40 protein-coding genes and 2 pseudogenes (2 of these 42 only partly in view) are annotated in these 57,671 nt (G+C 39.0%); 29 read left to right on the forward strand and 13 right to left on the reverse strand.

Annotation, left to right across the window (positions count from 1 at the left end; translation table 11 throughout):
• From GQR52_RS03060 to GQR52_RS03085, 6 genes are all read left to right on the forward strand, one after another.
• Positions 1-618, forward strand: the 3' end of a protein-coding gene (locus GQR52_RS03060) for a TonB-dependent receptor (protein WP_165727404.1). The gene continues 2,166 nt to the left of window position 1, outside the view; the window shows 618 of its 2,784 coding nt (coding positions 2,167-2,784); the start codon falls outside the window, past its left edge; its stop codon occupies positions 616-618.
• Between the two features lie 109 nt (positions 619-727).
• Positions 728-2,221 carry a tryptophan halogenase family protein gene (locus GQR52_RS03065; RefSeq protein ID WP_165727405.1) on the forward strand — a complete coding sequence of 498 codons (1,494 nt, stop codon included), beginning with the start codon at positions 728-730 and terminating at the stop codon, positions 2,219-2,221.
• 2 nt (positions 2,222-2,223) lie between these two features.
• Positions 2,224-4,074: a glycoside hydrolase family 13 protein gene (locus GQR52_RS03070; protein WP_165727406.1), complete on the forward strand. Its 1,851-nt coding sequence runs from the start codon at positions 2,224-2,226 to the stop codon at positions 4,072-4,074.
• 90 nt (positions 4,075-4,164) lie between these two features.
• Entirely contained in the window at positions 4,165-6,024 is a 1,860-nt protein-coding gene (locus GQR52_RS03075; RefSeq protein ID WP_165727407.1) for an alpha-amylase family glycosyl hydrolase, read from the forward strand.
• Entirely contained in the window at positions 6,017-7,522 is a 1,506-nt protein-coding gene (locus GQR52_RS03080; protein WP_165727408.1) for an MFS transporter, read from the forward strand. The genes GQR52_RS03075 and GQR52_RS03080 overlap by 8 nt, the downstream gene beginning before the upstream one ends.
• Positions 7,523-7,532: 10 nt before the next feature.
• Positions 7,533-9,941: a glycoside hydrolase family 15 protein gene (locus GQR52_RS03085; protein ID WP_165727409.1), complete on the forward strand. Its 2,409-nt coding sequence runs from the start codon at positions 7,533-7,535 to the stop codon at positions 9,939-9,941.
• 338 nt (positions 9,942-10,279) lie between these two features.
• Here the strand turns inward: GQR52_RS03085 and GQR52_RS03090 are convergent, their stop codons facing one another.
• The 3 genes and pseudogenes from GQR52_RS03090 to GQR52_RS20470 all read right to left on the reverse strand — a co-directional run.
• Positions 10,280-12,187, reverse strand: a complete 1,908-nt coding sequence (locus GQR52_RS03090; RefSeq protein ID WP_165727410.1) for a prolyl oligopeptidase family serine peptidase — start codon at positions 12,185-12,187, stop codon at positions 10,280-10,282.
• A gap of 73 nt (positions 12,188-12,260) precedes the next feature.
• Positions 12,261-15,446, reverse strand: coding sequence for a TonB-dependent receptor (locus GQR52_RS03095; RefSeq protein WP_165727411.1), 3,186 nt, complete (start codon positions 15,444-15,446; stop codon positions 12,261-12,263).
• 318 nt (positions 15,447-15,764) lie between these two features.
• A pseudogene (locus GQR52_RS20470) lies at positions 15,765-16,088 on the reverse strand (substrate-binding domain-containing protein); the annotation flags it as partial.
• A gap of 776 nt (positions 16,089-16,864) precedes the next feature.
• Between GQR52_RS20470 and GQR52_RS03105 the strand changes: the two are divergent.
• The gene (locus GQR52_RS03105; protein ID WP_165727412.1) at positions 16,865-19,792 is read left to right on the forward strand and encodes a TonB-dependent receptor; all 2,928 of its coding nucleotides are present in this window, start codon (positions 16,865-16,867) and stop codon (positions 19,790-19,792) included.
• Positions 19,793-20,162: 370 nt separating this feature from the next.
• On the opposite strand, the gene GQR52_RS03110 is transcribed toward GQR52_RS03105, so the two are convergent.
• Positions 20,163-21,179, reverse strand: a complete 1,017-nt coding sequence (locus GQR52_RS03110) for a LacI family DNA-binding transcriptional regulator (RefSeq protein WP_165727413.1) — start codon at positions 21,177-21,179, stop codon at positions 20,163-20,165.
• A gap of 291 nt (positions 21,180-21,470) precedes the next feature.
• Between GQR52_RS03110 and glk the strand changes: the two genes are divergently transcribed.
• From glk to GQR52_RS03140, 6 genes are all read left to right on the forward strand, one after another.
• The gene (gene glk / locus GQR52_RS03115; RefSeq protein ID WP_165727414.1) at positions 21,471-22,463 is read left to right on the forward strand and encodes a glucokinase; all 993 of its coding nucleotides are present in this window, start codon (positions 21,471-21,473) and stop codon (positions 22,461-22,463) included.
• Positions 22,464-22,501: 38 nt separating this feature from the next.
• The gene (locus GQR52_RS03120) at positions 22,502-23,515 is read left to right on the forward strand and encodes a LacI family DNA-binding transcriptional regulator (RefSeq protein WP_165727415.1); all 1,014 of its coding nucleotides are present in this window, start codon (positions 22,502-22,504) and stop codon (positions 23,513-23,515) included.
• Between the two features lie 336 nt (positions 23,516-23,851).
• Positions 23,852-25,702, forward strand: a complete 1,851-nt coding sequence (gene edd / locus GQR52_RS03125) for a phosphogluconate dehydratase (protein ID WP_165727416.1) — start codon at positions 23,852-23,854, stop codon at positions 25,700-25,702.
• Positions 25,703-25,735: 33 nt separating this feature from the next.
• The gene (gene eda, locus GQR52_RS03130; RefSeq protein WP_002959756.1) at positions 25,736-26,356 is read left to right on the forward strand and encodes a bifunctional 4-hydroxy-2-oxoglutarate aldolase/2-dehydro-3-deoxy-phosphogluconate aldolase; all 621 of its coding nucleotides are present in this window, start codon (positions 25,736-25,738) and stop codon (positions 26,354-26,356) included.
• A gap of 9 nt (positions 26,357-26,365) precedes the next feature.
• Positions 26,366-27,370 (forward strand): type I glyceraldehyde-3-phosphate dehydrogenase, encoded by a 1,005-nt coding sequence (gene gap / locus GQR52_RS03135; RefSeq protein ID WP_165727417.1) that lies wholly within the window; start codon positions 26,366-26,368, stop codon positions 27,368-27,370.
• Positions 27,371-27,582: 212 nt separating this feature from the next.
• The gene (locus GQR52_RS03140) at positions 27,583-28,707 is read left to right on the forward strand and encodes a sterol desaturase family protein (protein ID WP_165727418.1); all 1,125 of its coding nucleotides are present in this window, start codon (positions 27,583-27,585) and stop codon (positions 28,705-28,707) included.
• Between the two features lie 93 nt (positions 28,708-28,800).
• Here the strand turns inward: GQR52_RS03140 and GQR52_RS03145 are convergent, their stop codons facing one another.
• The 4 genes from GQR52_RS03145 to GQR52_RS03160 form a co-directional block, all read right to left on the reverse strand.
• On the reverse strand, positions 28,801-30,090 hold the full coding sequence (locus tag GQR52_RS03145) for a leucine-rich repeat-containing protein kinase family protein (RefSeq protein WP_165727419.1): 1,290 nt from the start codon (positions 30,088-30,090) through the stop codon (positions 28,801-28,803).
• A 79-nt stretch (positions 30,091-30,169) separates the two neighbouring features.
• Positions 30,170-30,883, reverse strand: a complete 714-nt coding sequence (locus tag GQR52_RS03150) for a YebC/PmpR family DNA-binding transcriptional regulator (RefSeq protein ID WP_024592923.1) — start codon at positions 30,881-30,883, stop codon at positions 30,170-30,172.
• A gap of 265 nt (positions 30,884-31,148) precedes the next feature.
• Positions 31,149-33,227, reverse strand: coding sequence for a M13 family metallopeptidase (locus tag GQR52_RS03155; protein WP_165727420.1), 2,079 nt, complete (start codon positions 33,225-33,227; stop codon positions 31,149-31,151).
• Positions 33,228-33,481: 254 nt separating this feature from the next.
• The gene (locus tag GQR52_RS03160; RefSeq protein WP_165727421.1) at positions 33,482-35,260 is read right to left on the reverse strand and encodes an ABC transporter ATP-binding protein/permease; all 1,779 of its coding nucleotides are present in this window, start codon (positions 35,258-35,260) and stop codon (positions 33,482-33,484) included.
• 108 nt (positions 35,261-35,368) lie between these two features.
• On the opposite strand from GQR52_RS03160, the gene GQR52_RS03165 reads away from it, so the two are divergent.
• The 7 genes from GQR52_RS03165 (at position 35,369) to GQR52_RS03200 (ending at position 41,633) form a co-directional block, all read left to right on the forward strand.
• Positions 35,369-35,830, forward strand: coding sequence for a hypothetical protein (locus GQR52_RS03165; RefSeq protein ID WP_165721524.1), 462 nt, complete (start codon positions 35,369-35,371; stop codon positions 35,828-35,830).
• A 108-nt stretch (positions 35,831-35,938) separates the two neighbouring features.
• Entirely contained in the window at positions 35,939-37,777 is a 1,839-nt protein-coding gene (secD, locus tag GQR52_RS03170; protein ID WP_165727422.1) for a protein translocase subunit SecD, read from the forward strand.
• Positions 37,770-38,732 (forward strand): protein translocase subunit SecF, encoded by a 963-nt coding sequence (gene secF, locus GQR52_RS03175; protein WP_165727423.1) that lies wholly within the window; start codon positions 37,770-37,772, stop codon positions 38,730-38,732. Before secD ends, secF begins: the two co-directional genes overlap by 8 nt.
• Before the next feature lie 186 nt (positions 38,733-38,918).
• Positions 38,919-39,395: a GreA/GreB family elongation factor gene (locus GQR52_RS03180; protein WP_165727424.1), complete on the forward strand. Its 477-nt coding sequence runs from the start codon at positions 38,919-38,921 to the stop codon at positions 39,393-39,395.
• A 389-nt stretch (positions 39,396-39,784) separates the two neighbouring features.
• Complete coding sequence (locus tag GQR52_RS20475; RefSeq protein ID WP_231615196.1) at positions 39,785-40,285, forward strand: hypothetical protein; 501 nt, start codon at positions 39,785-39,787, stop codon at positions 40,283-40,285.
• A 139-nt stretch (positions 40,286-40,424) separates the two neighbouring features.
• Positions 40,425-40,775 (forward strand): hypothetical protein, encoded by a 351-nt coding sequence (locus tag GQR52_RS03195; RefSeq protein WP_165727427.1) that lies wholly within the window; start codon positions 40,425-40,427, stop codon positions 40,773-40,775.
• A 354-nt stretch (positions 40,776-41,129) separates the two neighbouring features.
• Positions 41,130-41,633: a transposase gene (locus GQR52_RS03200; protein ID WP_165727428.1), complete on the forward strand. Its 504-nt coding sequence runs from the start codon at positions 41,130-41,132 to the stop codon at positions 41,631-41,633.
• A gap of 148 nt (positions 41,634-41,781) precedes the next feature.
• Here the strand turns inward: GQR52_RS03200 and GQR52_RS03205 are convergent, their stop codons facing one another.
• The gene (locus GQR52_RS03205; protein WP_165727429.1) at positions 41,782-42,123 is read right to left on the reverse strand and encodes a zinc ribbon domain-containing protein YjdM; all 342 of its coding nucleotides are present in this window, start codon (positions 42,121-42,123) and stop codon (positions 41,782-41,784) included.
• 295 nt (positions 42,124-42,418) lie between these two features.
• On the opposite strand from GQR52_RS03205, the gene GQR52_RS03210 reads away from it, so the two are divergent.
• From GQR52_RS03210 to GQR52_RS03220, 3 genes are read left to right on the forward strand one after another with little or no spacing between them, the layout of a single operon-like run.
• Positions 42,419-43,813, forward strand: a complete 1,395-nt coding sequence (locus GQR52_RS03210) for a RimK family protein (protein ID WP_165727430.1) — start codon at positions 42,419-42,421, stop codon at positions 43,811-43,813.
• Between the two features lie 4 nt (positions 43,814-43,817).
• Positions 43,818-44,930 (forward strand): GNAT family N-acetyltransferase/peptidase C39 family protein, encoded by a 1,113-nt coding sequence (locus GQR52_RS03215; protein ID WP_165727431.1) that lies wholly within the window; start codon positions 43,818-43,820, stop codon positions 44,928-44,930.
• A 7-nt stretch (positions 44,931-44,937) separates the two neighbouring features.
• On the forward strand, positions 44,938-45,450 hold the full coding sequence (locus tag GQR52_RS03220) for an MgtC/SapB family protein (RefSeq protein WP_007582656.1): 513 nt from the start codon (positions 44,938-44,940) through the stop codon (positions 45,448-45,450).
• Positions 45,451-45,466: 16 nt separating this feature from the next.
• Here GQR52_RS03220 and GQR52_RS03225 read toward each other — a convergent pair whose 3' ends face one another.
• On the reverse strand, positions 45,467-46,693 hold the full coding sequence (locus GQR52_RS03225) for an EAL domain-containing protein (RefSeq protein ID WP_165727432.1): 1,227 nt from the start codon (positions 46,691-46,693) through the stop codon (positions 45,467-45,469).
• Between the two features lie 88 nt (positions 46,694-46,781).
• Complete coding sequence (locus GQR52_RS03230; protein ID WP_165727433.1) at positions 46,782-47,792, reverse strand: helix-turn-helix domain-containing protein; 1,011 nt, start codon at positions 47,790-47,792, stop codon at positions 46,782-46,784.
• Between the two features lie 125 nt (positions 47,793-47,917).
• On the opposite strand from GQR52_RS03230, the gene GQR52_RS03235 reads away from it, so the two are divergent.
• The 4 genes and pseudogenes from GQR52_RS03235 (at position 47,918) to GQR52_RS03250 (ending at position 54,784) form a co-directional block, all read left to right on the forward strand.
• Complete coding sequence (locus GQR52_RS03235; protein WP_165727434.1) at positions 47,918-49,825, forward strand: beta-ketoacyl synthase; 1,908 nt, start codon at positions 47,918-47,920, stop codon at positions 49,823-49,825.
• Positions 49,826-49,920: 95 nt separating this feature from the next.
• A pseudogene (locus tag GQR52_RS03240) lies at positions 49,921-51,124 on the forward strand (IS3 family transposase).
• A 582-nt stretch (positions 51,125-51,706) separates the two neighbouring features.
• Entirely contained in the window at positions 51,707-53,521 is a 1,815-nt protein-coding gene (locus GQR52_RS03245) for a DNRLRE domain-containing protein (protein WP_165727435.1), read from the forward strand.
• A 237-nt stretch (positions 53,522-53,758) separates the two neighbouring features.
• Positions 53,759-54,784: an energy transducer TonB gene (locus tag GQR52_RS03250; RefSeq protein ID WP_165727436.1), complete on the forward strand. Its 1,026-nt coding sequence runs from the start codon at positions 53,759-53,761 to the stop codon at positions 54,782-54,784.
• A 107-nt stretch (positions 54,785-54,891) separates the two neighbouring features.
• Here GQR52_RS03250 and GQR52_RS03255 read toward each other — a convergent pair whose 3' ends face one another.
• Positions 54,892-55,308 (reverse strand): MgtC/SapB family protein, encoded by a 417-nt coding sequence (locus tag GQR52_RS03255; RefSeq protein WP_024590122.1) that lies wholly within the window; start codon positions 55,306-55,308, stop codon positions 54,892-54,894.
• Between the two features lie 213 nt (positions 55,309-55,521).
• Between GQR52_RS03255 and GQR52_RS03260 the strand changes: the two genes are divergently transcribed.
• The gene (locus GQR52_RS03260; RefSeq protein ID WP_346774275.1) at positions 55,522-57,039 is read left to right on the forward strand and encodes a BCCT family transporter; all 1,518 of its coding nucleotides are present in this window, start codon (positions 55,522-55,524) and stop codon (positions 57,037-57,039) included.
• A gap of 72 nt (positions 57,040-57,111) precedes the next feature.
• A complete protein-coding gene (locus GQR52_RS03265) occupies positions 57,112-57,450 on the forward strand; it encodes a hypothetical protein (RefSeq protein ID WP_165727437.1) in 339 nt (112 codons plus the stop codon).
• On the opposite strand, the gene fghA is transcribed toward GQR52_RS03265, so the two are convergent.
• On the reverse strand, positions 57,404-57,671 hold the end of the coding sequence (gene fghA, locus GQR52_RS03270) for an S-formylglutathione hydrolase (protein WP_165727438.1). It continues 575 nt past the right edge of the window; the window shows 268 of its 843 coding nt (coding positions 576-843); its start codon lies off the right edge, out of view; it ends in the stop codon at positions 57,404-57,406. The genes GQR52_RS03265 and fghA overlap by 47 nt on opposite strands.

Below are 57,671 nucleotides of genomic sequence, written 5' to 3' on the forward strand. Positions count from 1 at the left end.
AAAGATTTAACTCAGTGGATTTTTGACGGTACTTACGCAATTGATATGTCGGGTGTTGCAGACCCATCTACTGGAGAATTACCAGCAACATCATCGGGTACTGGCAGTGGTAAAATAAATGGCGGCGGTGGCGATTTATATGGTTACGAGCTATCACTGGCATTACCATTTAAACTATTTCACCCATCACTTGAAGGCTTTGGTTTAATAGCTAGCCATACCGGTATTGAGTCTGATATTGAAGATCAAAACGGTAACGATTACGAGCTACCAGGTCTTTCGGATAAAATTCAAAGCTTAACGGTTTACTACGAAATGCATGGCATGCAGTTACGTACTAGTATGCGTAAACGTAGTGCCTTTAAAGGCGATGTATATGGCTTAGGCTTTGACACGGAACAAGTTGATATTTTAGGTGAAACTATTTGGGATGTCCAAGCGGGTTACGACTTTAGTGAAGCGGGTATTGAAAGCCTTGAAGGTTTATCAATTCAGTTTCAAGTACAAAACTTAACAGAAGAACCGTTTACGTCGCTTTCAGGCGACAATGCACTTCAAGTACGTGATTACCAAGATTACGGTCGTACTTACTTGTTAGGCTTTAGCTACAAGCTATAATAAAAACTGTGTGTAGAAGCCCTTGTAATTTGTGTTACAGGGGCTTTTTTATAGCTAGTTTACCTAACTTTTTAACCGTACTTAAATTTAATAAAACGTGGATAATAATATGAAATCAATAAAACACGTGGTAATTGCAGGCGGTGGTACCGCAGGATGGATAACAGCAGCACTGCTTAATAAAGTGTTAGGTAAAGTAATTAATATCACACTAATAGAATCATCGGCTATTGGTACGGTTGGAGTGGGCGAAGCAACAATTCCGCCGATTGTTCAGCTCAATAACGCGCTGGGTATAAACGAGCAAGATTTTATTAATGCCACTAATGCTTCAATAAAGTTAGGTATTGAGTTTGAAAACTGGAAAACACCAAAGCATAATTATATGCATGCGTTTGGCTCATTTGGTAAAGACTTTCCTTTTTGTGATTTTTATAACTTTTGGTTAAAAGGCCAAGTTACGGGTTGCGAAGACGAACTATGGGATTTTTCACTCAATTACCAAGCGGCTAAACAGCATAAATTTGCCCCTTTAAATACCATTCCAAACACCCAACTACCTGGGCTGAGTTACGCGTACCATTTTGATGCCACACTTTACGCCGAATATTTAAAAAAGTTGGCTATATCGCGCGGTGTTAAACACATAGATGCAAAAATAAACCATGTTGAACAATGCTTAACTACAGGCAATATTAAAAGCCTAACACTTGATAACGATACTCAAATTAGTGGTGATTTATTTATAGATTGCACAGGGCTGTGTGCCTTGTTAATCGAGCAAACACTTAATACAGGGTTTATTGATTGGTCTCATTACTTACCCTGTGATAGTGCAGTGGCCGTTCAAACACACAGTACCAATGAGCTAAAGCCTTATACGCGCTCTATTGCACATAGTGCAGGCTGGCAATGGCAAATACCGCTGCAAAACCGTATTGGTAATGGCCTTGTTTATTGCAGCCGATATTTATCAGACGATGATGCTAAACAGCTACTTCTTCAAAAATTACCCGCTGAGCCAATTACAGAGCCGCGCGTTATAAAATTCAAAACAGGTCGGCGCTTAAAGCAGTGGCATAAAAACGTGGTTGCGGTTGGTTTATCAAGTGGGTTTTTAGAACCGCTTGAGTCAACCAGTATTCATTTAATTCAAACTGCGGTTACACGCTTAATTAAGCTATTTCCACACAATGGCATTAGCGATGCGCTAGTGACTGAGTTTAATAAACAAAGCGTAATTGAAATAGAGCACATACGTGATTTTATTATTTTACATTACAAACTCACCGAGCGAGAAGACTCTCCATTTTGGCGCCAATGTAGGCAAATGGATATACCTGACTCCCTGAGCCAAAAAATGAATTTATTTAAGCAAACAGGCAAGGTAGTACGCGAAGACGACGAGCTATTTGCTGAGGTTGCTTGGCAGCAAGTAATGATAGGGCAAGGGCTTATCCCTGATGACTACAATAGTATTGTGGATTCGTTAAGTGATGAGCAACTGAGCGATTTATTTTCTACCTTAAAAACATTGATAAACTCAACAGTTGCGCAACTTCCAACTCATCAAGATTTTTTAGCCAGTATTAAAAAGGTTTAATAATGCGATTTTTAAACACACTTTTACTAGTAAGCGCATGTAGCTTACCAAGCTTTAGTTATGCACTTAATGTAGAGCCTGCCAATTGGTGGGTCGGAATGAATAAAAATAACATTACAGTACTCGTGCATGAGCAAAATATAGCTAACGAAGAATTTAAATTAGATAAGTATAAAGGGGTTGAACTTAATAACGTAACACGTACCGACAACCCTAATTATGCTTTCCTTCATTTAAATATTAGCGATAACGCCAAAGCAGGAACGCTCAAGTTTAACAGCACTAATACAGCGCATAGCTTTGAGTTTCCTTTATTTACTCGAGATAAAAATAGCGCGCAACGCCAAGGTTTCACAAGTGCAGATGCTTTATATTTAATTAACCCAGATCGCTTTGTAAATGGCGACTCCACAAATGACACCGTTAAAAGCATGCTAGAAGCTGCAAATCCAGGCTTTAAAGGCGGGCGACATGGAGGGGATATTCAAGGTGTTATTAACGCATTACCGTATTTAAATAATTTAGGTGTAACACAACTTTGGCTTACTCCAGTGCTTGAAAACAACATGCCAGATTACTCTTATCATGGTTACGCGATTACAGACTTTTACAACGTTGATCCGCGAATGGGATCGAATAACCTATACAAAACGTTATCAATAAAGGCTAAAGAGCAGGGCATTGGGCTTGTTATGGATATGGTGCTAAATCACTTTGGTGCTGAGCACCCGTGGATGAAGGATAAACCAACTCAAGATTGGATTAACTTTAATGGGCAGTTTGAAAATGGCAAAAATGCCACAAGCCATGCGCGCCAAACAATTCAAGACCCACACGCAAGCAACTATGACAAACGCCAATTTAGCGATGGTTGGTTTGTTGCTAGCATGCCTGATTTAAATCAGCGCCAACCACTTTTAAGTGAATATTTAATTCAAAACGCTATTTGGTGGATTGAATACGCCGATTTAAGCGGTATTCGTGTAGATACTTACTCTTACTCAGGCAAAGCATTTTTAAGTGATTGGACAAAAGCCATTATGGACGAATACCCACACTTTAATATTGTTGGTGAGGAGTGGACTTCAAACCCTGCAATAGCGTCGTATTGGCAACGCGGCAAAGTAAATCAAGATGGGTACACATCAAGCTTACCCAGTGTAATGGACTTTTCGTTGCAAGAGGCAGTAATTCAAGCTTTAAATGAAGATGAAAGCTGGAGTACAGGCTGGGTTAAAGTATATCAATCATTAGCTAATGATTTTTTATACCCAGATACCAATAACATTATGGTGTTTGCTGATAATCACGATATGAGCCGAGTATATACAGAGCTTGGGCAAGACTTAGCTAAAACTAAAATGGCGATGACATTATTTTTAACAACGCGCGGCATTGCTCAAATGTATTACGGAACGGAAGTAATATTAGATAACACGCCGAGTAAAGATCATGGTGATATACGTATTGATTTTCCTGGTGGGTTTAAAAATCAAAAAACTAATGCGTTTACAGGTGCTGGTTTAAGCGAAGAGCAGCGCGATATGCACAAGACCATTAGCACGCTACTTAACTTTAGAAAGCAAAGCCCTGCGCTTACAAAGGGTAAGCTCGTTCATTTTAGTCCGCAAAATGGTGTTTATAGTTATGCTCGCGTTAGTGACACGCAAACTGTATTAGTTTTTATGAATAAAAACAAAGTAACACAAAAGCATAATCTTGATTACATGCAAGAAGTTATACCAAAAAATGCCAATGCGCAGGCATTATTCACACAACACACTTTTAAACTAACTAACAGTATTAACTTAGAGCCAATGGCTGCCACGGTATTAGTGATTAATACGCCGTGAATGTTTAAGTGAATACGTATGCAGCAACTGTATGCTTGCTGCAGTTATCTTTAGTATAAAGCTATAACACTACTGACAAAAAGACACACAATGAAAAAATCAGTTTATGTACCCGCATTACTGTGTAGCGCACTTATAACAAGTGCCTGCTCAGATAATAATAAAACCGAACCGCAGCAAATGCCTAAGCAGGCTCAAAACGAGTTAACAAAGCCTGTTGTATACCAAGTATTTACACGCTTATTTGGTAACACACAAACCGCAAATGTACCTTGGGGTAAAAAAGAGCAAAATGGTGTAGGCAAATTTGCCGACTTTAATGATGCTGCACTAGCTGGTATTAAAGAGCTAGGGACTACCCATGTTTGGTATACCGGTGTTTTACATCATGCGCTAGTGGGCGATTATACCGAGTATGGGATTACGCAAGACGACCCTGATGTAGTAAAAGGCCGTGCAGGTTCACCTTATGCAATAAAAGATTACTACGACGTAAACCCAGATTTAGCCATAAATGTGACTAATAGGTTGGGTGAGTTTAGTGATCTGATTGAGCGCACTCATCAACATGGTATGAAAGTGGTTATTGATATTGTGCCTAACCATGTTGCGCGTGATTATAAATCAGTAGCAAAACCCAAAGGAGTAAAAGACTTTGGTGAGCAGGACGATAAAAGTAAAGAGTACGATAAAAATAACAACTTTTATTATGTACCTGGGCAGTCTTTTCAAGTACCAGCGTCAGAAAGTTACTCCGTTTTAGGTGGCAACACGCATCCATTAGCAGATGGCTTTTTTGACGAAACACCCGCTAAATGGACGGGTAATGGGGCGCGAGCACCAAAACCTGATATTAACGATTGGTACGAAACCGTAAGAGTGAATTACGGCGTTAAGCCTGATGGCAGCTATGACTTTCCTGTATTACCTAAAGAGCTAGAAAACCAAGATTATCGCGCTCATTATGCGTTTTGGCAAAATAAAGAGCTTCCTAATAGTTGGTATAAATTTAGAGACATCACTTTGTACTGGCTTGATAAAGGCGTTGATGGCTTTAGGTACGATATGGCCGAAATGGTGCCGGTTGAATTTTGGAGCTTTTTAAATTCATCAATAAAAATGCAAAAGCCCGATGCGTTTTTATTGGCTGAAGTTTACAACCCACAAATGTACAGAGCGTATATTCAGCAAGGAAAAATGGATTACTTGTATGATAAAGTCGGTTTTTACGACACATTAAAAGCCATTATGCAGGGAAAGCAAGCTGCTAATACTATTTTTGCAGCCCAAAGCCAAGTGGCTGATATTGAAGCGCACATGCTGCACTTTTTAGAAAATCACGACGAACAACGCATTGCTAGCCCTGATTTTGCAGGTGATGCACGCTGGGGGAAACCCGCAATGGTCGTTTCTAGCTTAATGAGTCGCGCACCTACTTTATTATATTTTGCCCAAGATGTGGGGGAGGACGGATCTGAAAACGCAGGTTTTGGCACATCTACTCGCACCAGCATTTTTGACTACATTGGTGTACCAGCGCATCAAGCATGGATGAACAACGGAAAATTCGACGGCGCTAACTTATCGAGCGAGCAAGCATCGCTTCGTGATTATTATAAATCAATAATGTCGCTCAATAGTTTGCCGGTTGTTGTAGGTGGAAGTATGACAGCGCTTTCGCTTAGTGGTAGCGAACGCGTTGCTGGTTTTGTACGCACGCTGGGACAGCAATCGATTTATGTATTTAGTAATTTTAGTGAAGAGCCACAAACGGTAGTGATTAACTTAACACCAGAGCAAGCCAATACCTTTGAGCAAAATAAACCGCTACACGACCTACTTGAACAAAATACCACGAAGCTCATTACCGACGGGCAAGTTACAAAGCTTACGCTCACGCTAAATGCATTTAGTAGCGCAGTGTTAACTAATAAGGCTAATCATGAATAATCAAAATAATAATTATGACAGCAACAAACCAAATCTGAGCTTTTGGCAAATATGGAATATGTGCTTTGGTTTTTTAGGCATTCAATTTGGTTTTGCACTGCAAAACGGCAATGTGAGCCGTATTTTTCAAACGCTTGGCGCACAAGTTGATGATATTCCTATCTTATGGGTAGCAGCACCTTTAACGGGTTTAATAGTGCAACCAATAATTGGTTATTGGAGTGATAAAACATGGGGACGTTTTGGTCGTCGTCGTCCGTTCTTTTTTATAGGGGCGGTACTTACTACTATTTCACTCTTTATTATGCCGCACTCGCCAACGCTCTGGATTGCTGCAGGTATGTTGTGGATTATGGATGCGTCAATCAACGTTACAATGGAACCTTTTAGAGCACTTGTAGGCGATAACTTGCCAGAAAAACAACGTGCTACAGGTTACGGCTTACAAAGCTTTTTTATTGGTATTGGTGCTGTACTAGCCTCAGCATTACCATGGATGATGACTAATTGGTTTGATGTTAGTAATACCGCTGCTGCAGGAGAAATACCTGAGTCTGTTAAATATTCATTTTATTGGGGTGGGTTTGTATTACTTACTGCCGTTATTTGGACTGTAGCACGCACTAAAGAATATAGCCCTGAGCAACTTGCTGAGTTTGAAAGCCAAAAAGTACAATCTGCTGCCGCACCTATTATAAATATTAACTTCAATAAAGGTGCCATTATTTTTGTGGTGTTAGGTTTAGCAACACTTGCTTTAGTTATGGGCTTAGCGCTTGAAAAAGAACTGTATTTACTTGCTGGTGGTTTATTAGCGTTTGGTATTGTGCAGTGGATAGCGGGTGCTTTAAAAGGCGCAAATAAAACACAAGGCGGCTTTTATCAAGTAGTACAAGATGTATTTACTATGCCAGAGGCAATGAAGCAGCTAGCGTGGGTACAGTTTTTTAGCTGGTTTACACTATTTGCAATGTGGATATACACCACAGCCGCAGTAACAAGCTTTCATTATGGTAGCAGCGATGCAACCAGTAAAGCATTCAACGATGGGGCAGATTGGGTCGGTGTTTTATTTGCCGCTTACAATGGTTTTGCGGCTATTGCCGCTATGTGTATTCCGTTTTTAGTTAAAAAAATGGGATTAAAAGGCGCACATTGCTTTAACTTACTACTAGGCGCATTAGGCCTTGCGAGCTTTATGTTTATAACAGACCCTAAAATGCTAATTATACCTATGATAGGTGTTGGCTTTGCATGGGCGTCTATTTTGTCGCTTCCTTACGCCATGTTAAGTAATGCACTACCGAGTAATAAAATGGGCGTTTATATGGGGATATTTAATTTCTTCATCGTCATTCCACAGTTATTAGCTGCCAGTATTTTAGGGCTTATTTTACGCCACGTATTTTCTAACCAGCCTATTTACGCATTATTAATTGGTGCCGCATCATTTGTTGTTGCTGCGATTGCTGTAATGCGCGTTAAAAATTCAAACTAAGGGTCACACAATGAAAAAATATAACCTTATTACCGCTTCTCTTTTAACTTTGGGTTTAACGGCCTGTGGCGTGCAAAATACGAATAATGAAAATATTGATGCTACGATTGCATCAGCTCCAGGCGCACCAGGCGCTGAACCATTTTGGGCTTATGCAGGTAAAACCGGAATTGGTACTTCCTTTGAGCAATACCAAAACGGCCAATATAATAACAACGCTGCGACAGGTGAAGTATCAAAGGTCTGGTTTTCAATTGCTAAAGGTATGATCACCGAAACTATGTTTGGACTCATTCACCAAGCGCAAATTAAAGATATGCAGTTTGTGATAACCGGTAAAGATTTTACAGTTACTGAAGCAGACGATTTAGACGTTACAATTGATTACTTACATAAAGACGATAAAGGCAGACCGCTCTCGCTTGCTTACAAAGTAACAAGTACAGATAAGCAAGGGCGCTTTACCCTCGAAAAACACATATTCACCGACCCTGACGGACAAACATTGTTTATACGCAGTATTTTTAATACATCACTTAAAGGCGTGAAAGCGTATGTTGCTGTTAACCCTTATATAAACAACAACGGCTTAGGTGATTTTGCAAAAACCACTGAGCAAGGCTTAGTTGCTTGGGAAGACGATAACTTTTTAACACTGCAATCATCTACGTCATTCAAAATGAAAAGCGTAGGCTTTGCAGGTGTAAGCGATGGCATTACGTCACTTAAAACTAAACAACTACTCAGTGAACAATATGCAAATACAGGGAGTGAATCGGGCAATGTCAGTATGCTTGCAGAGCTTGGCAATATAAGTAGTAATACCACATTTGATTTAGCACTAAGCTTTGGTAAAACGCAGATACAAAGCCAGCAACAAGGTGCACAGAGCTTATCTAAAGGTTATCAAAATGTGCTCGATGCCTACAACGGTAAAGGTGAAGCGCTAGGCTGGGAAGATTATCTACAAAGCCTTGAGCCATTAAATACAATGGTTAAGCAAACCGCCGATAACGGTAAGCTACTTTACACCAGTGCAATGGTGTTAAAAGCGCAAGAGGATAAAACTAATGCGGGTGCGCTAATTGCCTCACTTTCTAATCCTTGGGGTGAAACTGTTTCAGCCAAAGAAGGGTCAACGGGTTATAAAGCGGTGTGGGTTCGTGATTTTTATCAAGTAGCTATGGCATTTATGGCCTTAGGCGATACAGCGACTGCAAAAACGGCCTTCGAATACCTTGAAAAAGTACAAGTTACTAGCAAAACCCCGGGTAACAATGGCGACACTGGCTGGTTTTTACAAAAAACACATGTAGACGGTGAACTTGAGTGGGTAGGGGTACAGCTTGATCAAACGGCTATGCCAATTATGCTCGCGTGGAAGTTACATCAAGCAAACGTACTAAGCGATACCGAGCTTAAAGATTGGTACGCACGCATGCTAAAACCGGCAGCTGATTTTTTAGTCGATGGCGGAAGAGCTAAAATTTTATGGAACGATACGCAAATTACTCCACCTGCAACACAGCAAGAGCGCTGGGAAGAGCAAAATGGTTATTCACCCTCTACAACCGCAGCCATTTTGGCAGGCCTTATAACAGCCAGTGACATAGCAACACTCAGTGGTGATACTCAAAATGCAGAACGTTATTTAGCAACGGCTAAAAAATATAACAACGATATAGAGTCGCAGATGTTTACCACCCAAGGTAATTTAAAAGGTGATAGCACCGATGGCGAATACTTTATCCGTATAGGTCAAGATACTAACGCTAACTCAAATACTAAAATTAATGCCAACAATGGCCGTGAAGGTTTTAATAAAAAGCAGATTTTAGATGGTGGATTTTTAGAATTAGTTCGCTATGGAGTAAGAAGCGCTAACGATTCAAGTATAGTTAAAACGCTACCAGAGTATGACGACGAAACACTTGAAGATAATCTACAAGTTAAATACAGCTTTAACTTTACCGATGGTAGCGGCACATTTGCAGGCTATCGCCGCTATGGTAACGACGGTTACGGCGAAGATGAAACCACCGGTACTAATTACGCCGAAAGCGGCAGCAACACACCAGGGCAACGTGGCCGTGTATGGCCATTTTTTACAGGTGAGCGCGGGCATTATGAAATCGCCGCTGCAAATGCAAATAATGCTTTAGATGATAAAAAACAAAGCGAGATCAAAAACAGCTATGTTAAAGGCTTAGAGCAATTTGCTAATAGCGGCATGATGCTACCTGAACAAGTATGGGATGGTGTAGGCGTAAACAAAGCAGGTTATGAGTTAGGTGAGGGCACAAATTCAGCAACACCTCTAGCTTGGACACACGCAGAATACATTAAACTTGTACGCTCACTCAGTGATAAACAAGTTTGGGATTATTATCCTGTAGTTGCCGAGTCGCTTAAACACTAATATATAATACCAATTCGCTTAATTAAGTGAGCTATTTTGAGGCAGGAAAAACGTGTTGATAGCTAGGCAAAAAATTCGCTATTTGGTTGTTCTCGGCAATTGCTCCTGCATTGCTCTACCTTCTGCATCCATGCAGTCGTAAATGAGAATTTTTTAACGCAGTTAGCGACACGTTTAGCCCCGTAAAATGATTAAGTATTATTGCGGATTGGTATAAAATGCTGTAGTTATTAAAAAAGGCTTCTAAATAAATTTAGAAGCCTTTTTGTTATGTACTCACTTAATATTAAAACAAAAGAATGCTCTTCAAATAAAATGAGTGTCACTTTTTAGTTACATTATTTGAGACCACACTTATTATCAAACCATGATAACAACTCGGTATAAAATTCTTTTTTATGATCGTAGAAAAGCGTATCAGAAAAGTGATCAGCATCTTCAAGCTCAATATATTTAAAGTCTTTTTTGTACTTTTCAAGCTCAGATACGAAGTCTCTACTGTGTTTTACTGGAACACGACTGTCGATATCACCATGCACAACTAGTATAGGAATATTTACTTTATCTACTTGCTCTACAGGAGAGACACCTGTAATCGTAGGGCGTTGTAAAATACTTAAAAAGCGATTTTCGTTAAGAGTTGCATTAATACGACTTAAATCACTTACCCCAGCACCGGCAACAACACATTTATATATGTTGTTTTCACGCATAGATGCAGCAAATGCAGCGTAACCACCATAACTCCAGCCAAATAAAGCAAGTTTATCTTTAGTTGCTAAGCCTTTGTCTATTAAATATTGTGCAGCGTCATCTAAATCATCCTGTTTTTTCAAGCCCCAGTTATTATCACCTGCCATCCAATGCTCTAAACCGTAACCAGTAGAACCACGATAGTTTGGTTGAATAACGACGTAACCATGATAGGCGAGTAACTGCGCCCAGTCATCAAATACAACTGAGTCACGCACCCAAGGACCACCGTGAGGAAGTACTATCGCAGGGTAAGGACCTTTAGTCGCAGGAATAGTTACATACGCTTTTATTTTACGTCCATCTCTTGCTTTGTAAGAGATGTACTTAACTGAGCCTAATTTACTTTTATCAATAAACGGAAGTCGATCACCAATTTTAGTCAGCTTCTGCTTATTAGTAACAATGTAATAGCTGCCTGGGTTATCGTCAGCTGATACTCTCACTACTAATACGTTATCGTTATCAGAACTACTAATGATTTGTACAAATTTATCTTTAAATAAAGAAGCAACAGATTCGTTAAGTGCTTGAAGGTTTGGGTCTGTGAAATAAAACTTAGGCTGCTTGGTTGTATAGCGAAAGCCTTGTAAAGTGCCGTCGGTATCAAGTATAACACCGTCTGTATCTACAGATTTAAGACCAAATTGACGTTCAGAATACTGACCTGTTTTAATATTGTAAATATAAATGCCAGTCGTATTTTCGCCTAAGTTGGCGTTAACATAAACTTCGTTAGGATTACCTTTTGCAAATCCTAATATCTCAAAGTTTTCACGCTTTTTAGGACTAACTTGCTTAATTACTTTCCAATCATCATTGCCTTTATCTCGGGCATAATAATCGATTGCGTTATCAGATTTATTCCAACCTTGGGCTATTCTTATTTCACCATCGTAGTCAGAAACAAACGAGCCTGATACTTTTTCATTTCCGCGCATTACAGTAACGCTTCGTCCAGTGTTAATATTAAATCTCACTACATCTGGAATGTAGTTATTATTAATATCAACTTCTACAAGTACTTCATCTTTTTTGTCTGGAAGTATATTTATTATATTAAATTGAACATTTCGCTTTTTCTTAAATGGTAATAACCAGTCGCCTTTACCATCTGCATCAGTTATTGCAAACTTATTAACCCAGTATTTGCGACTTCCATCTTCTAGTATTTGTCTAAACATAACGCCTATTTTTTCATCGTTTAACCATACGATGGAAGATATCAGCATTTTATCAGCGCCCAACCTTACGGGGTCTGCTTCTAGGTTATTTGGATCTCTTATCTCAATTATATAGTCACCATTTTTGGTAGTCGCTCTTAAAATAGCAAGCTTCTTACCATCAGGTGATGCTACAACACTACGAATAGCAGATGACATTGAGAAAGCATCGATACTGCTCACTTGTGTCGCATCTTCAGTTTCGCTATTAGCGAAAGAAGATAGGCTTAGTAAGGTAAATCCTACTAACATTCTTTTTTTAAGTTTCATTTTTTATTCCCTCAAAAAAAATGGCCTAAAATTTTAGGCCATCTGGATTGAATATATACTCAGCCAATTCTAATTAAAAAGAAGCTGTAAAACTGATGTATGGGCTACGTCCTGAAGTATCATAACCAACACCTAGAGGAATGTTAGTATTTGAGAAAGAACCATTTGGGTCTACTTTTGGTGGAGCTTCATTAAATACGTTACGTACACCAAAGTTCACTTTATAAGCATCGTTAGACCAAGTCATACCGATGTTATGTACAAAGTAGTCATCAGTGAAACCAACAGGGCGACATTTAAGTGGAGCACCATTTGCGTCAGTTAAACCACGACAACCTGCAGTACCTTCTTCGAATTCACCTAAATCATCTTCATCTTCACGACCTTTACCGATGAAACGTGTTTCCCAGTTAAACCTAAAATCAGAATATTTAAGTTGTAAGCGTGCTGTACCGCGCCATTCTGGTGAATCTGGCTCACCCATATTGTCATCAATAGTACCAAGTACATCAAAAACTTGCTCTGTCATGCGCGTGGCTTGAAGGTCTAGTGTAATACCTAAGTTTTCTTCTGCAATTACCGTATCTGTTTCAAAGTAGATATTGTAATCAAAACCTTTAGATGAGATTAAACCAATATTGATAAAGCTAGCATCAACTAAATCAATTTGACCATTTTCGTCACGCCCTATACGGCTACAAAAAGCATCATTACCATCTGCAGAATAACACTGACCAATACTGTAGAAAGCACTTGGCTCTGCAATACTATTTGTTACTTCAATGTCAAAACGAGTTAATGACATTGTTAAATCAAATGCATCAGTGAACGGTTGTTCAAAGATAAAACCGTATGTTTTAGCCACTGATGTTTCAGCACTAAGTTCAGTTGTACCGCCAGTTTCAATCTCAGCGCTGTAAGTAGCAGTATATGAATCAGTCCCACCTTGACCTAAACCAAGAGTAGTTGGATCAATACCTGATGCTTGACAAGCGTTTAATACCGCTGTATCGCGTGTTTCTTCAGCTGCATTATATGTAGCTGCTGAACCTGGGTTCAATGGGTCAATATTACGAGCATCTTCCGGAACAACACATGGATCGGCAACTGTATTAAAACCAGACGTACCGTTTAAGAAACGTTCACGTAAGTTTGGCGCTCTATAAGAAGTACCTTTTGTAGCACGAAGAGTAAACCAATCAACAGGACGGTAGATAGTTTTAAGACTATAAGTTGATTCAGCATCGTAGAAAGATTCCTCAGAAACACGGCCAGAAGCTGTAAATGTAAGTTCTTCAGCACCTTTAACTCCTTTAAGTAAAGGGAAGTCAACTTCTGTAAATATTTCTTTTAGATTACGAGAACCATCAGCGCCTTGGTCAGCAAAGTAGCCCCATAGTAAGCCTTGTGATGCTGCTGCATTAGGATTTGATTCAATCTCATCACGACGATATTCAATACCAACGATACCTGCAACAGTTTCGTTATTCCATGGTAGTGCGAAGAAGTCACCACCCATGAATGCATTAAAAACAAACTGGTTTACTTTAGTTTCGATGTCGCGGTCAATAAATAAATAGGCCGCTTCTTCAGGTGAAAGCGTACCGCCGCCTTCTTGGTAAATACTGTCTGCAAATAAATTAACAGGAACACATCCATCAGAACCGGTACCACAGGTAACAGTACCATCATCATTAAGAACAGCGGTTTCTAATGAGTTAATTAAGCGCTCTTCATCAATACCAACACGGTGGTCAGTACCTTTAGATGCGCTATACGATACAGACGCGTCGTAGTACCAATTGTCTAAACCAATGTTTTCGAACATACCAATATTACCAGTAACACCGGTAACTAAACGATATTGTGAAACTTCAACTTCAGTTTGATCACGGTCACCACGAATATTGATGATTGGCTGAACGGCCTCAGGTCCACCAGGGCCCACACCTAACACGCCAAAACAGTCAATACCGTTTGTTCCACAAGGGTTATATGGGTTTGATGCCGCTACTTGTTGAAATATTTGTGCACCAGGGCTAAAAATTGGTGATTTACGACTCGCATATAAACCTTCGTAGTAGAAAGTTGTATCGTTATCATCTTGGAAGTTATATTCACCATTAAGCATTAGTGAAATACGTTCATTTTTACTTCTGTAATCACCACTTTTGTAGTAATCAGATTGTTGGAAAGCGTATAGAGGGTCTTGGAAATCAACGTCACGGAAACCATCTCCGTTACCATCAACAAATACACCATCATTAATACCATCGCCATCGAAATCGCCAGCTACCCATGAAGGTAAAAATCCTTCAAGACTTGATGGTACAGTTGATTCGCTGAAGTTTGGAATACCAGTGTTTGTAAAGTTAGGAGTGTAATAAACACTACCAAAGAAAGAAGGTACGCTAATACGATTTGTTAGAGGGAAGATATCACATGAATCTTCACCACTCGCCACAGGACCATAGCCACTGTTTCTCGTTACGATACTGCCATCTTCAGCTTCCCAAATACGCTCTTCACACCCTTTAACAAAAGGGTTACCAGATAAAGATTGAGATTTTTGTTCTGAATATTCAACGCCTAGAGTGATAAAACCATTATCCATGGTTTTGCCCCACATACCCGAAAGTACAGTTTCTTCACCGCCTTCACCTTTAGGTTGACGATAAGATGCATCAAAAATAAAACCTTCAACATCTTTTTTCAATATTACGTTAGCTACACCCGCTACCGCATCAGAACCATAAACGGTTGATGCGCCATCAAATAAATTCTCTACACGCTCAATCATTACGCCAGGTATTAAATTCAAATCAGGTGATGTTGGTGCACCACCAACGCCAGCAGGAGCCATTCTTCGGCCATTAATAAGCACAAGAGTTCGTTCAGCACCTAAACCACGAAATCCGATTGTTGCAGCGCCCGGACCGTTATCTAGTACAAAACCACCAAATGTATTATCTATTTGAGCACCAGCCGCTTGGCTGGTCGATTGAAGCATTGAGCCTGCATCAAATAAACCCATTTCACGAGATAAGTCGCCATTGATAATTTGAATTGGTGATGCATTTGAAAATTCAGCTTTTCTTATACGTGAGCCTGTTACAACTATTCGTTCAGGTGCTTCTTCTTCTAATTCTACGTCTGAATTCAAGTCATTTTCTTGAGCTAGCGCGTTAGGCGCTAAGGCTACAGAGCCTAGCAATAAAGAGTATCTTATTGCATTTGATAGAGCTTTAGTTTTAAACATATGTAAATCCCTGAGATATTATTGTTATTTAAGCTATAAAGTTACAGATCAAGATCATGGCGGTACAATAAATTTACATTATAGAAACAAAATAGTAAATACAGTTAACAAATTGCTGTTGCTAAGGAATGTGTAATTGATGTTTTTTTGATGAAAAAGTATAGTTTTTTGGGTGGTGTTTTTTTTAATTTATTGTTTATTATATGATTTTATTGTTTGTAAATGAATGTGAACAGATGTAGTCAGTATTTGCTTAATTAAGAAGGCTCAGCTTGACCTTCTAGAAGTGAGAATAGGATTTAATAGGGCACTTTGTACTTATTCACCACATATCAATTTTAATAAGTTCTCTACTACATTTGCCCAGCAACAGTGGTGTTTCGATCTATTGTAGTTAGTTGTGAGTTTACGTAATTTGCAATGACTGTAATAACAAAGCCGATGCAACAAATTTTGGTACGTTAATATTAGCTTCTTTAAGTGCACGTATAGCGCCAATAGCAATTAAGTCGCTTGCAGCAAATAAGGCGTTAAATTTAATATTATTAGCGATAAGTGAACGGCGTGATACCTCAATTATTCAGTGGGTATAGTATTAGCCATTTTTCGCTCTCTTATTTTAACGTTATTAGCAAGTAATGCGCTAAATGATGTAAAACAAGCTGATATTAAAAATAGTTATGTAAAAGAGTTAGGGTAATTTGCTAATAGCGGCATTTTTTTACCAAAATAAGCGTGGGATTTATAGGTGTAAATAAAGCAGGTTATAAGTTGGGTGAGGACACAAACTCAGCTACACCTAAAGTTTGGATACATGCAAAATATATTAAGCAGGTACGTTTACTCCGTGGTAAACGGGTTGGGATCATTATTTGGTGGTTTTCGAGTCATTTAAGTAATGATTTAGAAATTATATGACATAAAAAAAGATTTTAATTAGGCGTTTTTTTTTCTAAATTAAATTCCGTTTTTTGCAACGGTATAGGGTTTGTGAAGTGTGATGTGAATATTTATGCTAATTAAGTGAGATAGTATTTTGATAAGGGTTTTAAGTCAATTGTATAAGAGTTGTTCTTTAATGGTGTTTATGGCGCTGTTTTTATAAATAATGGAGCCTGCATTTTATTCATTTTGTTGATTTTGCAAACAACTAACAATGTAAATTATATGTTTGTTTTTTTGTTTTTATTTTGTTTTTTGGTTTTATCCTTGGTTTTTTGTTAATTTATTGTTTTTTATGGTGATTTTCCTGTTAATTGCTGTCGCATTTTGTTGGCAAGTTTGTTTTTATTGTGTTATTAATTTGTTTCTCCTTACACGTTGAGGGGGTTAAATACTTTAAATTAGTAGGCGTTATATAAAGTATTTAACGTAAGACATAAAAAATAATAATCTAATTATCTAGGGATAAGTCAAAAATGAACCATAATTTTTCTAAGACATTTAAACGCTCATTCACTGCTGCAGCAGTTGCAATGACGTTAAGTGCGGCAATGCCAGCAATGGCAGATAACGTTAACGGTGCTATCAAAGGTAGCTTAACGGCTCAGTCAGGTGTTTCATTAGCGGGTGCATCAATAACAATAACAGATAAAAGCAAAGGTTATTCTAAAACATTAACTGCTGATGCAAATGGTGAGTTTGATCTTAAGCAAGTGCCTGTTGGTAAGTACGATATTACAGTATCCCAATCTGGTTTTGACCAAGCTCAAGTTAAAGATGTTGTTATAGGGGTAGGTAAAACAGCTCTCATTCAAATTCCACTAACTACAGGTAATATCGAAAGAATTGCTGTTGTAGGTGGCTCTATTCGTGCAATAGATGTTTCTGCATCAGAGTCTTCATTAAATATTAGCTCTGAAGAATTATCGCTACTACCTATATCTCGCTCAGTAACTTCAGTAGCATTGCTTGCGCCTGGCGCAACTGAAGGGGACAGTCGTTTTGGCGACCAAGCTTCATTTGGTGGTGCTTCTGTAGCTGAAAATGCTTATTACGTGAATGGTCTAAATATGACTAACTTCCGTAATGGCCTTGGTGGTGCAACAATCCCATTCACCGCGTACGACAGCTTCCAAGTTAAAACGGGTGGTTATTCTGCAGAGTTCGGCCGTACTACTGGTGGATTAATCTCATCAGTTACTAAATCTGGTTCTAATGATTTTCACTTTGGTGTTGAAACGATTTATTCATCTGACTCGTTAAGTGAGCAAGCTCCTAACTCACTTTACAAACAAAATGATCGTTGTGACGATGCAGACGGGCATTGTATTGGTGATTTATATGTTAATAACCAAGACGACTACGATAACTCATTTGAAACAAGTATTTATGCTTCAGGTGCGATAGTTGAAGATACATTATTCTTCTATGGTATTTACACAGCAAGAGATAATGACTACGAATACGGTAATGCATCTCAAACAGATTTAACAGTTGAAAAAGATGATGACCCATATTACCTAGCGCGATTTGACTGGAATATTAACGAAGATCATCAACTAATGCTTTGGGGCTTTAGTGACAAACGCACTTATTCAGAAAAAACAATTTCAGATCCTGAAGGAAATGGTAATTATACCGAAGATGGTGGCACAGCTTATCACAAGCGAGGCGGAGAAAGTTTTGCATTGCGTTATACTGGTAATCTAACAGATGATCTAAGTATGTCAGCAATGTATGGGCAAGTTAAATTTTCAGAAACTGATTACTCAGACTTTGATGATTGTCCTACAGGTTATGATGGCGATTTAGGTCAGGATACTACATGTTATGTAAACTTTACCGTTGGTGAAAATGAAGATAAACGTGAGCAATTGCGCGTTGACTTTGATTACTACCTAAACGATGAGCATACGTTAAAATTTGGCTATGATTCTGAAACTAATACAGCTGATTCAACAACACAAAACTCTGGTGGCGTTTACTACTATTATCGTACATACGAAGAAGGCGCTAGACTGGCTAATGGTTACGTTTTACCAGAAGAAATGAAGACAACACGTGTACGCGATTATAAAAATGGCGGTTCGTTTGAAGTAGAAAACTGGGCTATTTATATTGAAGATCAATGGTCAGTTACTGAAGATTTAACATTAACATTAGGTCTTCGTAATGATAGTTTTACTAACTACAATGCAGATGGCGAAGAGTTTGTTGCTATTGATAACCAAATTGCTCCTCGTATAGGTGGTTCTTGGGATATTAATGGCGATGGCGACAGTAAGTTGTTTTTTACCGCAGGTCGTTATTACCTACCAGTAGCTGCTAATACAAATATCCGTTTAGCCGGTGCAGAAACATATATCCAAACTTGGTATGAGTATGAAGGTTTAAATGCTGACGGTACCCCTGTAGGTTTAGGTACTCAGCTAGGTGACCCTGCTATTTCTAATGGTGGTGACGGCACTGCAAAACCATCAAATACCTTATCTGATAAAGATCTTGAACCAATGTATAACGATGAGTATATGATTGGTTATCAAGCAGCAATTAATGATGATTGGTCATGGGGTATCAAGGCAACTTACCGTGTTTTAGGTAATCAAATTGATGATGGTTCTTATATCTTTAATGATGAAAATGGTGAATATTTAGGTGAGAACTGGTTCTTATTTAATCCTGGTAATGGCGCTACTTTCAATTTCGATCTTGATGGTGACGGCACCACTGAAGAATATAGCTTTACTGCACAAGAGTTAGGTTACCCGGAAGCTAAGCGTAAATATGCATCAGTTGATTTAACATTAGAGAAAACATGGGATCAGGTTTGGTCTTTAAAAGCGCTATACACATGGTCTCACAACTACGGTAACACCGAAGGTTTTGTTAAATCTGATAATGGTCAAGATGATGCTGGTCTTACGCAAGATTGGGATTACCCTTATTTAATGGATGGTGCTAATGGTAATCTACCTGCAGATCGTCGTCATAACATTAAAGTTTATGGTGCTTTTGCTGTTACAGAAGACTTCTTAATTGGTGCTAATGTTAATATCGCATCTGGGCGTCCTTGGACTGCTTTAGGTCAAGGTTATACTCCAGACCCTGATCAATACCAATACGGTGATACTTACTACGTGGGTGACAAACGTTTCCCTCGTGGCAGCATGGGTAATACACCATGGACAGCACGTTTAGATCTTAACTTTACTTATAACCTTCGCTTTAACGATCAGAAAGTTCGTTTAGCTATGGATGTATTTAACGTATTTGATGCTGCTACTGAAACTCGTTACGATGAAGCTGCAGAAGTAGCTGCTGGCGATGGAAGTGCTACATTTGGTTTAGCTGAGTCTTACCAATCACCACGTAGAATTCAATTATCAGCATCTTACGATTTTTAATAACTTGTTATACCAATTCGCTTAATTAAGTGATTTATTTTTAGGATGGAAAAACGTGTTGATAGCTAGGCAAAAAATTTGCTATTTAGTTGTTCTAAATAAGAATTTTTTAACACAGATAGCGACATGTTTAGCCCCCGAAAAATGATTAAGTATTATTGCGGATTGGTATTAGTCTGAGTTAAAAAAGAATTTAGCAAAAAGCCTCATTAGAGGCTTTTTTTATATTTAAATTTTGAATTTTATGAGATAGGAATACATCAGAACGAAAAGTGAAATAAATAGATAAAAGTATAGAGAATAAAATTTAAGTAGTTGTAACTGCCAATTAGAATGGTTTGTTAATTTTGCTTTATTTTATCAGACAGGCTCAGCTCGACTTTCTAGGAATCAAAATAGGAGGTAATAGGGTGCTTTGTACTTCTTCACCACGTATCAGTTTTAATAAGTTCTCTACGAGCATTTGCCCTGCAACAGTGGTGTTTTGCTCTATCGTCGTCAGCGGTGGGTTTACATAACTAGCAATGGCTATGTTATCAAAGCCGACTACCGCAACATCTTTTGGCACGTTAATATTTGCTTCTTTAAGCGCCCGTATAGCACCAATAGCAATTAAGTCACTTGCAGCAAATAAGGCGTTAAATTTAATATTATTAGCGATAAGTGAGCGAGTGGCGTGATACCCAGATTCTTCAGTGGATATAGCGTTAGCCATTTTACGTTCGTTTATTTTAACATTGTTAGCCAATAGCTCATCTTTGAAGCCCTGAAAGCGACTAAAAAATTCGGGGCTGTGATCAGATGCATCTCCAATAAAAGCGCAATCAGTTCTGCTATGAGCAATAAAGTGCTCAGCGGCAAGCTTACCGCCACCGTAGTTGTCACAACAAACAGTTAAATCGGGACGGTTATCAACGGTTGCACCCCAACAAACAAACTTCGTATTTTGTTCAAGTAAGGTGCTAAATTTTGGTTGGTAATCAATGTAATCGCCATAACCGAGTAAAATAATACCATCAGCTCTGTGGCTATCTTCGTAGTCTGCTTGCCAATCTGCACTAGCCGATTGAAATGAAACTAATAAATCGTAACCTTCTTTAGCGCAAGCACGGGTAATGCTGCCAAGCATGGCTAAAAAGAAAGGGTTAATTTGTGATTCGTCAGAAGTGGGATCTTCAAATAAAAGCAATGCAAGCGTACTACTTTGCTGAGTACGTAAGTTACTGGCATTTTTATCAACTTTATAATTAAGTTTTTTAGCTATATCGAAAACACGCTTACGTGTTTCTTCATTAACAAGATGGCTGTTACGTAAAGCGCGAGATACAGTTGATTGAGATACCCCTGCATAGTGGGCAATATCAAATGAGGTGGCTTTACCTTTCATTGTTACAACTTAATTAATTTGATAAATAATTGTGCCATTTTCGGTTATTAATGAATAATTTCAAGCTTTTTGTGAATTAACGTATATTTTTATTGATAAACGGCTGACACCGGTGTCATAATATAAATGTTTTATCATTTTGTTGTCAAAACGTATTCGCTGTTTATATATTTTATAGGCAGCATTTTTTACTGTGATAGCTACTTTGAGGTGATAGCTCAAAGTATAAATAACAATGGTATACCATTGTAAAATAATAAGCACGAGTCGCTTAACAAAAGAGATAATACTATGAGCCTAAACTCTTCTGCCCAATTTGATCCCATCTTAGTTGCTGATGTTGGCGGCACTAATGCCCGCTTTGCTTTAATAACTGCTTTTAATGAACATACTAACCAATTTGTAATAGAGCACATTAATATTTTTCCTAGTGCTAATTTTGGTTCACTTGAAAGTGCGCTTGAGCAATATTTACAAACAGTCTCGCATATTACACCTAAACGCGCATGTTTAGCCGTTGCAGGTCCAATAAAAGCTGGGCAGGTACATTTAACCAATTTAGGTTGGCATTTTAGTGTTAGTGAATTTAAAACTCATTTTGATTTACAACAACTAGAAGTCATAAACGATTTTGCTGCCTTTGCATACGCCGCCCCGTATTTAGATCCTAAACAAAATGTAATTGTTAAATCGGGTCAAGCTGATGACAATGCAAACATTGGTGTTATAGGTCCAGGTACTGGTTTTGGTGCTGCGTGTTTAGTTAGAACGTCGCAATCTACCGCTGTTTTAAGTTCAGAAGGGGGGCATATATCGCTAGCACCTGTTAATGAACTCGATACTTTACTCTTAAATGAATTACGTAAAGATCATCCGCATGTTTCTATCGAAACTGTATTTTCAGGCCCTGGCATTGCGCATTTGTACAAGGCCATGGCTGCAGTTAAGGGTGTAACAGCTAAGAATTTAGATGCTGCGCAAATAAGTAGTCTAGCAAATAGCGGTGAATGTGCTGTTTGTGATGCAACGCTTAACCAATTTTGTGATTGGATTGGCAGTGTTGCCGGCGATTTAGCCGTTGTTTACGGTGCTTTAGGCGGATTATTTATCGGCGGTGGAATACTGCCTCGCATGCAAGCAAGACTTCTAGAGAGTCGCTTTGTTGAACGGTTTTCGCAAAAAGGTATTATGTCGCAGTACGCAGGGCAAATCCCTGTAACACTTGTAACACAAGACAACATACCGCTTATTGGCGCTGCTGCGTGTTTACACAATAGCAAATAGGGCTTAGGCCTTATTGGTTGTATTTGGATAATGGATAGATGAAAAAAGTAACCATAAATAGTGTAGCAAGCCATGCTGGGGTTTCTAAAAAAACCGTTTCGCGTGTTTTAAATAATGAGCCAAATGTAAGTGCCGCTACCCGAGAAAAGGTACTCGCGGTATTTAAAGAACTTGATTACACACCTAATCCTATTGCGCGTGGCCTTGCACAAAATCGTAGCTTTATTATTGGTTGTCTTTACGATAATCCCAGTAAAAGTTATATCACTCGGGTGCAAACGGGCGCTTTAGAAGCATGCAAAGAAAATAACTATAACTTATTGATACACCCTTGTGAGTTTCGTGGTGAAGCCCTTATAAATAATATTGAGCAATTACTACAGACTTCTCGATTAGATGGCATTGTATTAACACCTCCTTTTGGTGATTTTGCTGAGCTTGTTGCTTTTTTAAAATCTAAAAAAATTCCTTACGCAAGAGTTGCATCGGCTTTACTTCAAGATGACTCAATTTCTGTGCGTAGCAACGATGAGCAAGGCGCATTTGAAATTACCGAGCATTTAATTAGTCTTGGGCATAAATCTATAGCGTTTATTAAAGGTCATCCAGATCACAGTGCGACGCAACAGCGTTTTAAAGGCTACAGGCGTTCACTTGCAAACCATTCAATTGAATTTGATGAGCGCTTAGTCGAGGAGGGTAACTTTAGTTATCACTCAGGTGTAGATAGTGCACGCAGTATTTTAGATTTATCACCTAGGCCAACAGCTGTATTTGCATCAAACGATTACATGGCGGCAGCGGTATTAAAATTAGCTACCCAGCGCCAACTTAAAGTACCTGATGATATTTCTATTGCGGGCTTTGATAACGCACCTATTGCACGTCATATTTGGCCTGGTTTAACGACTATTGCACAGCCCGTTGAGGAAATGACAAAACAAGCCGTAACACAGCTTATATCTCATATAGCTCAGCCTCAAGAGCAGCCATACCAGGTAACGCTTGAGTCGCGCTTAATTACACGTGAGTCAACCTCTGCGATAAAATAGTGAATTAAAAACACTTTCACAGTAGCCCGAATATGAGTGACGCTTATTCGGGCTTTTTTTTGCTCTGAACTTGCTAAAATATACTTTGTGCCTAAAAATGAATTAGGTCATTATTCGGTCATGTTAAAATATTAAACTATTTTTGTTACCCGGGGTTGACACCGGTGTCATTGCTATGCGTTAATACAGTGACACCGGTGTCAGGGTTGTTGTGAGAGGCTCCTTGGTAGCGTACCTTTGAACGGGTAAATCAAAGATGCTCAGTACAGTTATTTACGTGGAGTCTGTAGTTGCTACTGAGCCTTTATCCTCTAACTAATAGAGATGAGTTAAATTATGTTACATCTTCGTATTCAAGAAGTTACCCAGCGCGTTATCGAACGCAGTAAAAATACCCGTCAAGATTATTTAGAACGTATTTCGCACGCAAAAAAACAAACAAGAGTTCGTGCCGGTTTAGGTTGCGGAAATATAGCCCATGTTATGGCTGCTTGTAGCAGTGATGACAAAGCGCGCTTAAAGGCTGATGAGCAGCCAAATCTTGCTATTATCAACTCATATAACGATATGCTTTCGGCTCATGTGCCATACAAAGATTACCCAGATTTAATTAAAGACATTGCTACCAAATTCGATGCTACAGCACAAGTTGCTGGTGGCGTTCCTGCAATGTGTGATGGTGTTACGCAAGGGCGTGACGGCATGGAACTTTCGCTTTTTTCTCGTGATGTAATTGCTATGTCTACGGCGATTTCTCTTTCACACGATGTATTTGATGGCGTTTTTTGTTTAGGTGTTTGTGACAAAATAGTCCCGGGTTTATTAATTGGTGCATTGTCGTTTGGTCATTTACCTGTGTTCTTTTTACCAGCAGGCCCAATGCAGTCAGGTATTCCTAATAAAGAAAAAGCACGTATTCGTCAAAAATTTGCACAAGGTTTAGTAAGCCGTGAAGACTTATTAGAAGCTGAAAGCGCGTCTTATCACAGTGCAGGTACTTGTACGTTTTACGGTACTGCAAACTCAAACCAAATGTTAATGGAAATAATGGGCTTACACCTTCCAGGTAGTTCGTTTATTAATCCTTACACTGAGCTTCGCGATGGTCTTACAGGTAATGCTGTAGAAACTATGCTTAAGCAGCTTACAGATGATAAAGAAAGCCCGTGTTTAGCCGATGTGATCAGCGAAAAAACGATTATAAACGGTTTAGTAGGCCTGCTTTCTACAGGTGGTTCTACTAACCATGCAATTCATATTGTTGCGATAGCAAAAGCGGCGGGCATTCAGGTTACGTGGAAAGATATGTCTGATTTATCAGAAGTTGTACCACTACTTACACGTATTTACCCTAACGGCTCTGCAGATGTAAACCACTTCCAAGCAGCTGGCGGTATGGGTTTCTTAATGCGAGAGCTAGCAAGCGCTGGTTACTTACACACAGATGTTAAAACAATGCTAGGCGATGGTTTAGCACCTTACATGACAGAGCCTCGTTTGGATAAAGACGATAGCCTGATCATGAGCAACTCAACCGGCCCAACTAAAGTTAAATGGGTAGATTGCCCAGCAAACTCACATGATGAAGAAGTACTTCGCCCAGTGAGTAACCCTTTTAGTAAGCAAGGTGGTCTGCAACTTCTAACGGGTAACTTAGGTAAAGCTGTTATTAAAGTGTCAGCTGTTGCTATCGAACATCAGGTTGTTACTGCTCCTGCAAAAGTATTTAGTTCACAAGGTGCTTTGCAAGATGCATACACGCGTGGCGAATTAAACCAAGACTTTATTGCCGTGCTAAAAGAGCAAGGCCCTAAAGCGAAAGGTATGCCAGAGCTACATAAATTAACGCCAGTAATGGCAACGCTTCAAGATGAAGGCTTTAAAGTAGCCATTGTTACTGACGGTCGTATGTCGGGTGCATCAGGTAAAGTACCAGCTGCTATTCACTTAGCACCAGAGGCAGTAGAAGGCGGCATTATTGCTAAAATCCGAGAAGGTGATTTAGTGACGCTTGATGCGCCAAACGGAATATTAAAAGTACACGTTAGCGACGAAGAACTTGCTAAACGTGAAGCAGAACTTAGCCAACCAAGTGCCACATTTGGTACAGGCAGAGAATTATTTACTGGATTTAGAAATATCGTAAGCAGTGCCGATTTAGGCGCGAGTGCTTTTGGACTTGAATAAATATTAGCCATACTGGGTAATGAGGAACAAGTAATGAGTATTGAAAAAATCTTAGCATCGGCACCCGTGGTGCCAGTGGTTGTAATCGAAAAATTAGAAGATGCAGCACCACTTGCAAGAGCGTTATATAACGGTGGCTTAAAAGCCTTAGAAATAACACTACGTACACCTATTGCTGCAGAAGCTGTAAAGCTGATGAAAGCAGAAGTACCTGAAGCCTATGTAGGTACTGGTACGGTAGTAGATAAAGCAAGTTTTGATCTTTCGGTTGCCGCAGGTGCAGATTTTATGGTGAGTCCAGGTGTGAGCGATGAGCTTATTGCGTTGGCTAAAACATCAGATATACCATTTTTACCAGGCGCTGCAACTGCAAGTGAAGTTATGCAACTTGCGTCGCATGGTTTTAAGTATTTAAAATTCTTCCCTGCAGAAGCAGCAGGTGGAACAGCCATGCTTAAATCAATCGGTGGCCCATTACCACACATTACTTTTTGCCCAACTGGCGGCATTAGCTTAGCAACCGCACCTAATTATTTAGCGCTTAATAACGTTATATGTGTTGGTGGTACGTGGATGCTAGATAAACAACTAATTGAAAATAAAGACTGGCAAGCAATTGAAGCGCTTGCTCGCCAAGCAAGTGAACTTAAATAGGAGTCTAAAATGATTAATGTAGCAATTAACGGTTACGGCCGTATCGGTAGAAATGTTTTACGTGCACTTTATGAGTCAGCTCAAAACAGCGAAATTAAAATTGTAGCAATTAACGATTTAGCACCTGCTAACGTTAATGCACATTTAACGCAGTATGACTCAGTTCATGGTCAATTTTCTAAAAAAGTAACACTTGAAAATAACACCATGTTAATTGACGATGACGTAATAACGTTAACGCAAGAGCGTGACCCTGCAAACTTACCGTGGAAAGCACTAAATGTAGATATCGTTTTAGAATGTACTGGTTTTTTCACTAAACGCGAAGATGCAGCTAAACATATTACTGCAGGCGCTAAAAAAGTAATCGTTTCTGCTCCAGGTAAAGATATGGATGCAACAGTGGTTCATGGTGTAAACAGCGATGTAATTAACGCTGATAGCCACATCATCTCTAATGCTTCTTGTACTACTAACTGTTTAGCACCGCTTGCAAAAGCAATTAACGACACAGTAGGTATTGAAAAAGGTAGTATGACTACTATTCATTCTTATACGAATGATCAAAATTTATCTGACGTATACCACCCTGATCTATACCGTGCTCGTAGTGCAACTCAATCTATGATCCCAACTAAAACAGGTGCTGCGGCAGCTGTTGGTTTAGTATTACCAGAACTTGCTGGTAAATTAGACGGTATGTCGGTTCGTGTACCAACAATCAACGTATCTTTAGTTGATTTTACGTTTATTACTAAGCGCGACACGACTGCAGAAGAAATCAATGCAATCATGAAAGAAGCGTCAACGGGTTCAATGAAAGATATTTTACAATATAATGAGCTTCCGCTTGTTTCTATCGACTTTAACCATAACCCTGCGTCATCTATCTTTGATGCAACGCAAACTAAAGCCGATGGCAATTTAGTTAAAGTAATGGCTTGGTACGACAACGAATGGGGTTTCTCAAACCGCATGTTAGACCAAGTTAAAGCATTAGGCGCGTTTTTATAATACAGCCCTAATGATGTAAAGTTTTAGCTTTATCCAACCAAGCCACGCATTGCGTGGCTTTTTTGCGTTTGGTTTATCTGTATATTTGCAACTCAGACTATGGAGGGAACTATTTGTATTTTTTATACCCTAAATTTTGTTAATATGTGGGTGTGTAAATCAATGGAATTTCGTTGTATTTAATCAAATCAACGAAGCAAGGAATAATAAAAATGATCAGAGCTTTATCACGAAAGGTATTTCGCACAAATCATCTTCAGATAGGTGAGGGCAACATAAGTGGTTACATAGCCTGCTTTTTAGCAATACTGAGTTGCTTAGGCGTATTAGCGTTTCACTTTCCTGAATACTTAACCACACCAGAGCTGAGAAAAAGCTACAGTGTCGATTTTTTACGTCAGCTTATGTTTGCATCATTATTGGTCTCGGGCAGTTTGGGGCTACTTAACTTTGTACGTAATACCAATAAACGCTTAGGAGCTACAGCGTGGTTTTTTATTATTCTGGCAATTATGTTTGGCGGACCAAACGTTGAGGTAAACGAGTTTGCCAGCGACACACCTTACATAGGGCTTGATTGGTTTATTTTAGATTTACTCGGCTCAACGCTCATATTTATCGTGATTGAAAAGCTACTACCCCATCGAAAAGAGCAAAAAATATTACGTAGTGAATGGCGGGGCGATTTAAACCACTTTCTTGTAAATCATTTAATTATTGGCTTTGTATTACTCGTTACTAACCACTTTGTGCATTATGGCTTTGGCTGGGCTGTATCAACGACTATTCAAGGTTATATAGAGCAAACACCATTTGTAGTGCAGTTGTTTTTAATTATACTCGTGGCCGATTTAATGCAATATTGGGTGCATCGCGCTTATCACGAAGTCCCTTTACTATGGCGTTTTCATGGCGTACATCACAGCGCCAAAGAAATGGATTGGTTAGCGGGCTCTCGCCAGCATATTCTTGAAATACTGGTTACTCGCAGCTTAGTGCTCACGCCAATATTTGTACTTGGATTTTCACAGCAAATAATTAGTTTGTACGTCATTATTGTAGGCTTACAAGCGGTATTTAACCATGCAAATGTACGCGTTAGATTTGGTTGGCTAAAATATTTTATGGTTACACCGCAGTTTCATCATTGGCATCATGCATCAGATAAAGCCGCGATTGACCGCAATTATGCTGCGCATTTTTCGTTTTTAGATTACGCGTTTGGTACTGCTGTTAAAGGCCAAAAAGAGTGGCCAAAAGCATACGGTGTAGTCGGGGATTACATGCCAGTAGGTATGTTTAAACAACAGGTTTACCCGTTTAAGCGCACTAAATAAATTCGAATTTTCGAATAAATACACAATATAAACTAAAAAGGAGCAACGTGTTATACGTTGCTCCTTTTTGCAATTTATTTAATTAATACTGAGTTATATATTTAGCTCTTCTAATAACTCAGTAAATGTAGGTCTTTGATTTAATAAAGGTTGCATCGCACGTTTTGCCATATCGGACATTTTACCAAATAGCTCACTTTGCCTATCATCGCCAGTTACCGTGCCTAATAAGTCTTCAATTAAACACCCTAATGCACGTACTTCTATAAGCTCTAACTGCTTTTGTTGATACTCACTTAGCATTGTTAAATTAGTTGCCGCACCAAAATCACCAAACAAAACATCATGGTCTTGGTTTACCATAGTGTTGTGCGCATAAATGTCGCCGTGACTTACTTTAAAAACATGCAAGTGATGTAAGGTACTTACCATTTGCTGTGCAATTTTTAAAATAGCCTGAGTTGAGTAATGGCAATCATTGTTAAAGGTATCACGCGTACAGGTTTCGAGGCTTGGAGGCAGGCCTAAATTAGCGAAGCTCTTATCTATTAGTTCCATCACTAAGCCTAGCTGATCACTTTGTTCAATATAAGCAAGCACCTTAATTAAACTAGCGTGGTCGCCTGCTTGTAAGCAGCAATTTACTTCATCAAGCGGGTAGCCGTCGCTGGTAATTGCACCTTTAAATAATTTAATTGCTACAGAGTTATCAGCCGATTTTGCTAAATGAATAACGCCCGAGGCACCTTGACCAATAACATGGCTAAGCGTGTAATCGTTAAGCGGTTTATTTTCTAAGCTGCACTTTGTAAGGCACTGAGCTTTATTAAAATCGTTACCGGCAAACGCCAGCCAAGCAAGTTTAGGCAGTTCAAAAAGCCAGTCGTCTACGTGTGTTAAGTTATTAGCAGAGAGCCTAACAAGCTCAAGGTTTTTACACTGCGCCATGCTACTTGGCAGTTGCTTAAGTTGATTGCCCGCAAGTGCGAGCTTTTTAAGCTGTGTAAATTGGCCAAAGGTTTGAGGCAGCTCAGTAATGTTGTTGTCGGTGAGTATGAGCCATTCAATATTTTTTGGTAAACAATAATCACTAAACTCAGTTATTTTACAGCCCTTAAATGCAACCATTATCAGAGCAGGGCACTTAGCTAAAACCGCAGGAATATGCTTAAACTGATTAAACGATAAAAATACTCGCTTAAGGCGTGTTAAACAGGCAAATTCATCAGGTAGTATTGATAATTTATTATTTGATAAATCGAGCACTTCAAGCGTGTTAGCTAAGCTAAAAATTTCTTCAGGAAATGTGGTTAGCTCTTCTACTAATTGCAGGCGAGTAGCACCAACAAGCTTGCCACTTTTAAGCTCTTCAAGGGAATTCATATATTTATACCACGTTCTAAAAATGAAAAAGCCAACATAGCTGTTGGCTTAAAGTCGTTCTAACTTACTAAATTGTTCTTTAGAATTGCGCGTTATGGTAAACGTTTTGTACATCGTCGCAATCTTCTAACATGGCTAAAAAGCGTTCCATAACTTCTACATCTTCGCCTTCAATAGGCGTTTCAATTTGTGGCACAAAGCTAATTAGGTCTTCGTCAAATTCAGTCACGCCCATTTCTTCAAGCGCTGTACGTGTGTTGTTGTACTCTGTGTGAGGAGCAAAAACAGTGACTTTACCGTCATCAACTTCTACGTCAGTTACATCAACATCAGCCATCATTAGTGCTTCAAGTACCGTTTCATCGTCATCACCGTCAAATACAAAAATAGCAAGGTGATCAAATAAATGTGAAACAGAGTTTTGAGCGCCAATTTTAGCATTTGCTTTGGTAAAACAAACACGTACATCAGCAAAGGTACGTTTGTTGTTGTCAGTTAAACAGTCAACAATAATCATACAGTTACCTGGGCCGTAACCTTCGTAACGTGTTGCTGAGTAGTCTTCACCGCCGCCGCCTTTTGCTTTGTCTATTGCGCGGTCAATAACGTGTGCTGGCACTTGGTCTTTTTTAGCGCGTTCAATTAAACGACGTAATGATAAGTTACCATCTGGATCTACACCGCCGTTTTTAGCACAAATATAAATTTCTTTGCCGTACTTAGAATAAACTTTAGTTTTAGCACCCGCAGTCTTAGCCATTGAATCTTTTTTGTTTTGGTAAGCTCTTCCCATCTGCGTTTCGCCTTAATATATGTAAATAATAGAATAAAATTATAGTGCGTATTCTAAAGGTAAATGCATTCAAGGGCTAGTAAGTATTAAAGCTGATTAAAACTGTCGCGTTTAAAAACCATCTAAAGTGCATGTTATTAAGGGATTTTAGGGAGGGCTAAAAGGTGGTTTTCAGAGCAAATTTAACTAAATAAAAAGGCAACTCATTTAATGAGTTGCCTAAGGGTAATAAAATTAAACGAGACTAACTAAAGCCCCATTTTATTTACCAAATACGTACACGTTCATCTTCAGGAAGGTATAACGCATCGCCTGGTTTTACATCAAACGCTTTGTACCATGCATCGTGGTTACGTGGCGCCTGTGCTCTAAAGCGACCTGGTGCATGTGTGCCACCACGAAGTTGGTTAAGCATGCTTTGTTCAGTACGTTTTTCTTTCCATACTTGTGCCCATGCAAGGAAGAAACGTTGATCGCCAGTCACACCGTCAATAACAGGCGCTTCTTTACCATTTAAACTTAGTTTGTACGCGTGATAGGCCATTGATAAGCCACCTACATCACCAATGTTTTCGCCAAGGCTGTTACGACCATTTACAAAGTTACCTTCGATTGGCTCGTACTTACTGTACTGGGCAGCAAGTTGGTCTGCTTTTTTGTCAAATGCAGCGCGATCAGCATCAGTCCACCAATTACGTTGCACACCGTTTTCGTCTGATTTTGAACCTTGGTCGTCAAACCCATGACCCATTTCGTGACCAATTACAGCGCCAATACCGCCATAGTTTACAGCCGGATCGGCATTTGGATCGAAAAATGGAGGTTGTAGAATCGCAGCTGGAAATACAATCTCATTAAATGAGCTATTATAGTAAGCGTTTACGCGTTGTGGCGTCATGCCCCAGCGGTTACGGTCTGTTTTTTGTAGCTCTTTTTCAACACTTTCTGCGTGGAAAAACTCACGCATGTTTTTCACATTACCGATTAAATCGTTTTTGGTAATACTTAAACCGTCATAAGACTGCCAAACATCGGGGTAACCAATTTTTGGTACAAATGCAGCAAGCTTAGCGCGCGCATTTACTTTAGTGTCATCGCCCATCCATTCTAGGTTATCAATACGTTCGCCAAGAGCTGTACGAAGGTTTTCAACCAGCTCAGACATTTGTTGTTTTGATGATTCAGGGAAGTAACGCGCTACGTATATTTTACCAATAGCAAAACCAAGAGAGGTCGTACCCGACATTTCGCTTATTGCACGTTTCCAGCGAGGGCGAGGTTCTTGTTGTCCGTTTAGTTCTTTACCAAAAAAAGCAAAGTTAGTATTAAATACGTCCTCTGATAGTAAACCCGCGTTACCGCTAATAGCGTGATACGTTAAGTAGTCTTTCCATACTGCAATGTCCTCTTGATTGATTAGTTCAATCATCGCTTTTATTGGCTCAGGCTGAGAGACATTTAACTGAGGTACTTTATAGCCTGTTTGTGCAAAGTATAAATCCCAGTTAAAGCCAGGATAAGCAGTGCTTAAATCGGCACGTTCAACTTGGTTTAGGGTTAAGTCGCGATTACGACGTTTTTCACGAGGCCAATGACCTTGTGCAATCTTAGTTTCAAGATCAACAATTGCTTGAGCACGCTCAGCGGTATTTTCAGTGCCTGTAAATTCAAGCATATCGGCAATGTGGGCAACATAGGCTGCACGCGTTTTAACAAAGCGCTCAGCGTCTTCAAGGTAGTAAGAGCGATCGGGGAGGCCTAAACCACCAGCACCTAGTGACATTTCATATTTATTAGGATCTAAGCGGTTAAACCACATGCCGCCACCAAAAGGGGCTTTATTACCGGTTAACCAAGACTTACCAAACATCTCAGCTAAATCGTCAGTCGACGATATATCATTAATTTCACTTAACAATGGTTTGATAGGCGCTACACCTAGCTTATTAAGTGTTTCGGTATCCATATACGCATTGTAAAAATCAGCAACGAGTTTTTCTTCTGCGTTCAAATCTTTACGCGCCGCTATTTCTTCAATAATAGCTTTAACATCGTCTTCGCTGCGCTCAGCTAATCCTGAAAATGCACCGTAGCGGGTTTTATCTGCAGGCATTTCATAGTTGTCATACCATGTGCCGCTGGCATACATAAAAAAGTCATCGCCTGGTTTAACGGCTTCGTTACGAGCTGTTAAATCAACACCAAAACTACCTAATTCTGCTTTTTCTGCCACTGTTGCTGTGGCTACTTTAGGTTGTTGCTCGTCTGTTTTTGTTGTTTGCGGCTCTGAACAACCGGTTATAAATGTGGCAGCTAATGCTGCGGCAATTAAACTCTTTTTCATTACTTACTCCTGAGTATCACTGATTGAATTAAAGCAGCAGTGAATCATTTTTATTGTTACGAATATTTAACTTATCGATTGTTATTGATATTAATCAGACAAACAAACCTTTTGAGGTGAATCACCACAGTGCTCGATAAAACTTAGATTAAGTAAAAAGAGAGCAAGTCCAAAGCGCGAGGTAAACTCCCGCCTACGGTTAATGGCGGTGTGTAAATTTATGTGTAGGCGGGGCTTTATGCCGCGCTTGTTTACTATTTATTTTGCTGAAGCTCCCACATACGGGCATATTCTCCGGCGAGTGTAAGTAACTCATCGTGCCTACCTTGCTCAATAATTTTTCCGGCTTTGAGCACAATAATAGTGTCTGCATCGGTAATAGTAGAAAGGCGATGAGCAATAACAACGCTAGTATGGTTACTGGCAACTTCACGCATTGCCGCGAGTATTGCTTGCTCAGAATGAGAGTCGAGTGCAGATGTTGCTTCATCAAAAATTAAAATAGGGGATTTTTTCAAAATAGCGCGCGCAATAGCAATACGCTGTTTTTCGCCGCCGGATACTTTTAAACCACGCTCGCCAACCAGCGTTTTATCGCCTTTATCAAGTGTTGCTATAAAGTCTTTTAAATGCGCCATAGCAATGGCTTCATCAATTTCTGCATCGCTTGCTGATGGCCTACCGTAAGCGATATTTTCACGAATAGTGGTATTAAACAGCACGGTATCTTGCGGGACTATTGCAATGGCTTTTCGTAAACTATTAAGTGTTACTGAATTTATAGCTTGATTATCAATACTAATTTCACCAGCGCTTACATCATAAAAACGATAAAGCAGTCGGGCTAATGAGCTTTTACCTGCACCACTGGCTCCAACAATGGCTACTTTGCTGCCTGCTTTAACACTAAAGCTAAGGTTATTAAGAATAGGGCGATGCGCATCGTAACTAAAGCTTACATTGTTAAATGTTATTTCACCTTGGCTAATATTGAGTTCTTTTGCATTAAGTGCATCGGTTATTTGTGGTTTTTTGTTAAGTAGCCCAAGCATATTTTCAAGATCGGTTAGGGCGCGTCTTATTTCGCGGTACACAAAACCTAAAAAGTTAAGCGGTAAAAATAGCTGAATCATATATGCGTTAATCATCACAAGTTCACCAATAGAAAGCGTACCTGCAACTACCTCGGTTGAGCCCAACCACATTAACGCGGTAATAGCACAAGCAATAATAAGTGCTTGGCCTGAATTGAGCGCGAGCAACGACATTCTATTTTTTAAACGGGCTTTTTCCCAGTTTGCTAAAAAGGTGTCGTACGTTTTTGCTTCAAACTGCTCATTATTAAAATACTTTACAGTTTCATAATTAAGTAGGCTGTCTATGGCGCGGGTATTACTTTGATTGTCGGCAGCATTTGCTTCTCTAATAAAGCGGTTTCTCCACTGAGTAACCACCACAGTAAAGGTAATATAAATAGCAACTGCCAGTAATGTAATAAGCGCAAACCAAACAGAAAACAACGTGCCAAAAATAATCGCAACGGTCAGTATTTCAAATAAAGTAGGCACAATATTAAACATTAAAAAGCGCATTAAAAAGCTTAAGCCACTCGTACCGCGTTCTATATCGCGGCTAATGCCACCGGTTTGCCTATCTAAATGAAAAGCCAGCTCAAGTGAGTGCAAATGCTTAAATACTTTTAAACCAATATCACGCATGGCGTGCTCGGTTACACGAGAAAATACAGCATCCCTTATCTCACCTAAAAATACACTGGCAAAACGCAGTGCACCGTACATCAATAACAATAAAGCGGGAATAACCAACAGTGGGTTAATCGACTTATCTACCGAGTCTATAATTTCTTTAAGTGCCCAAGGCATTAAAAGCGTGGCACCTTTTGCGCCTATAAGCGCCATAAGTGCAATAAAAACACGGCCTTTAAATTTTGTAAGGTAGGGCCACAGTGTTTTTACACTTTGGCGTAAATTCATGGCGTCTGGTCGTTTTTCACTGCTTTGTCTGGGGCGCATTAAAAGTCTCAGTAAAATTAAATTAGATAGTAAATAGCTAAGGGCTATTGTATTTCAAATACTAGCCCTTATATACTACGCATCCCTTATTTTAGTTTTAAAACGTGAATGTTTAAATTTAGAGTGTTTTTAACTGCCTTTTTGCTACTTGCTGCACTTTTTAGTGTGCAGAGCAATGCTATGGGCGCCTCACAAAATTTAAATATCAATATTAGTACGCAGGTTTCGCTTACTGATATTGCCGATTTAACTAAAATACAGCCTATTAGTAAGTCTGTAGATACTTCGCAGCATAAAAAAACGCATCAAACCGATTTTGACGCGCACCAACCAAGGTTAACAGCCAATAATTCATCATTGTTTTTGCACACTGTTCAAAGTGAGCCAGAATACGATGTGGTTTTTGAATTTTTTGCTCAAAATCTTGTTAGGCATATATTCTTACGACCAAGAGCGATTAATCCTATACAGCCTTGGTATACGCTTGTAACTAATAGTAAAAAGTCGCGCTTGAGTGGCTGGAAAGACGTAAACTTACTCTACAGAGCTGTAACTACCTACCACGCTTAATTTTCCTTATTTAATTTTATTAGGTTTTAACTTTTAAAGTTTTAGCCTGCAGATTAATTGTGCTTTTAAAAAGCACGTTGCTAGCTTTGCTGGCAATAAGGATTCAACATGTTAAGTTTTAAAAAAGATAAAAAGCCGTCTTCGGCTAAGTTCAAATTAAGCTATATAGCCATGCTAATAGTATTGGTTTTATTAGCTATCAGCGCATTACCAAACCTATATCCAAATAAATCGTGGTTGCACGTAAGTAGTACGCCGCACAGCGAAACGCAATCTTTACCGAGCACTAAAACGCTAGTTACTTTTTTAAATAAACAAGGGCTAGAGGTTGAGCAGGGTTTAGATAAGCAATCGACTATTAATATACTTTTAAACGAGCCAACTAAAAGCGCTCAGGCGCAAGCGGCTATAAAAGCGCAATATCCAAACACGCAAGTTAAAATTGTTGAGCATGCAACCAGCCCAACATGGTTACAAGATTTTGGTTTATCACCAATAAAGCTGGGCCTTGATTTAAATGGCGGTGTGCTATTTGTACTAGACGTAGATTTAGATAAAGCCGTTGATGAGCAGTTAGTCAGTGCGTATCAACAAGCTAAATCAATTATTATTAAGCAAAAAGCACATGGCGTAAAAGCGCAGCAAACTCAGCAGGGGTTTGAAATAAACGCATTGCCTAATGCAACCGACAAGTTAACCCCCGTTATTGAAGAGCTACAAAGCCGATTTGTTAATTTAGCCGTTGTAACAAGCAATAACGGCAGCGTTAAAACTGCCAAATTTAGTTATTCAGAGCAAGGCCGCAGCAGCTTTGATAAAGAGGTTATGGGGCAAACACTTACAACCCTTCGTTCGCGTATTGAAGAGTTAGGCATTACCGAAGCGGTAACACAGCAACAAGGCAAACATCGCATTCGTATAGAGCTACCAGGCGTGCAAGATCCAACCGAAGCAAAACGTATTATTGGTGCAACAGCATCGCTTGGTTTTTATCAATTAAAAGAAATTGGCGGGCAAACATTTAATATGCAATCGGGCGGAACGATAAAGCTCGATCCTGTGCCAATTTTTACAGGCGATCATATTAATAATGCAAACATAGGCCGCGACGATTGGGGTAAACCATTGGTACAACTAAGCTTAGACGGCCAAGGTGGTGATGCAATGTCGGCGTTTTCAAAAGCCAATATTGGTAAGCCAATGGCGACGGTCTACTCTGAGTACTCTCAAAATGCTAAAGGCGAAGTAGTTAAAAAAAGCGAAGTTATTAATGTTGCCAATATTGCTCAGCATTTAAGTTCGCGTTTTAGTATTACCAATATGAAAAGCCAACAAGCTGCAGCCGACCTAGCATTGTTATTACGTGCAGGCTCGCTTACCGCGCCCGTTACAATTGTGCACGAACAAACAATAGGGCCAAGCCTTGGCAGCGAAAACATTAGTAATGGCTTAGCCGCGCTTATGCTAGGCATGGGTATTACGCTTGCATTTATGGCGCTTTGGTATCGCCGTTTAGGCCTTATTGCAAACGTGGCACTTATATTAAATTTAACGTCGCTTGTGGGCTTAATGTCATTATTACCAGGGGTTGTGTTAACGCTGCCGGGTATTGCAGGCCTAGTGCTAACTATAGGTATGGCGGTAGACACTAACGTAATAATATTTGAACGCATTAAAGAAGAGCGTCGCCAAGGCCGTGCACCGTATCAGGCTATTCAAGAGGGGTATAAACAAGCCGCAAATACAATATTTGATGCCAATATAACCACCATGATCACCGCACTTATTTTATATGGCATAGGCTATGGGCCCGTTAAAGGTTTTGCCATTACACTCGCACTGGGGCTTTTAACGTCTGTATTTACAGGTGTGTACGTATCAAAAATATTAAGCCAAACGTTGTATTTAAAAATGGGTAAAAAAGCAGGAGTAAAAGCACATGCTTAACACTTTTTTGAAAGGTGAAAAGGGTACACGTTTACGGTTTATGGGCATGCTTTTAAGTGCTATTTTAGTGCTGCTATCGGTATTTACGCTTACGCAAAAAGGGCTAAATTTCGGCCTAGATTTTACCGGCGGTTATTTAACTGAGTTTACAACCAACCAAAGTGTTGAACTAAAAGAGCTTCAATCGTTTATTGCTAAAAATCACAACGGTGATTTTGAGCTAACCGCGCAAGGTAATAGCCATTTTCAATTAAGAGAAGCGCCAAGTGCATCAACTACATCAACTACATCAACTACATCAACAACAGCTAATAGCCTTGATTGGCAAAGCGCCGTTACACAAAACGATGATATAAACGCACAGGTATTATCATCGGCTTATATTGGATCACAAGTAGGCGATGAGTTATTTGATCAAGGCTGTTTAGCCATGTTTGCAGCCATGATTGCGGTAATGCTTTACCTTGCAGTTCGCTTTGAATGGCGTTTAGCGGTTGGCTCTGTGGTTGCGCTAGTGCACGACTTAATACTTGTACTTGGGTTATTTTCACTATTACAAATTGAGTTTAACTTAACCGTACTTGCAAGTTTACTGGCTATTATTGGTTACTCACTTAACGACTCAATAATAGTGGGAGATAGAGTACGCGAGCTTTTACGTGTTCAATCAAATAATGTACTTAGCCCAGCGACTATTATTAATAATGCGATTAAAAGTACGTTAACACGCACTTTAATAACGTCGGGTACCACACTTGCAACGGTTGCCAGCGTTTGGCTACTTGCAGGCGCACCACTGCAAGGCTTTGCTATTGCATTATTTACCGGCATTGTAGTGGGTACGTTCTCATCTATTTGTATTGCAGTGACTTTACCGGAGCTAATGGGTTTAAGCGCTAAAAACTACGAAGTTAAAGTAGATGCTCACACGCAAACATTATTAGATATGCCATAAGGTTTTAAATAAAACACAAGCAAAGAGCCGTACCAACCAATCAATGGCTCTTTGCTAGTTTAATGCTTATTAAAACCTCGCAAGTATTCCAACCTAACTTGCGGGGTTTAAAACAATGGTTTTAAGCCCCGCAAAAATGTTAAACTAACTGCCTTATTTTTTACAGCCTGTATTGTATTAATCCCCATGAATAAAACCCACGTTATTGAACATCTTCGTTTTGCACTAGAAGCGCAGCTTACAACAGCAAAAGTGGCGGCAAAAACCGCGCACGACACCGCCACACATGAAGAAAACATAGCCGAAAATAAATACGATACCCTAGGGCTCGAAGCCGCTTATTTAGCACAAGGCCAAGCCCAGCGCGTAAACGATTGCTATAAAAGCATAGAATTGTTTGAGCCTGCCTTTAACGAAAAACCAACCGACAAAATAGCTATCGGCTCGCTGGTGTGTTTAGAAGATGATAACGCAGCGCAAAAATGGTTTTATTTAGGCCCAGCCGCTGGTGGTTTAACAGTAAACGTTAAACAGCATTCCATTGCAGTTATAACACCCGGCGCACCAATGGGTAAGCAGTTATTAAATAAACAGATTGATGATGAAATTACGTTAACAATTGCAGGTAAAGCCCACGAATATGTGGTGGTAGAGATTTTATAAAGCTTTAGTTTTTAAGTGGACTGTTTGCTGGCAGAGCCATACCAACGTAATAAACGTTTATCTCTGTTTATTATTAATTGTCGGATGGCATGGCTGCGCCATTTATCCGACCTACGTCAATGCTTTAATACCTGACGTGGTGAATATGTAAAATTTAAATGTAGGTCGGATAAGCGAAGCGCCATCCGACAAAGATAATTTTGCCTCATAACATTATTAAAAGTCGTTTTGGTGCAAAACAACAGAGCCCACTTTATTACATGGGTAATCATTTGTTTACATTAAAGTTATTTAGTGGAATTATTGAGCTAAGTAATACACGTCGTTTGGGATGTTATAAAACCCCAAAGTGGTGTTTAATAAGGTTTTATGTTTATAAGGATATTCGAGTGATTTTTTACCTCCCGATATATAAAGATACAAAAGACGAATTTGAAGCTTATATTAAGTCACTTATATCTAAGCAGATAGATGAGCTTGCAACTCCTGAAATGGGAGGAATAGTGAGTCCTCGAATACAATCGAATATTGCAGATAGACTGCAAAGGGAATATGGCCGAAGCTGGGAGTTAAATAGGGCAAAAGGCTGGCTTAAGGTTTCTCTTGGAAAAAAGGGATTTATATTCTCGATGGCTAAAGCTGATAACCACAAAACTCGGAAACCTAAAAAGTACTTTGAGCTTATGTTGCCCGAGCAAACACATGGTAGTTGGCATGTAATTGATTTTTCAAAGTGCAAAACGGCTGATGATGTAATGAGTAAATTCGAAAGTATATTTACTAGTATTGTAAATGATGGTCTATTTAAAGGATGTTATGTTGATGATTCACAAATTAGATCTATTTATAAATTTATTGATTGGCCTACACTCATTGCAAGTAAACTTTAACAGGCATACCAAATTGACTCTAAAAAGCTGCGCTTTTTTATACAATTTTCATGGGCGTTATGTTTTACTCACTACCAACATAGTATGTTAAACTTTTATAGGTTGAGCTACACCCCTGAATCAATAAGGATATTAAATTATGAACTTGGCAGTTGTATTGTCAATAGCAGTACCTTCCATAACCGGCTTGTTCTTTGTTGCAACAAAGTCCCCTGGATTTTATGAAAAGTTAATTAATAAGTTATTTCTTATTATCTGGTTTATTTGTATACTGGTTACTTTGTGCGCATTTGCAACCAATATAACTATAGATGAAGTATTACTTTTATCTAAAGACACTAATCTCGAACCTATAAAAGCCCTTAAGGTCAGTCCTCTTTATGAGTTTGTTGTACTGCTTGTACCTATACCATCAATGATTATTCTTTGGGTTATAGGCTATATAGGTAGTAATTTATATAACGCAAATAGAACAACAGTTGTAAAGTAACAGGAATACAAACAATTAACAGTGACACCCATCCTAACTATTACGAAAAAAGCCAACAAAAACAGCATAAAGAGTGCATTATTATAAATAATTAATCACGCAAAAAGTTGAGCTATGTAGACAAAATGAAAGTGTAAATATAGAGCCCAATCGGGCAACGACAGCTGTTTATTAAAAGCATTAATTTGGATGACACCCAGCCTAATTACCAACTCGATAAACTATTACCTTTGTTCATAAATCTATTGTCGATGGCATGGCTTCGCTATTTATCCGACCTACATCAATGTTGTATATATCCTAAATTTACGCTTTATTTATCTAATAGGTATCAAATAATATAGTGGACATACAATGCAATATCGTCGGAATTATGTAAAAGGAGGGTCATATTTTTTTACTGTTAATTTGCTCGACCGTAATAAATCGTTGTTAGTTGAGCATATTGATTTGTTAAGAGAGTCTATCCGCGTTGTTAAATCACAAAGGCCATTTTATATAGATGCATGGGTTGTGCTACCCGATCACCTTCATGCGGTTTTAACCCTACCAGATAACGATACGGATTATTCTGGGCGCTGGCGAGAAATTAAAAAGCGATTTTCAAAATCACTCCCAAAAACAGAGTTTTTAACTCAAACAAGAAAACGTAAAAATGAGCGCGGAATTTGGCAACGCCGTTTTTGGGAGCATACCATTAGGGATGATAATGATTATTGGCACCATGTTAACTATGTTCATTTTAATCCGTTAAAGCATGGTTTAGTTAGTCGAGTAGTTGATTGGCCTTATTCAAGTTTTCACAGAGCCGTAAAACAAGGAATTTATACGAACAATTGGTGCGGCGAAAAAATATAAATTATTCGTAGGTCGGATAAGCGAAGCGCCATCCGACAAAGGCATAGCAACATAATACACTTTAGCCTTGTACAAAAGTTTATTGTTGAATGAAATAACTTCGGCTTCTATTAAGCGTCGGATGGCATGGCTTCGCCATTTATCCGACCTACGAGTTAGCCTTTTTCACAAACTTTGCTGTTACCATCATTTCGCCAATGCCTTCTACTTTACAATCAAGTTCGTGATCTTTTTTATCAAGCACTCTTCTAACTACCGCTTTGGTGCCAATTTTAATTACTTGCGAGCTGCTTTTAATTTTTAAATCTTTGGCTACTGTCACTTTGTCGCCATCATTTAGCACAGTGCCGTTGGCATCTTTAACTAAAATAGCGTCTTCATCGTTTGTATTATTTGGGTTCCACTCATGAGCGCACTCAGGGCAAACAAGCAGCTGTTGGTCTTCGTAAATATATTCACATTGGCACTTTGGGCAAGCTGGCAGCGACATTTTTAACTCTCATAAAGTATTGTTTCGCGTATTTTAATCTGCGTTATTAGTTAATCAATATTTTTTATCTTCACGCTAAAAATATCTCGTTTGTGCGTTTTTAAAAAAGGGCATATAAAGCACATGTCGCTTAAGCAATTTAAGCGCTAACTCGTACAGTAGGTACCTGTTAAAGCACCCATCGTATTAAGTGATTCGCGCAATGCCCACTTAGTACGATGGGTGTTTCTATTTATAATGCTTAGTAATGTTACTTAAGCATGCTTTTTATATTTTGACTTAACTAGGAAAAGTCGTGTTTAAAACCTTAATTGTGGTTGATAACAACGAGCAAACGCTTGCTCAATCGTTCGAAAATGTAATTACGTTTAATACCTACTTACGTGATTACCCAAAACAAAATGAACCAAAAACACGCATTATTAATCTGTGCGACTCAAGCCAATACTTGAGCAAAGGTTACTACTGCTCGTTACTTGCTGAGGCGCGCAAGCACCAAGTTTTGCCAAGTGTAAAAACAATAAACGCACTTCGTAGTGGCCAAGCCCCTATGTTAAATGTGGGCCAAATAGACGGCACACTTTACTTTGGTAATGCACTAAACGATTTACAATCAAAAGCGGCAAAGTCGGTATTTAAACAATACCCAGCGCCTATTTTATTTGTTGACGAGCAAGGCTTATTACAGCAAGGGTCGTTGTCGTCTTTAAATGAGCAGCAGTACAGCGACTTTGTTGCCAAGCTTGAGAACTTTACTAAAACACAATGGCGTATTGGCTCAGTGCAACGTCGTTTTAGATGGGATATGGCAATACTTGTTGATCATAACGAAAAAGTACCGCCGAGCGATAAAGACGCCATTGCACGTTTTATTAAAGCCGCCGCTAAACACGGTATTAATGCACAAGCCCTAAGCTTTGACGAAATTGACAATATTGCTCAGTTTGATGCGTTATTTATTCGCCAAACTACAGCGATTGACCACCCAACGTATCGCCTTGCAAGCAAAGCGCAAAGCCTTGGTTTAGTGGTTATTGACGACTCTGAGTCTATTTTACGTTGTTGTAATAAAGTGTATTTACACGATGCATTTAATTATCAAAAAGTGCCAAGTTTAAAAACGGTTGTAGTAGCTGATCAGTCAAGTGAAACACTTGCGCAATTAGAAGATGCGTTTACGTATCCGCTTGTTTTAAAAATGCCTGAAGGGTCTTTCTCAAAAGGTGTGTTTAAAGTTTCAAACCGTGATGAGCTTGCCGCTAAGCTTACAGAGCTGTTTGAATTTAGCGCATTAGTGCTTGCACAAGAGTACATGTATACCGAATACGATTGGCGAGTGGGTGTGTTAAATGGCCGTGCAATTTATGCATGCCGCTATTTAATGGCGCGTAACCATTGGCAAATTTATAACCACGACGCTAAACGGTTTTTCTCTGGTGGCTTTGAAACATTACCAACCTTTGAGTTACCAAAAGCGGTGTTAGATGCAGCTTTAAAAGCATGTAAAACAGTGGGTAGGGGTTTATATGGCGTAGATGTTAAAGAGCATCAAGGCAAAGCATACGTGCTTGAAGTAAACGACAACCCAAGTATTGATCACAAAGTAGAAGACGGCTATTTAGGCGATGAGCTATACATGATCATTATGGATGAGTTTAAACAACGCTTAGAAGCACGAGGCCGTGGATAATAACATGAGCAACCTTGTTATTCGAAAGGCGCTTAGCAGTGATTTAACTGCACTGATTGACGTTGAAAACGCTTGCTTTAATAACGATAAATTAAGCCCGCGTAGTTTAAAGCGCTGGCTTAGTGCAAAACATGGTATTTTGCTCGTTGCAGAAAATGGCGAGAAAATATGCGGCTATGGGTTAGTGTGGTGCCATAAAGGCACGCGTTTAGCGCGTTTATATTCGCTTGCTGTAAAACCCACAATGCAAGGTAAGGGGATTGCAAAAGCACTGCTTACTAACCTTGAAAAAGAAACGTGTGAGCGGGCTCGTATTTATCTTCGCTTAGAAGTGGCTGTAAATAACGACAGTGCGATAGGGCTTTATAAAAGCTTAGGCTACAGAGTGTTTGGTCAATACAGCGATTATTACGACGACCACAGTGACGCACTACGAATGCAAAAAAACATTCGACAAACGAGTGAGTTAAATGTGGCGCGTTTAACGCCGTGGTATCAGCAAACTACCGAGTTTACGTGCGGACCTGCTGCGCTATTAATGGCAATGGGTGCACTTGAGCCAACTACAGAGCTTACTCAATCACATGAGTTAGCACTTTGGCGTGAAGGTACCACTATTTTTATGACATCGGGTCATGGTGGTTGCCATCCGTTTGGTTTGGCACTTGCCGCTAATAAGCGGGGTTTTAAAAGCGAGGTAATGGTTAATACCACAGAGCCTTTGTTTTTAGATGGCGTACGTAACGAGAACAAAAAAGTGGTGTTAGCTACCGTGCACCAGCAATTTGTAGATGGTATAGCGCAAGCAAATATACCGCTTACGTATAAAGATGTAGAGCTTGAACATATTGAGCAGTGGTTAAGTAAAGGCTTTAGTGTGCTGTTATTAATTAGTACATACAGCTTTGATGGTAAAAAATCGCCACATTGGGTGTGTGTTACGCACCTTGATGAGCATTGCGTGTATGTTCATGATCCGTTTTGCGAAACTGATAACGACAAGCAACTCGCAATAGATTGCCAATATGTGCCTATTGCACGAAGTGATTTTAGTAAAATGTCAGCATTTGGTAGCCAACGTTTACGAACGGCGGTGGCTATCGCTAATAAAATATAGGTTAACAGTGACTTTTTTAGATTTAATTGATGTAGCCCCGTATTCGTGGGCGGCTATTGGTACAGCAGCTTTTTGCGGTGCCATTATAGGTATAGAGCGCCAATTGCGCGGCAAGCCTGTTGGTATTCGTACCTCAGCGTTAATAACCTTGGGTACGTATTTGTTTTTATCCACTGCGTTTAATTTACAAGGGGATGTAATAGATCATTCTCGTGTAGTTGGGCAAATAATTACAGGTATTGGTTTTTTAGGTGCAGGCGTTATGCTCGCAAAAGATGGTGCGGTAGTTGGTGTTACATCAGCTGCAACCATCTGGGTGCTTGCATCAATAGGCGTTATGATAGCCACTGAAAACCTTGGCGCTGCTATAAAACTCTCGGTGCTGGTGGTGGGTATTTTATATGGTGTTGACGTACTTGAGGCTAAATTTAAAAGCTTAAGCAAAGGCGTACACACTAAAGTAAAAAACTATCAAAAACGCTATTATCGAAAAGAATTTAACGACACAGAACGCCACTAAAAGTGGCGTTTTTTAATTAGAGCGTAATTGTTTGATATTGGATGGCATCTTCAATAGGAGCTGGGCGCCCAATAAAATAGCCTTGTACGTTATCAACGCCTAGTTTTCTGAGTGTGTTTAATTCATCTTGATTTTCTATACCCTCAGCTACAATTGAGCAATTAATAGCTTTAACAAATCCGCATAGTGTTTTAGCTAATAAAAACTTTCTACGGTCTGTGTTTATATTTTGAGTGAGGCTTATGTCTAACTTAATGATATCTGCCTCTAATTCTAAAATATGCTGAAAAGATGAAAATCCAGCACCTACATCATCGATAGCTAGCTTTACACCCCGGTTTCTTAATGGTCGAAGTGCGGTTCTCATAGCTTGGTAGTCTAAAATAGGTGAATGTTCAGTCACTTCTAAAATTATTCTATTACAATCGATGCTTTGTAATACTTTGTCTATTGAGCCTGATAAAATATGCTGAGGTGAAGTATTTATAGTGATATAAGCTTTTTCATCAAATTGATCTAAGTAACGTAATGTATTTTGTATAGCAAGTATTTCTAATGCTTCTCCTAAACCCAGTTTTTCAGCATATTTAAACCAAATATCAGGTGTTTTATAGGGTTCAATAAAAAAGCGTGACAGAGACTCATAACCCGAAAGTTGATTGGTTGATAAATTAAATATGGGCTGAAAATAAATCGTAATATCGTTTGTTTTTATAATATTTTCAATAAGCGACTTTGACTCATTATTTAAAATGTCAGATTGAACCTTTTTTTCGATTAACTCAGTAGCTATTTCAGAAATCAGCCTAAGAAATGACAAATCTCTGTCGTTCAAGGTATTGTCTAATACGGTTTTATAACAGCAAAAAGTTCCATAAATTTTCCCGGTGGATAAGATAATGGGTACACCAATATAAGAGCCAATATTTAGCTTTTCTGTGACTGGCATGTTGCGGGTTATTGGATGCTCAAGAGTATTAGGGATTATTTGTTCTAGCTCGTTATCGGATATTTTTTTACAGTAAGTTTCGCAAATTGGATCTGAATTACCTTCTGATACGCAGGTATTTGTAGTTTGATTATCTACCACTTTAAAAACGCGATCAGTATTGGTGAATTCTGAAATAAACGCGACTTCCATACTCAAATGTTTTCGTACAAGTGAAAGTAACTTTAATAACTTTGATTCAATAGAAGCATCGCTTTGTGGATCAAAAAGGTGCTTACTAAGTTTATCTCTCATGCAGTTACCTTGGTATAGCGTAAATTATATTATTGATAAGAGTATAATTTATGTATAAAAAAATGCCAATTTAGAGTGTCGTCCCTGGTTATCCAAATAACTTTCGTCTAACTACTTTTCTATAACCACTAGGCGTTTGGCTTAATACTTTTTTAAACACGCGTGTTAAATGACCTTGGTCGTTATATCCCACTTCTAAAGCCACTTCTTGAATTGATAAATTTGATGATGCTAATAACTCCTTCGCACCTTCTACACGTAATTGTTGCCAATACTCAATAGGGCTTTGATTAGTGGCGGCTCTAAAACGACGAGTAAAAGTACGGTAGCTCAAGCTAAATTGGGCAGCAACTTCTTGCAGGTTTAACTCGGTGGCTAAATTTGTTTTTAGCCAAAACTGAATTTGCGCAATTAGCTCGTCGGGGTGGCGGTCAACTGCGCCTTCTAAGTAGCGTTGATCTTCGTAGGGTTTACGTATTTCGTGCGAAAAGTTTCGCTCTACATGTTGAGCGGCGGCTTTTCCATAGTACTGACTAATAATATGTACAATCACATCTGCAAGGGCATTAAGGCTTGCTACGGTGTACATGCGTTCTGACTGGGTTATAAAAAAGTCGGGTTTTAAACGCACTAACGGGTAGTCGTGGCTAAATTGATTGGCGTAGTGCCAATGGGTTGTAGCAGGGTGCCCATCAAGTAAGCCAGCCTCAGCTACTAAGCAGTTGCCAGTGCCTACACCAATTATATGGCTGCCTGCGCTAAAGCTCTCGCTTAGCCAATCAACTACGCCTTGATTTGTACGCACTACAGGGCGCGGGTTTCGCCAAATTCCGGGCACTATAATTAAATCACTGTAGGGGGCATTAGTTGTTATGCAATCAGGAATTATCGCAAGGCCTGCGCGAGTGGGTATAAATTCAGCATTTTTAGCCACTAAATTTATAGCAAGCGGTCTAAAGCTTTGCTTATCAAGATGGCCTTTAGCAAAGGCCTCGCCGGCTCTTAACATCTCGATAGGCAGCGTTAAACTGGTAACTAATAAATGCGGATATACCGCTATAGCAATGTTTAGTGGTGGATTAGTGTGTTTGTCAGTCATATAAATGCTCCGACCAGTATGTTTTGGCCTTTTGTGCTGAATATTTGGCTATTAAAGCACAATGCATAGTGCATAATCCATTTAAACTGCCTGTTCTTCTAATAACACGTTTTTAAAGGTAAATTATGACAGCATTACCCGTTATAGTAGGCATGGGTGGCATTAACGCCGCTGGCCGTACTTCTTTTCATCAAGGTTATCGCCGTATCGTGTTAGATAGTTTAAATGCTCAAGATCGCAGTGAAACATTCTTAGGCCTCGCCACACTGATGAATCTAGTAAGCGTTGTAAACGGCCAATTACAAGATACACAAGGTAATAATGTTGAGCAAAGCGACATAGAAGCACGCTTTGGTGAGCAAATTATTGCTGGTACGCTTATTCGTAAAATTGAAAAAGAACACTTTGATGCAGATGCCACACCGTGGCAGCAAAAAATGACGCTAAACGCATCAAGCGATAACGCAATTGTGTTTGAAACGCGCGCTCGCGACTTACCTACACCTGTTCCAGCTAGCTGGCAAGTTGAAGAACTTGAAGGCAAAAAAGTAAAAGTAACTATTGCAGCCGACTTAGATGTTAAGCATGACTCAACACGTGATAACCCGATTAAATCTGCAGGGCAATTTCCGACTGGGTTTGATCCGTCTGTTATGTATAACAGCCGCTATCAGCCTCGTGGTCTGCAAGCTACTATTTTTGCAGCTACCGATGCTATTAAATCAACAGGGCTTGATTGGCAGCATATTATGAATAGCGTAGAGCCAGATAAAATTGGTACCTATTCAGCATCGGTAATTGGCCAAATGGACGACAAAGGCCTAGGCGGTTTAGTAAAGGCGCGCCAACAAGGCGACCGTGTTAGTACTAAGCAGTTAGCACTGGGTTTAAATACAATGTCGACCGACTTTATTAACGCGTATGTTACGGGCAATGTAGGTACTACGTTTTCGACCTCGGGCGCCTGTGCTACGTTTTTATACAACTTACGTGCAGCGGTTAACGACATACAGGCAGGGCGTACACGCGTTGCGGTTGTCGCAAGTGTTGAGTGTGCTATTACACCAGAAGTGATTGAAGGCTTTGGTAACATGAGCGCACTTGCAAATGTTGAAGGTTTGCGCCGTTTAGATAACTTATCAAGTGATGAAGAACCAGATTATCGCAAAAGTAGCCGCCCATTTGGCGACAACTGCGGCTTTACATTAGGTGAAGGCGCACAAGTTGCTATTTTAATGGACGATGCCTTAGCCCTTGAACTAGGCGCTGACATTATGGGCTGCGTACCGGATGTATTTGTAAATGCAGATGGCATAAAAAAATCAATCACGTCACCTGGTCCTGGTAACTATATTACCATGGCTAAATCGGCTGCTTTAGCAACGAGCCTTTTAGGCAAAGAAGCTTTGCAAGAACGTAGCTTTATTTTAGCGCATGGCTCAAGTACACCACTAAACCGCGTAACAGAGTCGCTGATATATCACAAAGTGGCACAAACGTTCGCTATTGATAATTGGAAAGTGACAGCGCCAAAAGCCTATGTTGGTCATACTATAGCTCCTGCAAGTGGCGACCAATTAGCGATAGCTTTAGGTGTATTTAGCCATAATATTATGCCGGGTATTACCACAATTGATAAAGTGGCTGATGATGTTTACACCGATCATCTTGATATTCGTAATAGCCATTACGAATGCGCCGATATGGATATTGCTTTTATAAATTCAAAAGGCTTTGGCGGTAACAATGCAACAGCTACCGTACTTTCACCAAAAGTAACAATGCAAATGCTCGCTAAGCGCCATGGCGATGAAGTTATGAGTAGTTACGCGCAGAAAAACGTGGCAATTAAAGCCGCGCAACAAACGTATCAAGCTCAAGCCGATTTAGGCCAGTACGAACTTATTTACCGCTTTGGCGACGGACTTATTGACGACAACGATATTGTAATAGACGAGCAAAGTATTCAGTTACCTGGCTTTGAAAAAGCAATTACGTTTAGCACAACAAATTCCTATCAAGATATGTTTTAAGCACACATACTTGTTAGCAAGGCGCTTTTAAGCGCCTTTTTTAATGCCTCAAATGTCTTGTCCTGAAATAGGTTTACATATTTAGGGCTTATTTTGTGAAAACCACTAAAACTAAAGACGTTAAGTGTACTCAACGCGATTATAAATTATCCATTGTTGAGCAAGTAGAAAAAGACGACTTCACGTATAAACAAGTGGAAAGCCATTACGGCATTCAAGGTCGAAGTATCGTTCAGGTATGGCTGCGAAAATAGGGTAAATTAGACTGGTCTAAACCAACTTATATGACCGACATGCCTAAATCAAAAGAAACCCCTGCACAAAAAATTAAACGTTTAGAGCGTGAGATATAAGACTTACGCCTAAAGGATTTAATTAAAGATGAAATGATTAATATTATGGATGAAGAGTACGAAGCAGGCTTGCGAAAAAAATACATATCCGAGCTATCACGCGCGCAAAAGAAAAACAGCAAGTAAAGCTTACTCCGTTATGCCGTGCATATGGCATAACGGTACAAGGTTACTATCAAGCTATGCACAGAATAGATGCTCGGAATAAAGCGTTAGAGCCAGTTAAAGAATTAGTGATGTATTGGAGGCAGTATTGGTGGGAAGAAACTTTATCTGATGATAAAGCCAGAGCTGCAAGAACGTGGTATTAAACTAGGTCGTGATTGATTATTTGAGAGAGCATGACTTTCTTGTAAAACCAAAGAAAAATTACACTAAAACAACAAACAGTAACCATTGGATGCGCAAGCATCCCAATTTACTGAAAGAACACAAACCTACTGCGGCCGAGGAGGTCTTCGTCAGTGACATTACATACGTAAAGTCAGCGTAAGGCGTGCATTACTTGTCGTCAGTCACTGATGCTTATAGTCGAAAAATAATGGGTTATGAGCTGAGTGATGAAATGAAAGCAACCGATGTAGTCAAAGCGTTAGAGATGACGATTAAGCAACGCGTATATAAACGTGATGCCATTCATCATTCAGATAGAGGTTTACAATATTGCTCTGAAGTATATCAAAATGCGCTATTAAAAGAGGGAATTAAGCTATCGATGACCGATGGATATGACTGTTATCAAAACGCATTAGCTGAGCATATTAACGGGATATTAAAACAAGAGTTTCTACTGTACAAATGTCGCAACATGGCAGAGTTAAAGCAGCTCGTTGAAGAATCGATATTTATATACAATGAAATGCGACCGCACTTAAGTTTGGATATGAAAACACCAAATCAAGTGCATAAAAAAGACCTGGCGCTTTCGCACCAAGTCTTCCATTAAAACCGTCAACCTATTTCAGGGCACGACATAAAAGAGCCTAAAATGTAGAGCGTGTTCTACTTTGGGATTAAACATGAACTACTTTAAAGTTTTTCTAGGCACGCGGTTTTTTGGCCTTTTATTAATGTAAGTAATAGCAAGGCACGCTGGTTTATTTCTTTTCTATCTACTTTAATAACTTGGATGTAAGTAATTATAAGACCGCAGGAACAGTTATATAGTGCATAAGACCTAAACTACGACTAAATAGCTCAAGAGAGAATAAGTTTATTCTTATAATGAAAACACACCTTAATAAAAAATTAATTATATTTTTAACTCTATGATATTAAGTTTAAAAGACATTTTTCTAATGATTTATAACTACTGAAAATCAATGGAAGTAGTTGAAAAAAACTAGCGATGTTCCATACTATTTATAATAGATAAGCCATATAAAAACTAATCCTACAACTAAATAATTATAAATTTGGCTATGAACTTTATTTACAACCCTTTGTAAATTTAATATGTGCCTGAACATCTAGTGATTAATTTCTGCTTAGGTAAATATTCAGATTACTAATTACTTTAGGAATAGCAATGAAATTAACCTTAATAATTCGTTGGATAGAAGGTAAGTTTTTGCTTAGCTTTTATATTTTGTTGGTTGTACCGCACATTAGTATTGCTTCAACCGTTTTATTTGATGATTATCCCCAAAATGGTACCTCTTTGTGGTCTACCTCATCAAGTGAATCAAACTTAACACAAATAGATGAACCAGTAGCTGGTGGTGATAAAGCAATAGTATTGTTAGCTCACCATTGGACCCAATCTGGTTTGCACATTGCGCAAGTACCGCCATACGAAGATACTATCCTCGAAGCAAAAATATACAGAAAGGCAGGCAGTAAAGGGACGCTCATGTTTCGCAGAGGCGAAAACTCATTAAAGATAAACTTAGATGAATCTAATAGCGAGTTTTGGACCATTAATGGCCAGCCAGGGCATAATGATTTTTTAGATGACACTTGGCATACAATTCAAATACATCTTAAGCACTTCAATCTAAATGAGGGGGAGAACGTACTAGCAGTAGGTATACAGGGCCCTTACGATACAGGTGTATTTTATATGGACTCAGTCTACTTTAAAGAGAATAAACCAGTTGTAACTACTGGCCCTCCAGTACTAGGGAATTGGATACTTTCTTTTGAGGATGATTTCAACCAAAACACACTAAACCCTGATAAGTGGAAAGTTGGCAAGCAATACTTAGGTATGAGTGGCCTTGCTGCTAATGCAGGTAGTGAAAATATTAGTGTTGAGAATGGAATGCTAAAGTTCAAAGCAGAGAAAGAGAGCTTTAATCAAGGGGATAAAACGAATCATTATAAAGGGGCTGAGATCAGTACTTTTGGCAAATTTAGGCAGCAATATGGTTATTTTGAAGCCAAGATTAAGTATGACTCAGTTCATGGTACGTGGCCTGCTTTTTGGCTGCTAGCTGACAAAGGTATTTATGGGAGTGATACATACAGGCGCCAAGCTTTATTGAAATTTAGTCTAGAGGGTATATCAGATACGGTTGATTCAGCATTTTTAAAGTTCAAGGTCTCTAAAGCAACAGATAAAAGTAGTGTTGCGGTACATAAAACGCTTTCGAGTGATTGGTTACAGAGTACAGTAACGTGGGATACAAAGCCTAAGGTTGACCCAATTTGGTTTATTCACCGTTATGGTGCTTCATCAGGTGATATTGTAGAGGTAGATGTTACTGAGTATGTTAAAGCGCAAAAAATTGCGGGAAATGATGCCAGTTTTTCCCTAGTCGATAACTACATGAAAGGCCAGCTCTTAGAGATATTCAGCAATGAGTCAGAAAATTATGCTGACAGGCCATTACTAGCTGTTAATGGTACAGATATAGGAACAACTGATGACGCAACAGTTCGTGGCGGTGAGTACTCAAGCGAAAACTTTGGTGATGAACCCAATTTATTAGTTAAAGATATGTGGGGGGATACTTCTACGACTTTCGGTAGAGGTATGGAGTTCGACATCATGGAATATTTAGGAGTATGGGACGAAGATGTCAGTTGCGCAGCTTTGCATTGGGATGGATACGGTAGTGAACATGCATCTGTAGGGTCAGATAAGCTCTACTTTAATGGAACAGAAGATGACTTTCACCTATTTGGTATGCATTGGGCTCCTAATTACGTAGGAATATATATCGATGGTGAAAAAGTATGGGAGCATGAAAGCGAGCGAATTGGCAGCTTACCCTCATATATAATCTTATCATTACAAGTAGGTGGATGGGACGGTAATACACGTAATATTGATGATGATTTTGTTGCTACAATGCTTGTTGATTATGTCAAAGTTTGGGAAAACCAAGACAACAATTAGTATTAACGTTTAGGTTAAATCGGGCTACGGAAGGATTAAAACAGATTTAAATTTTTTACTTAGTAACTTTGACTCCAAAGGCGCTGATTAAAGCGCCTATGTTTATGGCTGTGGTTTTTATTATAAAAGCTAAAATAAAATTGATTGAAAAAAACAACGTGTTCCTATGGATTTGCTTGCTTTTATCTTGATCGTTTGTTTCTATTATATAAACACTATCTAGGATGGATAAAACTAATGAAAAAACTCATATTAGCGCTTTCTTTAACTTGTACTTTTACTCAACTCTCTGTTTTTGCAGACGACTTTGTTCCTGCAGAAGTGATTAATAAAAACTACGATCAGCTTACTAATACTTCTTCGCGCGCTTCGAGGTTAGAGGGGATTAATTTGAGCAGTTACGTGGTTGATAAAAGCGGGCAGGTTAGTGATATAGAAATTGTAGCTACGGTTGGGCAAAAAAAGTACCAAAGAGAAGTAATGGATTACGTGTCTAAGCTCAACTACAAAAGTGCAAAATTAAATGGTGAGACTATACCTGTAGCAAAAACCATTACTGTAAGTTCGCAAAATTTACATATTAATTTTTCAAACGATAAAGCGTCTCGCGGCTTTTTTAATGATTATGAGCAAGCTAGTAAATTAATCGACGAAAAGAAATACGATGAAGCTAAAAGCCGTATCGATGAATTAGAAAATGAACATACAAAAAATACGGTTGAGATTGTTTTGCTTGCATGGCTTAAAAGCCAGCACAGTTATTTCGTGCAAGACTGGAAGAGCTTTGATCAGCATATCTACGAAGCGTTTTTATTTAGAGCTAATCTACCGGATCAAATTCAAAAACGTGTGATTAAAAACGCTTTACAGTGGTTTATATCAAAACAAGATTATGTACGTGCTTATGATGCAATAGATGCACTAGGCAATATTGAATCCATAACCTTTACAGAGCAAAACAAGGAACAGTTGTTAACTCAAGTGAACGATATTTATAAAAACTCGGGAGATATTAAACAACAATTTAGTTTAGCTTCAGAACAAGCTGTAATGCCTATGATGTCGAAGTCTGAAGTTAAATTAGAATCAGAATTACCACTGAGTAAAGTGCAACTTAGATGCGAAAACAAAGTCGTTGACTATGACACTAATACAATTGATAAAATTGTTATTTCGAAAAATGATTTGCGTTGTGGATTATTAATAAAAAGCGCTCAAGCACAAACAATTACACTTAAGCAAAGCGGTGAAAGCTTTTTATAAAAATTGTAACTCCCCACATATAAATTATGGGGAGTTATTGCATTAATAAGTCTTGGCTATTCAAACAATGCATTGGAATTTTGCTGCAATACTTATTAAAAAAACTGTTACTTAAACTTTTTTACATACCTAAGCGTTATAAAGTTAATAATGGCAAGTAAAATTGCTATTTCGTAGCGGCTGTACGCTACGGCTATACCAATTAAGCCCATATTCCAAATACTGGCTGCGGTTGCTGTGCCGGAGGTTGATTTGTTATTTTTCAAAATTGCGCCACCGCCAATAAAACCAATACCAGTAATGATGCCTTGCAACATTTTTGATTGAGCTTCTGCGCCATCTAAAACCGACATAGCAATTAATGCATACCCACACGATGCAACAGCAACAAGAGGAAAGGTACGAAGGCCTGCGCCATCATTACTTCGCTCTCTGTCGTAAGCCATGGGTAGTGCAAGTAGGTATGCAATACCTAGGTGTATTAAGTTATCGATGATTTCATTCCACTGTAAATCAATTTCCATTATTGAGCCTGTGCTGGTTAACTTTGTTAATAATAAGCAAACAGCAAGCCATGGCATAAATTACTATTAATCAATGAGTTATTGTTAATACCTATATTTAACAAGAATTATTGAGGAAACTTTTACATGTTTTTATTACTATTTTACGCAATAGTTAATTTGATCTGAGTTTTAAAGCCCCGTATTCTTTTATCCAGACTAAAAGACACCTATGTGAATCTCTTGCCTTTAAATAAAACATTAAGCACCCCCACTAAGCTTGAAAAAACAGCCTTACTATTTTGCGTTGGGTTATCTGTTATTGCTTTTTTATTTCCTGAATTACTCACAGAGCACTTACAACCCGCTATTAATAAAATTTTAGGTTATTTAGGCTCGCCATTTTTTATATTGGTAAACTTGTTACTTTTTTCTGTGATAGCTATTGCTATAAGCCCATTAGGGCAACGAAAAATAGGAGGAGCGCAAGCACTTGTTGAGTTTAGTACCTTTGGTTGGCTTTCTATGTTGTTTGCAGCAGGAATGGGCGCAGGACTTATATTTTGGGGAGTAGCAGAGCCTGCACTACACACGGTTAATTCGCCTTTAAAGCAAAGCTTGTATCCTAACAATCAAACAAGTGGTTTGGCACTTACCTTAGTTAATTGGGGCGCGCATGCATGGGTGCTCTATGCAGTATTTGGCTTGTTATTAGGTGGGCTTACTCGCAATAGTGGTAAAGCGGGCGATATTAGTGCTCCTGTGATCAGTGCAACTAAAGGCGTTATTAATCGGGCTTGGCAGTTACAGTTGAGCTTTAGCATTAAATTAATTGCCATACTTGCAATATTTTTTGGTGTCGTGGGCACAATTGCTAATTTAACTTTATTACTGCGTAAAGGGCTCGAGCTTGAGCTAAGAGTTGAATCGGCTTTATTTTCGGGGTTTATTATAATTTTTTTAATTGCGCTGCTTTATACCATTTCTGCAAAGTTGGGGCTTAAAAAAGGAATTCAAACTTTTAGTAAATTTAATGTGTTTTTAGCATTTGCACTTATAGCATGGCTATTAATTTTTGTGCCTATAAAGCCAATTATAGGCATAGCTGTAGGAGGAACATGGGATTACATTCAGCTCATAACCACAGGTACATGGCAGTTTGAAAGCGTACTTAATGACCCCGCATGGGCAACAGGTTGGACATACAATTACTATTTTTGGTGGTTAGCTTGGGGCCCGTTTGTTGGTGTGTTTTTGGCAAAAATTAGCCAAGGACGGCCGGTTTGGCAATACATTTTAGGTGTCGTATTTGTACCAACCTTTGTGACTATTATATGGTTTAGTGTGTTTTCGGGCTCTGCAATTGCGTGGGATCAAACACACAATGCAGGCATTTTAGCGGCTATTAAAGCCGATTATACACAAGGGCTGTTTGTATTTTTCGAGCAATTAGGCTGGCAAGGCGGTTTATTGATTTGGTCAAGTTTATTGCTTCTACTCATTTTTGTAGCCACATCAGCAGACTCTGCTGTTTTGGTTATTCGCCAATTAAGTGGTGCAAGTGAAGCTCAAACATGGAGCTTGTATGCTTGGTCGTTTGCACTAGGTTTATGCGCTTTTGTTTTGCTAGTACAAAATAATGAACCATTAAACAGAAGCGTTGCTATTATTGGAGCGCTTCCTTTTTTGGTTATTTTTATTTTACAGCTGGTGGGTTTTATTAAAGAGTTCATACGTGAATTTAAGCACTAAGGCTTACATTTTTTTACAATGCTATTTTTAAAATTGTATATAATTTAGGTAATTATATTGGTGGGGTTAATAATGCGTACTTTATTGATTATTCTATTTACAAATGTATTAATTGGTTGCGCTGCTGCGGGTATAATTTTAGATGGGGCAGCGCGCTCTCAACCTGGCCCAGTAAATGCGGGGCCTGTTGTAAAAGATAAAGAGGGCTTTAGCTTTACTAAACTCGGTGTTGAAGCCGATATGGCTATAGTTGAATTTATTAAAGGTAAGGGCAATAACAATACGGTACAAGTATGCAGGCAAGTGAGTAAAGTATTGAAAGAGTGTGTAGAGTTAGAAAAGTCATCCCTACACACTAATGAGCCTATGCAGTTAAAAACTGATGATGAAATAATAAGTGTTGGTCAATAAAACTGCTTATAAAAAAGTAACTATGATCATAGCCTGCTTGCATTTCAAGTGTAAGCGGATAGCCTTTTTTATCAGCAATAGCGACTAAGCTTTCTGGCTTAAGTTGCTCTTGTAAAAAGCCATCAGCATCACCTTGACTCACTAACATGGGTAAGTAATGAGCTTGCTCTGCGTTTTTCATCAACTCGCAGCTATCATATTGTGCCCAAAGCGCTTTATCA

Source organism: Pseudoalteromonas sp. 31A1 (assembly GCF_011378815.1).
GTDB lineage: Bacteria > Pseudomonadota > Gammaproteobacteria > Enterobacterales > Alteromonadaceae > Pseudoalteromonas > Pseudoalteromonas arctica.

Bases quoted from the DNA above. Each gene is read 5' to 3' on its own strand.
- GQR52_RS03065 (WP_165727405.1), top strand. From the start codon at position 728: ATGAAATCAATAAAACACGTGGTAATTGCAGGCGGTGGTACCGCAGGA.
- GQR52_RS03070 (WP_165727406.1), top strand. From the start codon at position 2,224: ATGCGATTTTTAAACACACTTTTACTAGTAAGCGCATGTAGCTTACCA.
- GQR52_RS03075 (WP_165727407.1), top strand. From the start codon at position 4,165: ATGAAAAAATCAGTTTATGTACCCGCATTACTGTGTAGCGCACTTATA.
- GQR52_RS03080 (WP_165727408.1), top strand. From the start codon at position 6,017: ATGAATAATCAAAATAATAATTATGACAGCAACAAACCAAATCTGAGC.
- GQR52_RS03085 (WP_165727409.1), top strand. From the start codon at position 7,533: ATGAAAAAATATAACCTTATTACCGCTTCTCTTTTAACTTTGGGTTTA.
- GQR52_RS03090 (WP_165727410.1), bottom strand. From the start codon at position 12,187: ATGAAACTTAAAAAAAGAATGTTAGTAGGATTTACCTTACTAAGCCTA.
- GQR52_RS03095 (WP_165727411.1), bottom strand. From the start codon at position 15,446: ATGTTTAAAACTAAAGCTCTATCAAATGCAATAAGATACTCTTTATTG.
- GQR52_RS03105 (WP_165727412.1), top strand. From the start codon at position 16,865: ATGAACCATAATTTTTCTAAGACATTTAAACGCTCATTCACTGCTGCA.
- GQR52_RS03110 (WP_165727413.1), bottom strand. From the start codon at position 21,179: ATGAAAGGTAAAGCCACCTCATTTGATATTGCCCACTATGCAGGGGTA.
- glk (WP_165727414.1), top strand. From the start codon at position 21,471: ATGAGCCTAAACTCTTCTGCCCAATTTGATCCCATCTTAGTTGCTGAT.
- GQR52_RS03120 (WP_165727415.1), top strand. From the start codon at position 22,502: ATGAAAAAAGTAACCATAAATAGTGTAGCAAGCCATGCTGGGGTTTCT.
- edd (WP_165727416.1), top strand. From the start codon at position 23,852: ATGTTACATCTTCGTATTCAAGAAGTTACCCAGCGCGTTATCGAACGC.
- eda (WP_002959756.1), top strand. From the start codon at position 25,736: ATGAGTATTGAAAAAATCTTAGCATCGGCACCCGTGGTGCCAGTGGTT.
- gap (WP_165727417.1), top strand. From the start codon at position 26,366: ATGATTAATGTAGCAATTAACGGTTACGGCCGTATCGGTAGAAATGTT.
- GQR52_RS03140 (WP_165727418.1), top strand. From the start codon at position 27,583: ATGATCAGAGCTTTATCACGAAAGGTATTTCGCACAAATCATCTTCAG.
- GQR52_RS03145 (WP_165727419.1), bottom strand. From the start codon at position 30,090: ATGAATTCCCTTGAAGAGCTTAAAAGTGGCAAGCTTGTTGGTGCTACT.
- GQR52_RS03150 (WP_024592923.1), bottom strand. From the start codon at position 30,883: ATGGGAAGAGCTTACCAAAACAAAAAAGATTCAATGGCTAAGACTGCG.
- GQR52_RS03155 (WP_165727420.1), bottom strand. From the start codon at position 33,227: ATGAAAAAGAGTTTAATTGCCGCAGCATTAGCTGCCACATTTATAACC.
- GQR52_RS03160 (WP_165727421.1), bottom strand. From the start codon at position 35,260: ATGCGCCCCAGACAAAGCAGTGAAAAACGACCAGACGCCATGAATTTA.
- GQR52_RS03165 (WP_165721524.1), top strand. From the start codon at position 35,369: ATGTTTAAATTTAGAGTGTTTTTAACTGCCTTTTTGCTACTTGCTGCA.
- secD (WP_165727422.1), top strand. From the start codon at position 35,939: ATGTTAAGTTTTAAAAAAGATAAAAAGCCGTCTTCGGCTAAGTTCAAA.
- secF (WP_165727423.1), top strand. From the start codon at position 37,770: ATGCTTAACACTTTTTTGAAAGGTGAAAAGGGTACACGTTTACGGTTT.
- GQR52_RS03180 (WP_165727424.1), top strand. From the start codon at position 38,919: ATGAATAAAACCCACGTTATTGAACATCTTCGTTTTGCACTAGAAGCG.
- GQR52_RS03195 (WP_165727427.1), top strand. From the start codon at position 40,425: ATGAACTTGGCAGTTGTATTGTCAATAGCAGTACCTTCCATAACCGGC.
- GQR52_RS03200 (WP_165727428.1), top strand. From the start codon at position 41,130: ATGCAATATCGTCGGAATTATGTAAAAGGAGGGTCATATTTTTTTACT.
- GQR52_RS03205 (WP_165727429.1), bottom strand. From the start codon at position 42,123: ATGTCGCTGCCAGCTTGCCCAAAGTGCCAATGTGAATATATTTACGAA.
- GQR52_RS03215 (WP_165727431.1), top strand. From the start codon at position 43,818: ATGAGCAACCTTGTTATTCGAAAGGCGCTTAGCAGTGATTTAACTGCA.
- GQR52_RS03225 (WP_165727432.1), bottom strand. From the start codon at position 46,693: ATGAGAGATAAACTTAGTAAGCACCTTTTTGATCCACAAAGCGATGCT.
- GQR52_RS03230 (WP_165727433.1), bottom strand. From the start codon at position 47,792: ATGACTGACAAACACACTAATCCACCACTAAACATTGCTATAGCGGTA.
- GQR52_RS03235 (WP_165727434.1), top strand. From the start codon at position 47,918: ATGACAGCATTACCCGTTATAGTAGGCATGGGTGGCATTAACGCCGCT.
- GQR52_RS03245 (WP_165727435.1), top strand. From the start codon at position 51,707: ATGAAATTAACCTTAATAATTCGTTGGATAGAAGGTAAGTTTTTGCTT.
- GQR52_RS03250 (WP_165727436.1), top strand. From the start codon at position 53,759: ATGAAAAAACTCATATTAGCGCTTTCTTTAACTTGTACTTTTACTCAA.
- GQR52_RS03255 (WP_024590122.1), bottom strand. From the start codon at position 55,308: ATGGAAATTGATTTACAGTGGAATGAAATCATCGATAACTTAATACAC.
- GQR52_RS03265 (WP_165727437.1), top strand. From the start codon at position 57,112: ATGCGTACTTTATTGATTATTCTATTTACAAATGTATTAATTGGTTGC.